The 56770-nt window shown below is 71.4% G+C and carries 50 protein-coding genes and 2 pseudogenes (1 of these 52 cut by a window edge); 23 read left to right on the top strand and 29 right to left on the bottom strand.

Translation table 11 applies throughout. The features are described from left to right. The 3 genes from nhaA to DWB68_RS09905 form a co-directional block, all read right to left on the bottom strand. Positions 1 to 67: the 5' end (the start) of a Na+/H+ antiporter NhaA gene (gene nhaA, locus DWB68_RS09915; protein ID WP_119424982.1), read on the bottom strand. It extends 1298 nt beyond the left edge of the window; only the first 67 of its 1365 coding nucleotides appear in the window; its start codon is at positions 65 to 67; its stop codon lies beyond the left edge, outside the window. A 72-nt stretch (positions 68 to 139) separates the two neighbouring features. Then, on the bottom strand, positions 140 to 658 hold the full coding sequence (locus tag DWB68_RS09910; protein ID WP_158588276.1) for a VanZ family protein: 519 nt from the start codon (positions 656 to 658) through the stop codon (positions 140 to 142). 20 nt (positions 659 to 678) lie between these two features. Next, entirely contained in the window at positions 679 to 1161 is a 483-nt protein-coding gene (locus DWB68_RS09905) for a DUF2505 domain-containing protein (protein WP_119424981.1), read from the bottom strand. Positions 1162 to 1368: 207 nt separating this feature from the next. Here DWB68_RS09905 and mfd point away from each other — a divergent pair, with 207 nt between their 5' ends. Together mfd and DWB68_RS09895 are read left to right on the top strand one after the other, a co-directional pair. Then, positions 1369 to 4965 (top strand): transcription-repair coupling factor, encoded by a 3597-nt coding sequence (mfd, locus tag DWB68_RS09900; protein WP_119424980.1) that lies wholly within the window; start codon positions 1369 to 1371, stop codon positions 4963 to 4965. A gap of 533 nt (positions 4966 to 5498) precedes the next feature. After that, complete coding sequence (locus DWB68_RS09895) at positions 5499 to 6254, top strand: hypothetical protein (protein WP_147391640.1); 756 nt, start codon at positions 5499 to 5501, stop codon at positions 6252 to 6254. A gap of 214 nt (positions 6255 to 6468) precedes the next feature. Here the strand turns inward: DWB68_RS09895 and DWB68_RS09890 are convergent, their stop codons facing one another. The 4 genes from DWB68_RS09890 to DWB68_RS09875 form a co-directional block, all read right to left on the bottom strand. Then, positions 6469 to 6789 carry a hypothetical protein gene (locus DWB68_RS09890; protein ID WP_119424978.1) on the bottom strand — a complete coding sequence of 107 codons (321 nt, stop codon included), beginning with the start codon at positions 6787 to 6789 and terminating at the stop codon, positions 6469 to 6471. Between the two features lie 42 nt (positions 6790 to 6831). After that, positions 6832 to 7521: a deoxyribose-phosphate aldolase gene (gene deoC, locus DWB68_RS09885; RefSeq protein WP_119424977.1), complete on the bottom strand. Its 690-nt coding sequence runs from the start codon at positions 7519 to 7521 to the stop codon at positions 6832 to 6834. Positions 7522 to 7597: 76 nt separating this feature from the next. Beyond that, a complete protein-coding gene (locus DWB68_RS09880; protein WP_119424976.1) occupies positions 7598 to 9328 on the bottom strand; it encodes a phospho-sugar mutase in 1731 nt (576 codons plus the stop codon). A 90-nt stretch (positions 9329 to 9418) separates the two neighbouring features. Beyond that, entirely contained in the window at positions 9419 to 10216 is a 798-nt protein-coding gene (locus DWB68_RS09875) for a purine-nucleoside phosphorylase (RefSeq protein ID WP_119424998.1), read from the bottom strand. A 110-nt stretch (positions 10217 to 10326) separates the two neighbouring features. Between DWB68_RS09875 and DWB68_RS09870 the strand changes: the two genes are divergently transcribed. Next, positions 10327 to 11733 carry an NAD(P)H-quinone dehydrogenase gene (locus tag DWB68_RS09870; protein ID WP_119424975.1) on the top strand — a complete coding sequence of 469 codons (1407 nt, stop codon included), beginning with the start codon at positions 10327 to 10329 and terminating at the stop codon, positions 11731 to 11733. Positions 11734 to 11822: 89 nt separating this feature from the next. Here DWB68_RS09870 and DWB68_RS09865 read toward each other — a convergent pair whose 3' ends face one another. Together DWB68_RS09865 and DWB68_RS09860 are read right to left on the bottom strand one after the other, a co-directional pair. Then, complete coding sequence (locus DWB68_RS09865; protein WP_147391639.1) at positions 11823 to 12749, bottom strand: DUF3105 domain-containing protein; 927 nt, start codon at positions 12747 to 12749, stop codon at positions 11823 to 11825. Positions 12750 to 12896: 147 nt separating this feature from the next. Further along, complete coding sequence (locus DWB68_RS09860; RefSeq protein WP_119424973.1) at positions 12897 to 13331, bottom strand: DUF4259 domain-containing protein; 435 nt, start codon at positions 13329 to 13331, stop codon at positions 12897 to 12899. 112 nt (positions 13332 to 13443) lie between these two features. Here DWB68_RS09860 and DWB68_RS09855 point away from each other — a divergent pair, with 112 nt between their 5' ends. Beyond that, entirely contained in the window at positions 13444 to 13947 is a 504-nt protein-coding gene (locus DWB68_RS09855) for a phosphoribosyltransferase (protein WP_119424972.1), read from the top strand. 69 nt (positions 13948 to 14016) lie between these two features. On the opposite strand, the gene DWB68_RS09850 is transcribed toward DWB68_RS09855, so the two are convergent. The 6 genes and pseudogenes from DWB68_RS09850 to DWB68_RS09830 form a co-directional block, all read right to left on the bottom strand. Next, positions 14017 to 15393, bottom strand: coding sequence for an MFS transporter (locus DWB68_RS09850; RefSeq protein ID WP_119424971.1), 1377 nt, complete (start codon positions 15391 to 15393; stop codon positions 14017 to 14019). Between the two features lie 223 nt (positions 15394 to 15616). Next, positions 15617 to 15928, bottom strand: coding sequence for a hypothetical protein (locus DWB68_RS16745; protein WP_233548729.1), 312 nt, complete (start codon positions 15926 to 15928; stop codon positions 15617 to 15619). After that, positions 15925 to 16878 (bottom strand): annotated as a pseudogene (locus tag DWB68_RS09845) (FAD-dependent monooxygenase). The gene DWB68_RS16745 and the pseudogene DWB68_RS09845 overlap by 4 nt, the downstream one beginning before the upstream one ends. Before the next feature lie 155 nt (positions 16879 to 17033). After that, a complete protein-coding gene (locus tag DWB68_RS09840) occupies positions 17034 to 18815 on the bottom strand; it encodes an acetyl/propionyl/methylcrotonyl-CoA carboxylase subunit alpha (RefSeq protein WP_119424970.1) in 1782 nt (593 codons plus the stop codon). A 163-nt stretch (positions 18816 to 18978) separates the two neighbouring features. Further along, positions 18979 to 19617, bottom strand: coding sequence for a Maf family protein (locus DWB68_RS09835; RefSeq protein ID WP_119424969.1), 639 nt, complete (start codon positions 19615 to 19617; stop codon positions 18979 to 18981). Between the two features lie 95 nt (positions 19618 to 19712). Continuing rightward, complete coding sequence (locus DWB68_RS09830; RefSeq protein ID WP_119424968.1) at positions 19713 to 21113, bottom strand: dicarboxylate/amino acid:cation symporter; 1401 nt, start codon at positions 21111 to 21113, stop codon at positions 19713 to 19715. A gap of 294 nt (positions 21114 to 21407) precedes the next feature. Between DWB68_RS09830 and DWB68_RS09825 the strand changes: the two genes are divergently transcribed. Beyond that, positions 21408 to 22679, top strand: a complete 1272-nt coding sequence (locus DWB68_RS09825) for an NAD(P)/FAD-dependent oxidoreductase (protein WP_119424967.1) — start codon at positions 21408 to 21410, stop codon at positions 22677 to 22679. A gap of 73 nt (positions 22680 to 22752) precedes the next feature. Here the strand turns inward: DWB68_RS09825 and DWB68_RS09820 are convergent, their stop codons facing one another. The 4 genes from DWB68_RS09820 to DWB68_RS09805 all read right to left on the bottom strand — a co-directional run bounded on the left by DWB68_RS09820 (position 22753) and on the right by DWB68_RS09805 (position 28054). Then, entirely contained in the window at positions 22753 to 24423 is a 1671-nt protein-coding gene (locus DWB68_RS09820; protein WP_119424966.1) for a DUF885 domain-containing protein, read from the bottom strand. A 41-nt stretch (positions 24424 to 24464) separates the two neighbouring features. Then, positions 24465 to 26084, bottom strand: coding sequence for a hypothetical protein (locus DWB68_RS09815; protein ID WP_147391638.1), 1620 nt, complete (start codon positions 26082 to 26084; stop codon positions 24465 to 24467). A gap of 108 nt (positions 26085 to 26192) precedes the next feature. Beyond that, positions 26193 to 26456 (bottom strand): acyl-CoA carboxylase epsilon subunit, encoded by a 264-nt coding sequence (locus DWB68_RS09810; RefSeq protein ID WP_119424964.1) that lies wholly within the window; start codon positions 26454 to 26456, stop codon positions 26193 to 26195. After that, a complete protein-coding gene (locus DWB68_RS09805; protein WP_119424963.1) occupies positions 26453 to 28054 on the bottom strand; it encodes an acyl-CoA carboxylase subunit beta in 1602 nt (533 codons plus the stop codon). Before DWB68_RS09805 ends, DWB68_RS09810 begins: the two co-directional genes overlap by 4 nt. Before the next feature lie 279 nt (positions 28055 to 28333). Here DWB68_RS09805 and DWB68_RS09800 point away from each other — a divergent pair, with 279 nt between their 5' ends. The 11 genes from DWB68_RS09800 (at position 28334) to DWB68_RS09750 (ending at position 42440) form a co-directional block, all read left to right on the top strand. Next, on the top strand, positions 28334 to 29212 hold the full coding sequence (locus DWB68_RS09800; protein ID WP_119424962.1) for an SDR family oxidoreductase: 879 nt from the start codon (positions 28334 to 28336) through the stop codon (positions 29210 to 29212). Further along, a complete protein-coding gene (locus tag DWB68_RS09795; protein WP_119424961.1) occupies positions 29209 to 30078 on the top strand; it encodes a biotin--[acetyl-CoA-carboxylase] ligase in 870 nt (289 codons plus the stop codon). The genes DWB68_RS09800 and DWB68_RS09795 overlap by 4 nt, the downstream gene beginning before the upstream one ends. A gap of 78 nt (positions 30079 to 30156) precedes the next feature. After that, positions 30157 to 30687 carry a hypothetical protein gene (locus DWB68_RS09790; protein ID WP_119424960.1) on the top strand — a complete coding sequence of 177 codons (531 nt, stop codon included), beginning with the start codon at positions 30157 to 30159 and terminating at the stop codon, positions 30685 to 30687. Between the two features lie 73 nt (positions 30688 to 30760). Continuing rightward, the gene (locus tag DWB68_RS09785; protein ID WP_407645693.1) at positions 30761 to 32170 is read left to right on the top strand and encodes an adenylate/guanylate cyclase domain-containing protein; all 1410 of its coding nucleotides are present in this window, start codon (positions 30761 to 30763) and stop codon (positions 32168 to 32170) included. Positions 32171 to 32591: 421 nt separating this feature from the next. Beyond that, positions 32592 to 34217 (top strand): ABC transporter substrate-binding protein, encoded by a 1626-nt coding sequence (locus tag DWB68_RS09780; RefSeq protein WP_119424959.1) that lies wholly within the window; start codon positions 32592 to 32594, stop codon positions 34215 to 34217. Continuing rightward, the gene (locus tag DWB68_RS16740) at positions 34195 to 35346 is read left to right on the top strand and encodes an ABC transporter permease subunit (protein ID WP_119424958.1); all 1152 of its coding nucleotides are present in this window, start codon (positions 34195 to 34197) and stop codon (positions 35344 to 35346) included. Before DWB68_RS09780 ends, DWB68_RS16740 begins: the two co-directional genes overlap by 23 nt. Beyond that, positions 35343 to 37163: a dipeptide ABC transporter ATP-binding protein gene (locus tag DWB68_RS09770; protein ID WP_119424957.1), complete on the top strand. Its 1821-nt coding sequence runs from the start codon at positions 35343 to 35345 to the stop codon at positions 37161 to 37163. The genes DWB68_RS16740 and DWB68_RS09770 overlap by 4 nt, the downstream gene beginning before the upstream one ends. A 3-nt stretch (positions 37164 to 37166) precedes the next feature. Further along, a complete protein-coding gene (locus DWB68_RS09765) occupies positions 37167 to 38534 on the top strand; it encodes an NtaA/DmoA family FMN-dependent monooxygenase (RefSeq protein ID WP_119424956.1) in 1368 nt (455 codons plus the stop codon). Positions 38535 to 38632: 98 nt separating this feature from the next. Then, a complete protein-coding gene (gene ligA / locus DWB68_RS09760; protein WP_119424996.1) occupies positions 38633 to 40987 on the top strand; it encodes an NAD-dependent DNA ligase LigA in 2355 nt (784 codons plus the stop codon). Then, positions 40984 to 41814 carry an inositol monophosphatase family protein gene (locus DWB68_RS09755; protein ID WP_199700427.1) on the top strand — a complete coding sequence of 277 codons (831 nt, stop codon included), beginning with the start codon at positions 40984 to 40986 and terminating at the stop codon, positions 41812 to 41814. The genes ligA and DWB68_RS09755 overlap by 4 nt, the downstream gene beginning before the upstream one ends. 41 nt (positions 41815 to 41855) lie before the next feature. Further along, the gene (locus DWB68_RS09750) at positions 41856 to 42440 is read left to right on the top strand and encodes a hypothetical protein (protein WP_119424955.1); all 585 of its coding nucleotides are present in this window, start codon (positions 41856 to 41858) and stop codon (positions 42438 to 42440) included. Positions 42441 to 42568: 128 nt separating this feature from the next. Here the strand turns inward: DWB68_RS09750 and DWB68_RS09745 are convergent, their stop codons facing one another. From DWB68_RS09745 to DWB68_RS09720, 9 genes are all read right to left on the bottom strand, one after another. Continuing rightward, on the bottom strand, positions 42569 to 43456 hold the full coding sequence (locus DWB68_RS09745; protein WP_119424954.1) for an ROK family protein: 888 nt from the start codon (positions 43454 to 43456) through the stop codon (positions 42569 to 42571). Further along, on the bottom strand, positions 43453 to 44859 hold the full coding sequence (locus DWB68_RS09740; protein WP_119424953.1) for a glycoside hydrolase family 3 protein: 1407 nt from the start codon (positions 44857 to 44859) through the stop codon (positions 43453 to 43455). Before DWB68_RS09740 ends, DWB68_RS09745 begins: the two co-directional genes overlap by 4 nt. Positions 44860 to 44916: 57 nt before the next feature. Further along, entirely contained in the window at positions 44917 to 45819 is a 903-nt protein-coding gene (locus tag DWB68_RS09735; protein WP_119424952.1) for a carbohydrate ABC transporter permease, read from the bottom strand. A 1-nt stretch (position 45820) separates the two neighbouring features. Further along, on the bottom strand, positions 45821 to 46786 hold the full coding sequence (locus tag DWB68_RS09730) for a carbohydrate ABC transporter permease (RefSeq protein ID WP_233548728.1): 966 nt from the start codon (positions 46784 to 46786) through the stop codon (positions 45821 to 45823). Positions 46787 to 46876: 90 nt separating this feature from the next. After that, a complete protein-coding gene (locus DWB68_RS16735) occupies positions 46877 to 47359 on the bottom strand; it encodes a type 2 periplasmic-binding domain-containing protein (RefSeq protein ID WP_233548727.1) in 483 nt (160 codons plus the stop codon). A gap of 138 nt (positions 47360 to 47497) precedes the next feature. Then, positions 47498 to 47689 carry a hypothetical protein gene (locus DWB68_RS16730; RefSeq protein ID WP_233548726.1) on the bottom strand — a complete coding sequence of 64 codons (192 nt, stop codon included), beginning with the start codon at positions 47687 to 47689 and terminating at the stop codon, positions 47498 to 47500. Further along, positions 47686 to 47967: an extracellular solute-binding protein gene (locus tag DWB68_RS16725; protein WP_233548725.1), complete on the bottom strand. Its 282-nt coding sequence runs from the start codon at positions 47965 to 47967 to the stop codon at positions 47686 to 47688. The genes DWB68_RS16730 and DWB68_RS16725 overlap by 4 nt, the downstream gene beginning before the upstream one ends. A gap of 36 nt (positions 47968 to 48003) precedes the next feature. Then, on the bottom strand, positions 48004 to 48252 hold the full coding sequence (locus DWB68_RS16720) for a hypothetical protein (protein ID WP_233548724.1): 249 nt from the start codon (positions 48250 to 48252) through the stop codon (positions 48004 to 48006). Between the two features lie 120 nt (positions 48253 to 48372). Continuing rightward, positions 48373 to 49395 carry an ROK family transcriptional regulator gene (locus tag DWB68_RS09720; protein WP_119424951.1) on the bottom strand — a complete coding sequence of 341 codons (1023 nt, stop codon included), beginning with the start codon at positions 49393 to 49395 and terminating at the stop codon, positions 48373 to 48375. A gap of 457 nt (positions 49396 to 49852) precedes the next feature. Here DWB68_RS09720 and DWB68_RS17155 point away from each other — a divergent pair, with 457 nt between their 5' ends. The 7 genes from DWB68_RS17155 (at position 49853) to DWB68_RS09685 (ending at position 56420) form a co-directional block, all read left to right on the top strand. Next, on the top strand, positions 49853 to 50632 hold the full coding sequence (locus DWB68_RS17155) for a GNAT family N-acetyltransferase (RefSeq protein ID WP_325048561.1): 780 nt from the start codon (positions 49853 to 49855) through the stop codon (positions 50630 to 50632). A gap of 83 nt (positions 50633 to 50715) precedes the next feature. Beyond that, positions 50716 to 51291, top strand: a complete 576-nt coding sequence (locus DWB68_RS09710) for a maltokinase N-terminal cap-like domain-containing protein (RefSeq protein ID WP_119424950.1) — start codon at positions 50716 to 50718, stop codon at positions 51289 to 51291. A gap of 265 nt (positions 51292 to 51556) precedes the next feature. After that, positions 51557 to 51853: an Asp-tRNA(Asn)/Glu-tRNA(Gln) amidotransferase subunit GatC gene (gene gatC, locus DWB68_RS09705; RefSeq protein ID WP_119424949.1), complete on the top strand. Its 297-nt coding sequence runs from the start codon at positions 51557 to 51559 to the stop codon at positions 51851 to 51853. Between the two features lie 8 nt (positions 51854 to 51861). Further along, positions 51862 to 53418, top strand: a complete 1557-nt coding sequence (gene gatA, locus DWB68_RS09700; RefSeq protein WP_119424948.1) for an Asp-tRNA(Asn)/Glu-tRNA(Gln) amidotransferase subunit GatA — start codon at positions 51862 to 51864, stop codon at positions 53416 to 53418. Continuing rightward, complete coding sequence (gene gatB, locus DWB68_RS09695) at positions 53418 to 54926, top strand: Asp-tRNA(Asn)/Glu-tRNA(Gln) amidotransferase subunit GatB (RefSeq protein ID WP_119424947.1); 1509 nt, start codon at positions 53418 to 53420, stop codon at positions 54924 to 54926. The genes gatA and gatB overlap by 1 nt, the downstream gene beginning before the upstream one ends. A gap of 104 nt (positions 54927 to 55030) precedes the next feature. Beyond that, positions 55031 to 55459 carry a hypothetical protein gene (locus DWB68_RS09690; protein WP_147391637.1) on the top strand — a complete coding sequence of 143 codons (429 nt, stop codon included), beginning with the start codon at positions 55031 to 55033 and terminating at the stop codon, positions 55457 to 55459. 58 nt (positions 55460 to 55517) lie between these two features. After that, positions 55518 to 56420: a ribokinase gene (locus tag DWB68_RS09685; RefSeq protein WP_233548722.1), complete on the top strand. Its 903-nt coding sequence runs from the start codon at positions 55518 to 55520 to the stop codon at positions 56418 to 56420. Positions 56421 to 56581: 161 nt separating this feature from the next. Here the strand turns inward: DWB68_RS09685 and DWB68_RS16710 are convergent. Beyond that, positions 56582 to 56770 (bottom strand): annotated as a pseudogene (locus DWB68_RS16710) (hypothetical protein); the annotation flags it as partial.

Genomic DNA, 56770 nt, shown 5'->3' with positions numbered 1-56770 from the left:
GAGCATCGGGGCGCGGGTCCAGGCGGGCGACGTCGTCATAGGGGTGGTGCGGCGTGGGCTGGGTCATGCGGCGGCCTCCTCAAAGGCACAGCGGGGCTGGGACTCGCAGACCAGACTTCCCTGCACACCTGCCTCGAGTCTAACCCCGAGGGTGCCGATGGGGTGAGGCTCCGGCGTGCCCGCGCGCGGCGCGTCGGCGCAGGGCCAGGAGGGCCGCGGCTCCGAGGGCGGCACCGAGCGTGTTGGAGAGGAGGTCCCGGGGGTCCGCCACACGATCGGGCAGGAAGACGCCTTGGAAGCACTCGATGAAGCTCGTGACCGCCGCGCCGGCGAACACCGAGGCGCCCCAGGATCCAAGCCACGAGGCCGCCACGGCGCCCACGGGAACGAACAGAGCGATGTTCGCGCAGAACTCGAGGAGCGGCAGATCGATCCACGCCGGCAAACCGGCCCCGTGCCAGCGCGTGAAGAGCTCCTGCAGCCCACCCGGCTGGTTCGGGTCCCCGGGCTGCGGCCCCAGCGTGATGAGCCCGATCACCACGGCCGTGATGAAGGTGGCGAGGACGCGCACCGTGGCGACCGCCGCGTCGTCGTGCTGGTTCTCAGACGCCGAGGGGCGTGCCCCGGGAGCCCGCGTCAGCGCGGGATCCCGGGACACGCCCCCGGAGCTGGGCCGGCTCAGGCGGCCTCGATGGCCTGGCAGCGCACCGCCAGCAGGCGGTCGAGGAAGGGCTCGGCGGCCTTGGAGATCTTGCCGCCCAGGAACGGGATGGACGAGGAGACCTCGCCCTCCAGCGCCAGGACGGAGCCCGTGCCGTCCGCGCTCAGGGTCTCGGAGCCCGAGACCTTGACCGGGGCGCCCTTGACGGAGGCGGAGATGGTGGAGGTGCGCGCGCCGTCGGCGGCGGCCGGACCCCAGGTCTCCTCGAGGGTCACGGCCACGCCGTTGCTCATGAGCTTGGCCACGATCTCGGGCAGGCGATCCGAGGGGAGCGTGAAGACCGTGACCGTGGTGGTGCTCTCGCCCTGGGTGGTCACCTCGTGGGACTCGAGGCCGCCGCCGACGCGGTCGGCCACGGCCTGCGCGTTCTCCTGGGAGATGAGGGCGGCGAAGGCCGCCTCGGGGGAGGCGTCGAGGGAGCGGGACGAGGACAGAGCCATGAGGCACCTTTTCGTTGGGTACGGGTTTCTAGCGCACGACGCCGGGTGGCGGCGTGCCGCCCTTAAGCCTACAGAGAGTGGGCTGAGGCTTGCCTGGACGCGTCGGGGGCGCGCACTAGACTTTGGGTACCGACCCGGCCGGATGCCTTCCGACCGGGTGTTGGTGTTGCCCTGCGACCGCCCCGACGCCCCAAAGAAGGTTCTGTTGTGCCGCTGAACGGACTGCGCTCCGCGCTGCTCGCCGATCCCACCTATGCGCGCGTTCGCACCGCCGCGACGCGCGGTCCGGGCCCCGAGGACGAGCGCGAGATCGCCGCGCCGGAGGGCCTGCGCCCGCCGCTCGTGGCCGACATCGCCGACGGCCTGCTCGAGGGCTTTGATGCGCGCGGCGGCGCGGGGTCGGCCCCCATCGCCCTCGTCGTGACGCCCACGGGGCGCGCGGCGAGCGACCTCGTCGCCAATCTCTCCTCCTACCTCCCCGCCGGTGCCGTGGAGGAGTTCCCCGCGTGGGAGACGCTCCCGCACGAGCGGCTTTCGCCGCGCTCGGACACCGTGGGCCGGCGCCTGAGCGTGCTGCGCCGCCTGCACATCGCCGACCCGGCGTTACGCGTCGTCGTGGCGCCCGTGCGCTCCGTGCTGCAACCCGTCGTCGAGGGGCTCGGGGCGCTGGAACCCGTGCGCTTTGCCGTGGGGGAGGAGCTGGACTTCGAGGCCTCCGTGCGCGCGCTGGCCGACGCCGCCTACGCCCGCGTGGACCTCGTGGCGCACCGGGGTGAGTTTGCCGTGCGCGGCGGCATCATCGACGTCTTCCCGCCCACGCAGGACCACCCCGTGCGCATCGACTTCTTCGGCGACGAGGTGGACTCGCTGACCTACTTCTCGGTGGCGGATCAGCGCTCGCTGCTCGGCGAGGACGCGGCGTTGCGCGAGCTCACGTGCCCGCCGTGCCGCGAGATGCTGCTCACCGAGCACGTGCGCTCCACGGCGCGCCGCCTGGCCGACTCCATGCCGGCCAGCCGCGACATGCTGGAGAAGATCTCCCAGGGCATCGCGGTGGAGGGCATGGAGTCCCTCGCGCCGCTGCTCGTGGAGCGCCTGGTCCCCGTGGCCTCGCTCTTCCCCGCCGGCTCCGTGACGCTCGTGACCGATCCCGAGCGGGTCTCCTCGCGCGCCCAGGACCTGCTCGAAACGAACCGCGAGTTCCTCGAGGCGGCCTGGTCCACGGCCTCCGACGGCGGCGAGGCGCCGGTGGATCTGAGCCAGGCCGGGGCGGCCGACACCGGCTTCGCGACGCTCGGGCAGACCCGCGCCGACGTCTTCGCGGCGGGCATGGCCTGGTGGACGCTCACGTCGCTCGGCGGCGACGAGGAGCTGGAGCAGGAGGGCGTGACCCAGCGGATCGCCGCGCGCGAGCCGCAGGCGTGGAAGGGTGACGTGGGGCAGATGCTCTCCTTCGTCGCTTCCCGCATGGCGGATGACTGGTCCGTGGTGCTCGTGACCGACGGCCCGGGCCCGGCCCAGCGCCTCGCCGAGCTCTTCCACGAGGCGGACATCCCGTGCCAGCGCGTGGAGTCCGTCTCCGGCGCGCCGACGCCCGGGCTCATCGAGATCACGCAGGCGCCCGCCGGGCACGGCTTCGTCTTCGACGAGCTGAAGCTTGGCTTCCTGACCGAGGCCGACGTGCTCGGACGGGCCTCCTCAGCCCTCGCCCGCGGAGGCAAGAAGCTCGCCGCACGGCGACGCAACGCCGTCGACCCCCTGTCCCTCACCGAGGGCGACTTTGTGGTGCACGATGCCCACGGCATCGGGCGCTTCGTGGAGCTGGCCTCCCGCAAGGCCGGCGGCGGCTCGCGCGAGTACCTCGTGATCGAGTACGCGTCCTCCAAGCGGGGCCAGCCGGGCGACCGGCTGTTCGTGCCGACCGACCAGCTGGATCAGATCACGCGCTACGTGGGCGCCGAGACGCCGTCGCTGTCCAAGATGGGCGGCTCCGATTGGGCCAACACCAAGTCCAAGGCCAAGAAGGCCGTCAAGGAGATCGCGGGCGAGCTCATCCGCCTGTACTCGGCGCGCATGGCCAGCCGCGGGCACGCCTACGCGCCGGACACCCCATGGCAGGCCGAGCTCGAGGCGGCGTTCCCCTTCGTGGAGACGCCGGATCAGCTCACGACGATCGACGAGATCAAGGCCGACATGGAGCGCGAGGTCCCCATGGACCGGCTCGTCTCCGGCGACGTGGGCTTCGGCAAGACCGAGGTGGCCGTGCGCGCCGCGTTCAAGGCCGTGCAGGAAGGCAAGCAGGTGGCCGTCCTGGTGCCGACCACGCTGTTGGCGCGCCAGCACTTCGAGACCTTCTCCGAGCGCTACGCGGGCTTCCCCGTGCGCGTGCGGGCGCTCTCCCGCTTCCAGAGCGCCGCCGAGTCCAAGGACACGGTCGAGGGGCTCAAGAACGGCTCCGTTGACGTCGTGATCGGCACGCACCGCCTGCTCTCCAACGAGGTGCAGTTCAAGGACCTGGGGCTCGTCATCATCGACGAGGAGCAGCGCTTCGGTGTGGAGCACAAGGAGGCGCTCAAGAAGATGCGCACCGACGTGGACGTGCTTGCCATGTCCGCGACGCCCATCCCGCGCACCCTGGAGATGTCGCTGACCGGCATCCGCGAGACCTCCACGCTCGCGACCCCGCCCGAGGAGCGCCACCCCGTCCTCACGTACGTTGGCCCGTACACCGACAAGCAGGTCGGGGCGGCCATCCGGCGCGAGCTCATGCGAGAGGGCCAGGTCTTCTACGTGCACAACCGCGTGTCCTCGATCGAGTCCGTGGCCGGGCAGCTGCGCGAGCTGGTGCCCGAGGCGCGCGTTGCGGTGGCGCACGGCAAGATGTCGGAGTCTCGGCTCGAGCAGATCATGGTTGACTTCTGGGAGCGCAAGTTCGATGTGCTGGTCTCCACCACGATCATCGAGACGGGCCTGGACATCGCCAACGCCAACACGCTCATCGTGGACCGCGCGGACATGTACGGCCTCTCGCAGCTGCACCAGCTGCGCGGGCGCGTGGGCCGCGGACGCGAGCGTGCGTACGCCTACTTCCTCTGGAACGCCGAGAAGCCGCTGGGCGAGGTGGCGCTCGAGCGCCTGAAGGCCGTGGCGGCGCACAACGAGCTCGGCTCCGGCTACCAGCTGGCGATGAAGGACCTTGAGATCCGCGGCGCGGGCAATCTGCTCGGCGGCGAGCAGTCCGGCCACATCGCCGGCGTGGGCTTCGACCTTTACCTGCGCCTCGTGGGGGAGGCGGTCTCCGACTACAAGGGCGAGGCCTCCACGGCGCCGGCCGAGATGAAGATCGAGCTGCCGCTGAATGCGCACCTGCCCGAGGAGTACGTGCCGGGCGAGCGCCTGCGCCTCGAGGCCTACCGCAAGCTGGCCTCCGCGGCCTCGGAGGAGGCGGTGCTCTCGGTGATCGACGAGCTCGAGGACCGCTACGGGGCGCTGCCGACACCGGCGCTGCTGCTCGTGGACATCGCGCGGCTGCGGATCTCCGCGCGCGCGGCGGGGCTCGGCGACATCGCCGCCCAGGGCAACTTCATCCGCTTCGCGCCCGCGGACCTGCCGGAGTCCCGGCAGCTGCGCCTCAAGCGCATGTTCCCGGGGTCCTTGGTGAAGCCGGCGCTGAACTCCGTGCTGGTGCCCTTCCCCAAGAAGTCGGGCGTGGGCGGGGCCAAGCTGGAGGACTCGGAGCTGCTGGCGTGGGTGCAGCACGTCATCGACGTGATCTTCTCCTCGGAGCCGGCCCCGGAGCGCTGAGCCAGCGCGGCGCGGCAAGGTCGCTTTCTCACGGTCGAACTCGCCCCGCCCCGCCCAACGGATTCGCGCCCAACGAAACCGGCCCGCATGACCCGGCCTCCCGCCGTCGTGCTGTCCCGCCCCCACGCCGACCCGCGACTGTGTACCGTTCCCTCCCGCACTTTTCGTTGAATCCCGCACATTCTGTCCGGGATTCAACGAAAAGTGCGGGATCGGCGGGGGCATCGGAGCGCCTGCAGGGGCTCGCTTGGGTGTCGGCCTGTGGATAACGCCATGCACGCCGGCGCGGTGTGAGGCATGCTCTCGGCATGATCCAGCCGACCGCGCTTAGAGTTCCCGCCGCACTGCTCGACGCCGCCTTGTCACCGGGTCTGTCGAGGCGCTGGGAACGGGGAGAGTTTGTTCGTCTCACCTCGGGGTACTACGTCTCCATCGATGAGTGACTCGGTGCCAGCCCGTGGGATCGTTTCGCTCTCGCGGTGTCGGCCAAGGCGCTACGGGCGCCACGCAGCGTGTTCTGTTGCGAGACGGCCATGTTCATCATGGGCCTGCCCGCCTGGCGCGTCCCACCACAGGTGCAGACGCTGGCCACGGTGCCGCATGCTTCCGGTGTTCGGGCGCGGACCTTTCGATGTGTTGACCCGGACGTGCCGCCGGCCGCGAGGACGGTGGGGCACCTTCATCTGCCGACGCCCGAGACCGTGCGAGCCGGTGACTTTCGTGTCGTCGCCGCGGCCCACGCCGCTGCGCGAGTGCTCGGCCGCACCACGCTGGAGATTGCGCTGCCCCTCGCGGATGCCCTGCTTCGGAGCGGCACGTTCGGTATCTCTGACGGCACCCTCCTCGCGGCCATCGAGGCGATGCCTGAGGGGACCTCGCGCCGGCAGGGCAAAGGCGTTCTGAAGCTCGCCGACGGTCGCAGCGAATCTCCCGGCGAGTCCGCGTCCCGGGCCGTCATGCTCCGGCTGGGCGTGGAGCCGCCGGAACTTCAGGTGGAGTTGGTGGTTCCCTCCGGACGCCTGGTTCGCCCCGACTACTGGTGGCGCAAGGCCGGGGTCGCAGGAGAGTTCGACGGACGAGGGAAGTACCTTGACCCAGACCTGGTAGGGCAGGGGAACACCTGGGACGTGCTTCGAAAGGAGAAGCAGCGTCAAGTGGAGCTCTTGCAGGTAGCGAATGCCGTCGTGCGCTGGACCAGCGAGGACTTGCAGCGGCCGGAGGTGCTCCGCGAGCGCCTCGTGCGGGCCGGCGTTGACGTGGATCCCCTTCGCCGCTCGCGCCTTCGTTGAGTGCCCATCCCGCCTTTTTCGTTGAGTCCCGCACAGACTGTGCGGGACTCAACGAAAAAGGCGGGATGAGAGAGCACCGTGCCGGGCTGAGCGGGCGGAGGGCGCGCTCGGGAGGGCAGGCGCGCAGGCAGGGCGGAAACGCAAACGAGGGCGCCGCGCGCTCGGAAACCCGAGCGTGCGGCGCCCTCGCGGACGCGCTACAAAAAAGCGAGCGTCAGTGCTTGCGGGCGGAGGCGTTGAGCGCCTGCGCGTACTCCGCGTCCACCTCGGCGACGGCGGCGGCCTCGTTGGCCGTGCGGTCCGGGTGGGCGTCGGAGCGACCGAAGACGTGCATGCCCACGCCGTAGGCGATGATGCCAGAGCCGATGACGGCGATCATGGGCCACCACGCGGCGGCGTGGGAGAACAGGTCGGCAAAGCTCGTCAGGTAGAAGCCGGCGCACAGCACGGCGAACAGCACCACGAAGATGATGACGTTCGAGACGCCGTGGCCTTCACCAGAGTGAGCGCGGTTCTTTCCATTGGCCGAGTACACGGATGTTCTCCTTCGTTTGTCTCCGACGCGAGGGCGAGTGAATCAGTAGTTCGCGCCGGACTCTCCACCGTTAACAATAGCAACGCCGGAGCTCGCCCCGAGACGCGTGGCGCCGGCCTCGATGAGGGCCCCGGCGTCGGCGTAGGAACGCACGCCGCCGGAGGCCTTCACGCCGAGGTCCGGGCCCACGGTCGCGCGCATGAGCGCGACGTCGGCGACGTTCGCCCCGCCGCCGTTGAAACCGGTGGAGGTCTTCACAAAATCGGCGCCGGCCTCGACGGAGGCCTCGCAAGCGAGGGCCTTGGCGGCGTCGTCGAGCAGCGAGGTCTCGATGATCACCTTGAGGATCGCGCCCTTGGCGTGGGCGACCTCGGCGACGGCGCGGATGTCCGTGACGAGGCGCTCGCGCTCGCCCGCGCGGGCTGCAGCGATGTCGATGACCATGTCGACCTCGTCGGCGCCGTTGTCGATCGCGTTGGAGGCCTCGAAGGCCTTCGTGGCGGTCGTGGAGGCGCCGAGGGCGAAGCCCACCACGGTGCAGGTCTTGACGTCGGAGCCGGCCAAGGCCTCGGCCACGGTGGAGACCCACACGGGGTTCACGCAAACGGAGGCGAAGCCGTACTCGCGGGCCTCGGCGGCGACCTGGAGGATCTGCTCGCGGGAGGCCTCGGGCTTGAGGAGGGTGTGGTCGATGTAGGCGGCGATCTCGCGCGGGCCCAGGGTGGTGGTCATCGCGGTGCTCCTTTGAAGCGTTGGGGTTGAAACGTGAAGGGGTGCCCGACGGCGGGTGGCCGGCCGGGCGCGGGGGCTAGAGCCCCAGCGCGGCGCCGAGGTCGGTGCGCACCGCCGAGAGGCGGGCGTCGGCCGCCGCGTCGGCGGCCTCGAGGCCGGACTCCGAGGCGACGGCAACGACGACCTCGAGATAGCACTTGAGCTTGGGCTCGGTGCCGGAGGGGCGCACGATCACGCGGGTGTTGTCCTCGGTGAGCAGGCGCAGGCCCGTGGTGGGCGGCAGGCCGTCCACGCCATCGGCGAGGTCATCAACGAAGACCACGGCGGAGCCACCGAGCGTGGCTGGAGCGGCGGAGCGCAGGCGGCCCAGCAGCACATCGCGCTCGGAGAGTTCAGCCACGCGGATCGAGATCTGGTCGGTCGCGTAGATGCCGGTGCCCACGTTGATCCGGTCAAGCTCGGACTGGATGGAGCGCCCCTCGTCCTTCAAGGCCTGCGCCAGCTCGGCCAGCAGCAGGGAGGCGGAGATGCCGTCCTTGTCGTTGGTCAGGGCGGGGGCCACGTCGTAGCCGAGCGCCTCCTCGTAGCCGAAGGTCAGCCCCTCGACGCGGGCGAGCCACTTGAAGCCCGTGAGCGTCTGGTGGTGCTCCACGCCCGCGGCGGCGCACACGGCACCGAGCTGGCGGGAGGAGACGATGGAGTTGGCCATGATCGAGGTGCGCCCGGCGGCGGCATCGCGCCGGATCAGGTAGGAGCCAAGCAACACGCCGACCTCGTCGCCGCGCAGCTGGCGCCAGCCGCCGCCCGGGGTCGGGATGGCGGCGGAGCAGCGGTCGGCGTCGGGGTCGTTGGCGACCACGAGGTCGGCGCCCACGCGCTCGGCCAGCGCCAGGGACAGGTCCATGGCGCCCTTCTCCTCGGGGTTCGGGAACGCCACCGTGGGGAAGTCGGGATCGGGCGTCTCCTGCTCCAGCACGGGGTGCAGGGCCGAGTAGCCGGCCCCGGAGAGCACGGCGGCGAGGGTGTGCCCACCCACGCCGTGCAGCGCCGTGGAGACGATGGACAGGTCGCGCGCGCCGTCGGCCGGGGCGGGGGACAAGGCGACGATGTCGGCCACGTAGCGGGCCTCGACGTCGCCCTCCTCGCCGGCGGCGGGCAGCACGGTCCAGCCGGAGTCGGCCACCGCGATCCCCGCAAGGTCCTCGTCCCAGTGGATGGCCTCTGAGATCAGCCCGTCGATGGGCGGCACGATCTGCGCCCCGCGCCCCACGCCGGGCTCCACGCGCCCGCCCACGTAGACCTTGTAGCCGTTGTCCTCCTTGGGATTGTGGGAGGCGGTGACCATGACGCCGGCGTCGGCGTCGAAGGCGCGCACGGCCCAGGAGAGCACGGGGGTCGGCAGGTGCGTGGGCATGAGCAGCACCTCGAAGCCCGCGGCGGCGAACACCCCGGCGGACTCCACGGCGAAGTCGTGGCTGCGGTAGCGGGCGTCGTAGCCGATCACGACGCGTGGCACGTAGGCACCCTCGGCCGCACCGGTGAGGAAGCGTGCGATCCCGGCCGCGGTGCGGCGCACCACGGCGATGTTCATGCGGGACTCGCCGGCGCCGATCGCGGCGCGCAGGCCGGCCGTGCCGAACTCGAGCGGGCCGGAGAAGCGCGAGCGCAGGTCAGCCTCGGCGCCGTCTTGCCCGCGCTCCACGGCGGCGAGCACCTCGCGCAGCTCGGCGGCGGTCGCCGGGTCCGGATCCGCGGCGGCCCACTCCGCGGCGCGGACGGTCAGTTCCTCGATGCTGTGGTGCTTCATGCTTCCCCTTTGCAAACGTAAGTAGAGACGGTGGTGCCCGACGGCGGGTGGTGACCACCCGCCGTCGGGCACCAAAAAGACCGGTGAGCCTTAGAGCTTGGCGACGATGTCGGCGAGCAGGCGCGAGATGCGCGGGCCGGCCGCCTGGCCGGCCTCGATGACCTCAGCGTGGCTCAGCGGCACGGGCGAGATGCCGGCCGCGAGGTTGGTCACGAGCGAGATGCCGAGGATCTCCAGGCCGGCGTGGCGCGCGGCGATGGCCTCGAGCGCCGTGGACATGCCCACGAGGTGGGCGCCCATGACCTTGGCCATCTGGACCTCGGCCGGGGTCTCGTAGTGCGGGCCGGTGAACTGGGCGTAGACGCCCTCGGGCAGCGTGGGGTCGACCTCGCGGGCGATGTCGCGCAGGCGCGAGGAGTACAGGTCCGTGAGGTCCACGAAGGTGGCACCCTCGAGCGGCGAATCCGCGGTGAGGTTGATGTGGTCGGAGATGAGGACGGGCGAGCCCGGCCCGTACTCCTCGCGCAGGCCGCCGCAGCCGTTGGTCAGGACGACCTGGGCGCAGCCGGCGGCGGCGGCGGTGCGGACGCCGTGGGCCACGGCGCGCACGCCGCGCTTCTCGTAGAAGTGGGTGCGGGCGCCGATGATGAGCGCCCGCTTGCCCGTGTGAGTGAGCACGGAGCGGATGGTGCCGGGGTGGCCGACCACGGCGGGGGCATGGAAGCCCGGGATGTCGGCGGCCGAGAGCGTGTGAGTCGTCTCACCAATCAGCTCGGCGGCCTCGCCCCATCCGGAGCCCAGGACCAGGGCGATGTCGTGGCGCTCCACGCCGGTCGCGGCGGCGATGGCGGCGGCGGATTCGGCGGCGGCGGCAAAGGGCTCTGGCATCTGGGCAGAGGCATTCTCGAAGGCAGTCACGCCCTGGATCCTACCGTCGAGGCGTCCGCGGGGAAGCGGTGTGGTTGGGTTCCCTTGCTCACGTGCGTGAGAATGGGGGAGTGACGACTCAAGTGGACCTCAGCTCGCCCCGCCTGGTGATCCTCGGAGGTGGCCCCGGTGGCTACGAGGCAGCCATGGTGGGGGCCCATCTCGGCGCCCAGGTGACGATCGTGGAGGACGCCGGCATGGGCGGCTCCGCCGTCCTCACCGATGTGGTGCCCTCCAAATCGCTCATCGCCACCGCCGACTCGGTGCGCCGCGTCATCGGCTCGGCCAAGCTCGGCGTGCGCATGGCCGACTCGGACCCGGAGGAGGGGCGCGTCGACCTCGGCTTCGTGAACGAGCGCCTCATGAAGCTCGCGCACAGCCAATCGGACGACATCCGCTCCGGCCTCGAGCGCGCCGGCGTCCGCGTCATCATCGGCCGCGGAACGCTCCTGTCTCCCACGCGCGTCAAGGTCACCGCGACCGAGGGTGTGACCGAGCTGGAGGCCGACTACGTCCTCCTGGCCGTCGGTGCCCACCCGCGCGAGCTGCCCACGGCCGTGCCGGACGGGGAGCGCATCTTCACGTGGAAGCAGCTCTACAAGATGCAGGAGCTCCCCGAGCACCTCATCGTGGTGGGCTCCGGCGTGACCGGCGCGGAGTTCGCCTCCGCCTACAACCTGCTCGGCACCAAGGTCACCCTGGTGTCCTCGCGCGACCGCGTGCTGCCCGGCGAGGACAAGGACGCCGCCGAGCTGCTCGAGTCGGTCTTTGCCGCGAACGGCGTCAACGTGGTCTCCCGCGCCCGCGCCGAGGCAGTGACGCGCACCGAGGACGGCGTGTCCGTCACGCTCGGCGACGGCCGCACCATCGAGGGCAGCCACTGCCTCGTGGCCGTCGGCGCCATCCCGAACACCGCCGAGCTGGGCCTCGAGGCCGCCGGCGTGAAGGTCAAGGATTCCGGGCACATCGTCACCGACGGCGTCTCGCGCACCACGGCCCCGAACATCTACGCAGCCGGCGATTGCACCGGCGTCTTTGCGCTGGCCTCCGTGGCCGCCATGCAGGGCCGCATCGCCGTGGCGCACCTCATGGGCGACGCCGTGTCCCCGCTCAAGCTGCACGAGGTCTCCTCGAACATCTTCACCTCGCCCGAGATCGCCACGGTCGGCGTGACCGAGGCGCAGGTGCTGGATGGCAAGTACCAGGCGGACATCCTCAAGCTGGATCTGACAACGAACCCGCGCGCCAAGATGATGAACGTCGAGGCCGGCTTCGTGAAGATCCTCTCCCGCAAGGGATCCGGCACCGTGATCGGCGGCGTGGTGGTCGCGCCGCGCGCCTCCGAGCTCATCTACACGATCGCGTTGGCCGTGCACAAGCGCCTGCACGTCGACGATCTCTCCGAGACCTTCACCGTGTACCCCTCGCTCTCCGGCTCGGTGTCCGAGGCGGCGCGCCGCCTCCACGTGCACGTCTGACGTTTTCGTGAGCGGGTGCCCGACGGCGCCCGGGAACCACGGCGGGCCCGTCACCTTGCGGTGACGGGCCCGCCGTTCTTGTGCTGCGTCTACATCCCGGCGTCTGGGGACAGCATGCCGGGGGGATTGACGGCCTCGGAGCCGTACATGGCCGGGTTGCCCCCCGTGCCCGTGGGCACCTGGTCCACCGCCGCGGACTCGGGCGAGTACTTCGGGTTGGCCCTGAACTCGTCGACGAACTTCTGCAGCCGCGGATCCGCCGGGTCGTCGACGCGCAGCTGGCGGCCCCAGGCGGAGATCACGATGGGGCTCGGGAGCGAGTCGTCTGCCCACGGGCTCATGACCATCCAGCGGTTGCCGCCGCCCGGGGTGTCGGGCACGCCTGCCGGGTAGTCCTGCTGCTTGAAGAACGCGCGCAGGGCCTCAACCTGTTGCGCCGGAAGCGAGGCGTTGTAGGTGATCCAGATGGCGCCGTGCTCCATGAGGTGCACGGCCCGCTCCGTGGGAACCGGCTTGGAGTACACGCCCGCGTTCATCCAGACGGGCGCGTGGGGGCCGCCCACGGCCGGCTTCACGGCGTACTCCACGGGGGTCGTGACGTGTTCGTGCGTGAGGGTGCCGGCGTTGGCCTGGCCCGGCGCCGGGTAGCCGGCGGTGTCCCACGCGAGCACGCCCTCGATGCCGCTCGTGTCCTTGACCTGCGCCGGCTTGCCCTGCTTCACGGGAGTGCCCTCGGGGAAGGCCGGCGTGACCTCGGCCGCCGCGTCCACACCGTTCATGCCGGTCTTGGGCGCCGGGGACGAGGCCGGTGCGGCCGGAGCCGATGACGCAGTCGAGGGGGTGGCCGGCGGCGACGCGCTCGCCGCGGGTGTGCCCGTCGTTGCGGCGGAGGTGCCGGGTGCCGCCGAGGAAGCGGCAGGTTCGCCCGCGCCGGTGCACGCGCTCAGCCCGAGGGCTGCAGCGAGGGCGAGGGGGAGCAGGCGGGCAGCGCCGGAGGGCGTCCGTGAATCAACCATGGGCCCATCCTGCTCCGGCTCTCTGCGAGTTTGCTCCAACGGGGCGGCGGCCGGCGATCGCCACCGACGCCGCGCGTCTCGAGGCTGCGGTGGGTGGGGTGGCGCCACACGTGAGGCGCCCAGGCGCCGGGCTGCCCAAGGGCGGCGCTACTGGGCGTCCGCGAGCGCGGCGGCGTTGCGCAGCCAGTCGCGGAGAGCGGCGGTGTGCTCACGCCAGGCTGGTTCCTCGGCCTCGTCCCACAGCTCGGCGAGTTCGGAGTCCTCGGCGTTGAGCACCGCCTCGAGGGCCTTCACGGCGAGCTCGGCCGCCTCCGGCCGCAGCGGCGACTTCACGCGGCCCACCCACTCGAGCACCTCGTCGGGCAGCTTACCGGTGACGCTTGTCCCGGCGTGGCCGAGGCGGGCCAGGGCGGCCGCGGCGGCGACGGCCTCGGTACCGCCGCGGGCATCCTCCACCCCACCCGGATCCAGCGCGGCCGCGAGCGTCAGAAGCAAGGGCTCCGGGCTGTCCGCCGCCTCGAGCTCGAAGACCCAATCCAGCGCCGTGTCGTTCTCGAACGGCTCGTGACCCCAAGCTCCCATGCGTGTGTCCCCTCACGTGTTGCTGTGTGCTCCGGCACGCCGGACGGCGCCCGGGCCGAGCGTAGCGCGGACCCCGTCGGAGGTCACGAGCTCGTGCCATTACCCTTTCCCCATGGCTTACCACGCTGACTCAGCAGATCTTGTTCAGAAGGAGGTCCTGACCTGGGACCTCTTTGGCACCGCCGGGCGCGAACTCGCCCAGAGCATCGCAGACTCCGGCTACGAGCCGGAGATCATCATCGCCGTGGCCCGCGGCGGTCTGCTGCCGGCCGGCCACCTCTCCTACGCGCTCGGCGTCAAGCTCTCGGATGCGATCAACGTGGAGTTCTACACGGACGTCAACGAGACGCTCCCGGACCCGGTGCTGCTCGAGCCCATGCTGGACACGGCCTCCCTGCAGGGCAAGCGCCTCCTCGTGGTGGACGACGTCGCCGACTCGGGCCGCACGCTCGCGCTGGTCCTCGAGCTGCTGCGCAAGCAGGGCGCCGAGTGCCGCTCCGCCGTGATCTACGCCAAGTCCGCCTCCGTCGTGGACCCCGACTACGTGTGGCGCCGCACCGACGAGTGGATCGTCTTCCCCTGGTCGGATCAGCCCCCGGTCACGGCCCAGGCCTGATCCACCGCCCAACGCAACGCCGCCCCGGTCAGGTGACCGGGGCGGCGTCGTGCATTCAAGCGGTGAGGATCAGAGCTTGGCCAGGTCCACGTTCTTCGTCTCGGGGGAGAAGAACAGGGCGATCAGCGTCAGGACGGCGCCGAGCGTGAGGTAGAGACCCACGGCGCCCACGCCGAAGTCGGCGTTGAGCCACACGGCCATGTACGGGGTGATGGCGGCACCGAGGATCGAGGAGACGTTGTACGCGATGCCGGAGCCCGTGTAGCGAACGTTGGTCGGGAAAAGCTCGGGCAGGATGGCGGACATGGAGCCGAAGGTCAGGCCCATGAGCGTCATACCGATGCAGAGGAAGACCAGGACGCGCCACACCGAGACGTCGGCGCCCGTGCCCGTCAGGGCGGGGTCGATGAGGAACTTGAAGGTCAGGCCGAACAGCGCGATGCACGCCGTGATGACGAGCTGCGAGGAGCGGCGGCCGTACTTGTCCGCGAGCCAGCCGGAGACCGGCACGAAGGCGGCGAAGAGCAGCACGGCGATGAGCTGCAGGATCAGGAACTCCTGGTACGGGATGCCCAGCATGCCGGCGGAGGGCTTGCCGATGCCGTAGGAGAGGATCCACGCGGTCATCAGGTAGAAGAGCACGTAGGTGGCCAGCATGATGAAGGTGCCCTGGATGAGCTGCAGCCAGTTCTTCTTGAAGACCTCGGCGACGGGGGCCTTGACGACCTTCTTGGCCTCCTGTACCTCGGCGAAGACCGGGGTCTCCTCCAGCTTGAAGCGGACCCACAGGCCGATCGCGACCATGACGATGGAGGCCAGGAACGGGATGCGCCAGCCCCAGATGAGGAAGCTGTGGGAGACGCCGTCCGGGTTGGCGGCGGAGTTGAAGCCGAAGGCGATCGTCAGGATCAGGAAGAAGCCGTTGGCGATGATGAAGCCGAACGGCGCGCCGAGCTGGGGCCACATGGCGGCGCGAGCGCGCTTGCCCTCTTCCGCGTACTCGGTGGCCAACAGGGAGGCGCCGGACCACTCGCCGCCCAGGCCGAGGCCCTGGCAGAAGCGCAGGATCGTCAGCATGGCGGGGGCCCACAGGCCGATCTGCTGGTAGGTCGGCAGGAGGCCGATGAGGAAGGTGGCGATGCCCATGGTCAGTAGGGCGCCGATCAGCGTGGCCTTGCGACCGATGCGGTCGCCGTAGTGGCCAAAGATGATCGAGCCGATGGGGCGGGCGATGAACGCCGCGGCGAAGGTGGCCATCGAGGCCAGGAGCTTGGCGGTGTCGTCGTTGCCCGTGAAGAAGAGCGCGGGGAAGACGGCGACGGCGGCCGTGGCGTAGACGTAGAAGTCGTAGAACTCGATGGTGGTGCCGATGAGCGAGGCAAGGATGACGCGCGAGCGGGGCGTCTGGTTCTTGGTCGCTGCGGCGGAGCCTGGGGTGGCGGACATGTTCCGTCCTTCGGGTGCGAGGGAGCGCTTGATTGGTCATACGTTACTGCGTGGTTCATTCCTTGGTCACGCGGTCTCATTATTTGAGACCGCATGACGCTGGGACTGGTCACGTTGCGGGCCGGGAGGCGGTGCACGACGGCGCGGCGGGGCCGCCTCGGGCGGCCGGGAACGGTGGGCGCCGGCGAGGTGTGAGCATCGCGTTGGTTCGGCCTGGCACCGCTCAATGGCGCGCGAACTCGGGCGCGTGCTCCGGCCGCGGCCCCACGCCCAGCAACCACGCGGGCAGTGCGGTGAGGCCGGGTGCGGCTCGCAGGAGTGTGGCGGCGGGCCGCGGGAGGGTCAACGCGGTCTCGGAGCGCAGGAGGCGCGCCACGCCGCGGTGCATGAGTCGCTGGGCGGCCTGGGTGGCAACGGCGACGGGAGCGTGCCGGCGCTGCAGCGCGAGCGCGTGCCGGTCGCTCAGCGTCCCGTCCAGCAGGGCGGGAGCCAGCATCCGGCCGGCGGCCGCGCCGTCCTGGATCGCGAGGTTCACGCCCACCCCGCCCACGGGGGGGGAGGGGGGGACATGGTGTGGGCGGCGTCGCCGAGGCAGATCAGCCCGCGCCGGTACCAGGTGCGTAGCCGCGAGAGCTCGACCCGCAAGAACTTGAGGTCCTCCTCGGCCAGTCCGGCGAGGCCGGCCGCGAGCTCGGGGAGGTCCTCGGAGAAGCGCCGGCGCAGGGCCTCGATGCCGCCGGCCAGCAAGCCGGGGCCGCCCCCTCGCGGGAAGATGATCCCGGCCTGCACGTAGTCGCCGCGGGGGATGAGCACGTACAGGAGCCCGCGCCCGCCGCGGGGCGCGAGCGTCTCGCTGAGCGCCGAGTGTCCGGGCACCCGCACCCACCACACGTCGAAGGGCACGGGCCACGAGCGGGGAACCATCCCGGCCTCGCGCCGCAGGGCCGAGCCGCGCCAGTCGCAGACGAGGGTCACGGTGGCGTGCAGCTCGCGCTCGGGTTCCGGCCGATCGCCGGTGCCAGCCGGCGAACCGGGAGGCACCGGGCGCCAGCGCACGCCGCGCACGGCACCGCCCTCCACGACGGGCCCGAGGGCCTCCGCGTTGGTGCGCAGCTCGAAGCCGGGCTCGCGGGCGGCGGCCTCCGCCAGGAGCGTCAGCACGTCCCACTGCGGGGCCATGGCGATGTAGGGGTGCTGCACGCGCAGGCGCGAGAGGTCCACGACGGTCACGGGCTCCCCGCCACCCGCCACGGGGATGCTCGCGCCCTGGACGTGGTGGGCCCCGAGGCGCGCGAAGTCCTCGCCGAGCCCCAGCTCGTCGAGGAGGGTGAGCATTCAGGGGTGCACGGTGTCCCCGCGGAAGTCGCGCAGGAAGTCGGTGTGCTTTCCGATCACCGTGACCCGCAGCCCGGCCCGCGCGAGGATCAGCCCGGAGACGAGGCCGGCGGGTCCCGCGCCGGCGATGGCAACGTCGCACGTGTCCATGCGCGGCACGCTACGCCGCGAGCGGGCCTCGCGACAGGGGCACGCGACCGGACCGCTTAGTGGGCCTCGCGACGGGGCCATCCTCCGCCAACGCGCGAGCGCCAGGCCTTCCCGCAAGGGAACGCCGGGCGCTCGGCACCACGCTGGCGGGGGCCTTACTCGGCGTCCTCGATCACGGCGATCGTCTCGCCGGCCGTGACGGTGCCGCCGGGGGCGGCGTGCAGCTTCTTGATGACGCCCGACTTGTGCGCGGTGAGGGGCTGCTCCATCTTCATGGCCTCGAGGACCACCACGAGGTCGCCCTCGGAGACCTTCTGGCCCTCCTTGACGCCCACCTTGACGATGGTGCCCTGCATGGGCGAGGTCAGCTCGTCGCCGCCCGCGGCGCCGCCGGCGGTCTTGGCGCCGAAGCGCTTGCGCTTGGGCTTCGCGGAGGCGGCGGCGGGCTTGCCCGCTGCCACGGCGAGGGAGCCCGGGAGGGTGACCTCGAGGCGCTTGCCGCCCACCTCGACGGTGATGCGCTGCAGCTCGTCCTCGTCCTCCTCCTCGGCCGCGACAGCCTTGAAGGGAACGATCGTGTTCTTGAACTCGGTCTCGATCCAGCGGGTGTGGACGGAGAACGGCTTCTCGTCGTCGGCCGGGACAAACGCCGGGTCGTTCATGACGGCGCGGTGGAAGGGGGCCACGGTGGGCATGCCCTCGATGACGAGCTCGCCCAGCGCGCGGCGGGCGCGCTCGGCGGCCTGGCGGCGCGTGGAACCCGTGACGATGAGCTTGGCGATCATCGAGTCGAAGTTGCCCGAGACCTTCTCGCCCTCCTCGACACCCGTGTCGACGCGCACGCCGGGGCCGGCGGGGAAGCGCAGCTTGGTCAGCGTGCCGGGGGCCGGCATGAAGTTGCGGCCGGCGTCCTCGCCGTTCAGGCGGAACTCGAAGGAGTGGCCGCGCAGGACCGGGTCCTCGTAGCCGAGCTCCTCGCCGCGGGCGATGCGGAACTGCTCGCGCACGAGGTCGATGCCGGAGACCTCCTCGGAGACGGGGTGCTCCACCTGCAGGCGGGTGTTGACCTCGAGGAAGGAGATGACGCCGTCCTGGCCCACGAGGAACTCGCACGTGCCAGCGCCGTCGTAGTTGGCCTCCTTGAGGATGGCCTTGGAGGCCGAGTAGAGGCGGTCCAGCTGCTCCTCGCTCAGGTAGGGGGCCGGGGCCTCCTCGACGAGCTTCTGGTTGCGGCGCTGCAGGGAGCAGTCGCGCGTGGAGACGACCACGACGTTGCCGTGCTGATCCGCGAGGCACTGGGTCTCGACGTGGCGCGGCGCGTCGAGGAAGCGCTCGACGAAGCACTCGCCGCGGCCGAAGGCGGCGGTCGCCTCGCGCACGGCGGACTCATAGAGCTCCGGGATGTCGCTGCGGTCGCGGACGACCTTGATGCCGCGGCCGCCGCCACCGTAGGCGGCCTTGATGGCCAAGGGCAGGCCGTGGGCGTCGGCGAAGTCCAGAACCTCCTGCGTGGAGGTCACGGGGTCCTTGGTGCCGGGCACGAGGGGCGCGCCGACCTTCTCGGCCAGGTGGCGGGCCTTGACCTTGTCGCCGAGTTGGTCGATGGCGGCCGGGGAGGGGCCGATCCAGGTGAGCCCGGCGTCGATAACGGCCTGGGCGAAGTCGGCGTTCTCGGAGAGGAAGCCGTAGCCCGGGTGGATCGCGTCGGCGCCGGACTTCTTGGCGGCGGCGAGGACCTTCTCGATGTCGAGGTACGACTCGGCCGCGGTGTTGCCGCCGAGCGCGAACGCCTCGTCGGCTAGGCGCACGTGCAACGCGTCCCGGTCGGGATCGGCGTACACGGCGACGGAGGCGATGCCCTCGTCTCGCGCTGCGCGGATGACGCGAACGGCGATTTCGCCACGGTTGGCGATGAGGACCTTGGTCAGTGACGGCATGGGTCTGCCTACTCCTTCACTCGGGACGCCTGGGAGCCTATCGGATTTGTGTGGTTCCCACGTCTCGCGCCGCCGCTCTCACGGCGCATAGGGGAGAATTTTGTGGGATTCCCACAAAGGTGAGGCTGCGCTGGAGCCGGCCTCCCGACGTCGGGCGCTGGGCTCAGGCGGCCGGGGCCGCCCAGAGGGCGGCCAGGGGAATGCCGAGCTCGCTCGCCATGGAGCGCAGGGCGGCGGGGGAGAGCCCGACGACGGCGTGGACGTCGCCTTCCAACCGGGTCACGAAGGCCGCGGCGAGGCCGTCCACGGTGAAGGCGCCGGCGCACTCGAGCGGCTCGCCGCTCGCCACGTAGGCGCGGATTTCGTCCTCGCTCACCTCGGCGAACGTCACGGCCGTCGAGACGAGACGCGAGGCCTCGCGGCCAGTGGAGACGTCGACGAGGTGGTGGCCCGTGTGCAACACGCCCGTGCGCCCGCTCATGCCGCGCCAGCGTTCGAGCGCGACCTCGGGCAGGTGGGGCTTGCCGTAGGCGACGCCGTCCAGCTCGAAGACCGAGTCGCAGCCGAGCACCACGCGGCCCGCGGCCTCCGGGGTGGCGGCGACGGCGCGCGACTTGGCGGTGCCGAGCAGCTGGGCCTCCTGGCCGGGGCTCACGAGCTCGCCGGCGGCCCGCAGGGCCTCGACCTCGGCGCGTTCGTCCACCTCGGGCGCCTGCGTCCCGAAGGCGAAGCCCGTGGACGTGAGGATGCTGCGGCGCGAGGGCGAGGTGGAGGCGAGCAGGAGCGGGGGAGTGCTGGTCATGGCCTCAGGCTACGCGGAAGGGCCGGTCCCGGGAGCGTGTCCCGGGGCCGGCCCTGCGTGCCTCGCGTCGGCGGGCGGCGCCGCCGAGGGTGGTGTCAGCGGGTGGCAGCGGCGTCCTGCGCCTGCTCCGCCTCGGTCTCGTCCTCGTCGTCGGAGGAGAAGACGTCGTTGGTGCGCTTGGCGTTGTAGAGGTCCAGGTCGAGGATGCCCTCGCGCTTGGCCACCAGGGTGGGGACGAGCGCCTGGCCGGCCACGTTCAGGGCGGTGCGGCCCATGTCGATGATCGGGTCGATGGCCAGCAGCAGGCCCACGCCGTCCAGGGGCAGGCCCAGGGTGGAGAGGGTCAGGGTCAGCATGACCGTGGCGCCCGTGGTGCCGGCGGTGGCGGCGGAGCCGAGCACCGAGACCACCACGATGAGGATGTACTGCATGAGGCTCAGGTCGATGTTGTAGAACTGCGCAACAAAGATCGCGGCGATGGCCGGGTAGATCGCGGCGCAGCCATCCATCTTGGTCGTGGAGCCCAGCGGCACGGCGAAGGAGGCGTAGGCAGAGGGGACGCCCAGGTTGCGCTCGGTCACGCGCTGCGTGAGGGGCATGGTGCCCATCGAGGAGCGCGAGACGAAGCCCATCTGGACCGCGGGCCACACGCCGGAGAAGTACTGCTTCACGGAGAGGCCGTGCAACTTCACGAGCACCGGGTACACCACGAAGAGGATGATCGCAAGGCCGACGTAGATGGCCACGACAAACTTCACGAGCGTGCCCATGGTGGTCCAGCCGTAGGTGGCCACGGCGTTGCCGATGAGGCCGGCGGTGCCGATCGGCGCCAGGCGGATGATCCACCACAGCACCTTCTGGACGACCTTGAGGGCCGAGCGGGAGAAGCTCACGAAGCCCTCGGCCTTCTTGCCGAGCTTGAGGGCGGCGATGCCGATGGCGATGGAGATCACGAGGATCTGCAGCACGTTGAAGGACACGGAGGCGCTCAGGGCGCCCGTCGCGGAGTCGGTCTTCACGGCGGCCTGCAGGCCGAGGAAGTTGGAGGGGATGAGGCCCTGGATGAAGGCGAGCCAGTCGCCGGTCTTGCCCTCGTAGGCCTTGGGGGTCTCGAGGCCCGTGTGGGAACCGGGCTGGAAGACCAGGCCGATGACGATGCCCACCAGCACCGCGATGAGCGCGGTGATGGCGAACCACAGGATGGTCTTCCAGGCGAGGCGGGCCGCGTTGGTCACCTTGGCGAGGTTGGCGATGGAGGCCACCACGGCAAAGAAGATCAGCGGCGGCACGGCGGCCATGAGCAGCTTCACGTAGCTGGAGCCGACGATCTGGAGCAGCTGGCCCCAGCCGTTAGGGGCCTTGGCCGTGGAGCCCGTGGCCACCGCGAGGAGGCCGAGCAGGAAGCCGACCACGAGGCCGGCGATGATCTGGTAGCCGAAGTTCCCGGTCCAGGCGGGAAGGCGGCGCTTCTTGGTGGGGGTGCTAGTCGAGGTCACCGCAGAACGCTAAGCCGCGCCTTTAGCACAGATCAACTCCATGTGTCCAAATGTGACGCTCAGGTGAAGTGGGTCTCCCCGGCAATTCCTAGGGAATAAATCGTCACATGGCGGCGTGGTGAGGGGTAGACCGCCGGGGCCCGTCCGGGGAGACTGGCTGGGAGCGGCCGGGGCGACGCGGGGAAAGGGGAAACACGTGAGTATCGAGGCCCAGGACTATGACGCTGCGGCACCGGGCGGCGGGGAACGCCCGCTCGCGCACGGCAACGAACCGGGCGAGGGGCTGATCCACCGATGAGCGCGCTTCCCCAGAACGGTCGGCTCGTGATCGTGGGTGGCGGACTCGCGGCGGCCAAGGCCGTCGAGGCCGCCCGCGGCTGCACCTTCGAGGGCAACACTGTCCTCGTCACGGCCGAGGCCCACCTTCCCTACGAGCGGCCCCCGCTGAGCAAGGAGTACCTGCGCGGAGAGGCAGAGTTTTCGGCGCAGGTGGTGCACGACGACGCCTGGTACGAGGGGCGCTTCGTCGACGTGCGGCGGGGCGTGCGGGCGGCGCGCATCGACCGTGACACCCGCCAGTTAGTCCTCGAGAGCGGGGAGGAGCTCGCCTACGACGCGCTCGTCCTCGCGACCGGCTCCGTGCCGCGGCTGCCGGCCACGCCGAGTGCCGACGCCGCCGGCGTGCACGTGTTGCGCAGCAAGGAGGACGCCGACGCCCTGCGCGGCGCACTCAAGGAGGGCGCGCGGCTCGTGGTGGTGGGCGGGGGCTGGATCGGCCTGGAGGCCGCGGCCTCGGCGCGCGCGCTGGGGGCCGAGGTCACCGTGGTGCTGCGCGGGCAGGAACCCCTCGCCCGCGTGCTTGGCCCCGAGCTGGGGCGCTTCTACGCCGATCTCCAAGCGGAGCACGGCGTGCGCCTGCTGCGCGGGGAGCGGGTCGAGGAGGTGCTGAGCGAGAACGGCGCCGCGACCGGGGTGCTCCTGGGTTCGGGGGAGCGGCTGCCGGCCGACCTCGTGCTCTTCGGCATCGGCGCGGACCCGGCCACGGAGCTCGCCCGCGAGGCGGGCCTCGAGCTCGGCGACGGCGTGCTCGTGAACGAGCTCTTCCAGACCTCGGACCCGGCGATCTACGCCGTGGGCGACATCGCCAACTACCCGCACCCGCGGCACGGCCGGATCCGGGTGGAGCACTGGGACGCGGCGCTGCATCAGCCTGCCACGGCCGTCGCAGCGATCCTCGGTGCTCCGGAACCCTACGATCACGAGCCGTACTTCTACTCCGACCAGTACGACGTGGGCATGGAGTACGTGGGCCACGTCCCCGACCCGGCCGGCACGCGGCTCGTGATCCGCGGGGACCTGGCCGCGCGCGCGTTCGTGGCGCTGTGGCTCTCGGAGCAGGACGCGCTCCTGGCCTCCATGAACGTCAACGTGTGGGACGTCGTGGACGAGGTGCTCCCGCTTATCCGCTCCGGCGTGAAGCTGTGCCCGAAGCGCCTCGCGGACCCGAGCATCCCGTGGGCGGAGACCACGGCGGATCAGGAGATCCCCCCGGCCCCGCCGGACTAGGACTCCACAGCACTTTCGACGCGGCGGCGCCTTTCGCTCGAAAGGCGCCGCCGCGTCGTCGTACTGGAGGACGCTAGGCGCCCAGGAGGGCGCGGTGCAGGGAATCCAGGCCCATGGAGCCCAGGCGCAGCGCGCGGGTGTGGAAGGCCTTCAGGTCGAAGTCCTCGCCCTCGCGGCGCGCCACCTCGTCGCGGATCTGCTCCCAGAGGCGCTGGCCGATCTTGTAGGACGGGGCCTGGCCCGGCCAGCCGAGGTAGCGCAGGAACTCGAAGCGGATGCGTCCCTCGGACTCGAACATGTTGGCCTTGAGGAACTCCCAGCCCTTGTCGGCGTCCCACGTGCCCGAACCCCAACGCTCGGGGACCTCGAGCTCGAGGTGCACGCCGATGTCGAAGACCACGCGCGCCGCGCGCAGGCGCTGGCCGTCCAGCATGCCGAGGCGATCGCCCGGATCGGCGAGGTAGCCCAGCTGCTCCATGAGGCGCTCGGCGTAGAGCGCCCAGCCCTCGCCGTGGCCCGAGACCCACACGGCCTGCGAGCGGTACTCGTTGAGCTCGTCGTCGGCCAGCAGGGCCGTGGCGCACTGCAGGTGATGGCCGGGCACGCCCTCGTGGTAGACCGTGCTCGTCTCCGCCCACGTGAGGAACTCGGTCTCGCCCTCGGGAACGGACCACCACATGCGGCCCGGGCGCGAGAAGTCGGCGCTCGGCGGCGTGTAGTAGATGCCGCCCTCCTGCGTGGGCGCGATCATGCACTCGAGGCGGTCCATGGGGGGAACGATGTCGAAGTGGGTGGCGGCGAGGTCCTTGAGGGCCGCGTCCGACTTGGCCTGCATCCACTCGCGCAGCGCGTCCGTGCCGTGAAGGACGCGCTCCGGGTCGGTGTTGAGGATCTCGCGGGCGCGCTCGAGGCTGGCGCCCGGCTCGATCTCCTGGGCCACGGCCTCCTGCTCGGCGATGATCCGCTCGAGCTCCGCGACGCCCCAGGCGTAGGTCTCCTCCAGGTCCACCTCGGCGCCCAGGAACTCCCGGGACATGAGCGAGTAGTACTCGCGGCCCACGGCGTCCTTGGTGGGGGCGTGCTTGCGCAGGTCCTCGCTCAGGTAGCCCGCCAGCTCCAGGTAGGCGACCTTGGCGGCGGCGACGATCGAGGCGAAGTTCACGGCGAACTGGGCGTCGGCCGTGGGGGCCTGCGAGAGCAGCTGGTCGAAGTAGCCGCCATCCTCGGCGTAGGCGCGGCACTGCGAGGCGACCTCGTCCACTTGGCGCACGGCGGCGACCTTGCCGGCCGCGCGCGAGGCCTCGAGGGACTCCGTGAATTCGGCGAGGGCCTGGGGCAGGTGCGAGAGGCGCGCGGAAACGTGCGCCCAGTCCTCGGCGCTCTCCTGCGGCATGAGGTCGAGCAGATTGCGCAGCAGCTGCGGGACGGACTCGAGGTTGTTCAGCGGCGTGACGCCCGTGTCGATGATCTCGACCTCCAGGCCCAGGCGCTCGCGCATGACGTCGATCGTCACCTCGTCGACCGTGTCCACGGGCGTGGCGGTGGACAGGGCCTCGAGCGTGCGCACCACGAGGGCGCGGCGGGCGGCCGTGCCCGCGGGGGAGTGATCGTCGTAGCTGTCGGGGGCGTCCGGGCGGCCGAGGGCGGTGGCCAGCTCGGGGCTCAGGGCGAGGGAAGCGGTCAGGAAGTCGTTCGCGATGGCGTCGACGGCGGTGGGGGCGCGATGCGCGGTGGTGTGGCTCACGTCCGCCAGCCTATCGGGTGGGGCGGGCGCAGGGGCCGAGCCTAGACCTCCGGACGGATCGCGCGCACCACGGAGCCGCCCTCCATGAAGGGGTCGGCGACGAGGGCCGTGATGACGTTCCCTGTGCAGCTCAGCTTGGAGTAGGGGGAGGCGTCGCCGAGCCACCCGAGCTGGCGCCCGCTCGCCGGAAGCCAGAACAGCACCGGGTCGAGCGCCCTGTCGCTCTCCAGGAGCACGGCGGTGCCGCCCTTGCACGCGGTCGCGGCGATGCTCAGCCCGTACTCGGGGCTGGGGCGCAGGAGGGGGAAGAGGCGCGTCCCGATGCGCTCGCCCGGGTGCAGGACCAGGACCTGGCCGCGCTGGCGGATCACCACGGTGTCGGCGTCTGCGGAGAGCAGGCTCACGGCCGAAATCGGCAGGCCGTCAACATCCGTGGCGACGGATTCGTCGGCCGACTCCGACTGTTTGAGGCCGCGCATCACCTCCGCCCGCGATAAGGCCACGAGGGTCTGCGGCGTGCCGCCCGGCACGAGCTTCTGTACCGACGCCAGGAGTGCGTTCGGGCTGAAGGCGATCTCCTCCGCGGTGCGGCCCTCGAAGTAGCGCTCGAACACCACGGCCCGGCCGGCCGCCTGCGGCTTGCCGGCGTTGCGGGCCACCGTGGTCAGCTTCCCTCCCCTCACGGGGACGGAATAGAGCGAGCTCGGGGCACTGTAGTCCTCGATGTTGTCCGCCGCGAAGTAGAGGGAGTCGCCGATTACGACGCCGGTGGTCGGCACCGCGAGGGAACCGTGGTCCTTGCCGTCGACCACGACGGTGGGGCGCTTCTCGCCGGGCTCCCAGCTGCTGATGCTCCAGTCCCCGGACTCTGCCTCCGGGTCGGAGGCCGAGCCGTCGCCGATCCAGAAGAGGCGCCCCCCGCCCGTCCAGGTCGGGAAGCCGCCGTAGTACGGGCTCACGGCGGCCTCGGGGCCCGCATGCCACCCGGCGTCGTCGACGTAGCCGACGCGGGGGACGGGGATCTTTTGTTCCTCCTCCGAGTAGGTGGCGTCGGAGAAGGCGACGGCATAGCCGCGCCCGAGGGCGCCGTCGGCGCCCGCCGTCGAGACCGGCATGAGAGAGAAGCCCTCAGGGGTGCCCGGGATGTCGGAGGACCAGCGCTCGTTCGCCTCCTGATGGAGCTCCTCCGCAGAGTGCGGCCGCGCCTGGGAGAGGCGCAGGACGTCGAGCCGGACGGGCGTGCCGTCTGCCCAGGTGAGCCCCGCGCTCTGCGTGCCGGTGGACAGGGGTGTGCCGGAGCCGCGGCCGAGCTCGGGGTGGTCGAAGGAATCGGGCAGCGGGGTGGCGGTGGAGGCCTCCTCGGTGGCGATCCCGACGACCGTGGAGTCGCCGCCGGAGGCCGAGACGTCGTCCCCGGAGTCGGCGGCGCCCGGCTGCGTTGCTGGGGAAGCGGACGATGAGGGGAGTGCGGAGGTGGGCGGGGAGGAAGCGGCGTCCTGGCCGCCGGTGGTGCAGGCCGCCAGCAGGCCGGCGACGGACACAGCGGCGGCAAGCCGGAGAGCGCGGCCGGCACTGCCGGTCGTGCGCGCGCCGTGTCCCGCTGGATGGCCCGAGCCATCGCCCGCGGCCGAGCCCGCGTCGATCACCCGCTCTGTGCCCACGCTGCCCCCTGAACCGGCCGTATCGACGAGAAAACGCCCCGGCTCCGCACCCCCCGAGGGGCGGCGGTGCCGGGGCGCTTCAGCCTAATGCACTGGATGTGGCTTGGCTCACCTTCCGCGGGCGCGCCACGCGCCCGGGACGGCCATGAGGCGCGAGCGCAGGCGGGCGCTGCGGCGCAGCACGTCCGAGCGGGTCGCCTCCTTGGGCTCCTCGTCCTCGTGGGACGCGGAGGCCGCCGCAGCGACGAGCACGGCCGTGACGGCGGCGAGCTCCTCGGGGGTCGGCTCGCCGCGCACGACGCGCAGGAAGGGGACGTCCTCGCTCGAGGACGCCTCGTCCGGTTCGGCCCAGGGCCGGCGGGCGGCGCTCACAGCGGGATGTTCCCGTGCTTCTTGGCGGGCAGCGAGGAGTGCTTATCGCGCAGGGCGCGCAGGCCCTTGACGATCTGCAGGCGGGTCTCGCTCGGCGCGATGACGGCGTCCAGGTAGCCCAGCTCGGCCGCCTGATAGGGGTTGAGCAGCTCGGCCTCGTAGTCGGCCACGATCTGCGCGCGGTGCGCCTCGACGTCGCCGCCCTCGGCCTCCACCGCGGCGAGGTCGCGGCGGAAGAGGATGTTGACGGCTCCCTGGGCGCCCATGACGCCGATCTGGGCGGTGGGCCAGGCGAAGTTCAGGTCGGCGCCGAGCTTCTTGGAGCCCATGACGATGTAGGCGCCGCCGAAGGCCTTGCGCGTGATGACCGTGAGCTTGGGGACGGTGGCCTCGGCGTAGGCGTAGAGCAGCTTGGCGCCGCGGCGGATGATGCCGAGGTCCTCCTGGTCCTTGCCGGGCAGGAAGCCGGGGACGTCCACGAGCGTCAGGATCGGGATGTTGAAGGCGTCGCAATGCCGCACGAAGCGCGCCGCCTTCTCGGAGGCGTTGATGTCCAGCGTGCCGGCGAACTGCATGGGCTGGTTGGCCACGACACCCACCGTGGCGCCCTCCACGCGGCCGTAGCCGATGATGACGTTGGGGGCGTAGAGCGCCTGCACCTCGAAGAAGGCGGCGTCGTCCATGATGTGCTCGATCACGGTGCGCATGTCGTACGGCTGCGCGGCGGAGTCGGGGATGAGCGTGTCCAGCTCCTCGTCCTCGTCCGTGATGAAGAGCTCCTGGTCGGCCGGCTCCAGGGCGGGCTCGGCCAGGTTGTTGGAGGGCAGGTACGAGAGGAGCTCGCGCACGAAGTCGAGCGCGTCCTCCTCGTCCGGCGCCAGGTAGGTGGCGGTGCCGGTGTCCTGGTTGTGGTGGCGCGCGCCGCCGAGGGTCTCCATGTCCACGTCCTCGCCCGTGACGGTCTTGATGACGTCGGGGCCCGTGATGAACATGTGGGAGGTCTTGTCCACCATGACGATGTAGTCGGTCAGGGCGGGGGAGTAGGCCGCGCCGCCGGCGCAGGGGCCCATGATGACGGAGATCTGCGGGACCACACCCGAGGCGTGGACGTTGCCGCGGAAGATGTCGGCGAACATGGCCAGGGAGGCCACGCCCTCCTGGATGCGCGCGCCGCCGCCGTCGTTGATGCCCACCACGGGGCAGCCGTTGCGCAGCGCGAACTCCTGCACCTTGACGATCTTCTGGCCGTTGATCTCGGAGAGCGAGCCGCCGTAGACCGTGAAGTCCTGCGAGTAGACGGCCACGAGGCGGCCGTCGATGGTGCCGTAACCGGAGACCAGGCCGTCGCCGAGGGGCTTCTTCTTCTCCATGCCGAACGCGTGGGTGCGGTGCACGCGCAGCGCGTCGAACTCCACGAAGGACTCGGGATCCAGGAGCATCTCGATGCGCTCGCGGGCGGTGTGCTTGCCGCGCGCGTGCTGCTTCTCGATGGCCGCCTGACCGTTGGGGGCCAGCCCGACCTCGCGGCGGGCGCGGAAGTCGGCGAGCTTGCCGGCCGTGGTGGTCAGGTCGAACGGGGCGTCCTGGCTCTCGATCATGACGAGGTGAGGCTCCTGTGTTGAGGTGCTGGCGGCCGAGGGTTCTCGGCGCGGACGTCTTGGTGGAAAGGAACAACCGCAACGCCGCCGCTGGACAGTCTAGGCCCACCCCGGCGGGGCGCCTTTGGGGGAATCGCACAAAAAGCCGGCGCGCCCTCGTGGGGAGGCGCGCATACCGGCGGCCGGGCGCCGTGGCGCGCCGCCGCGTCGTCGTGCGGGTCAAACGCGAAACATTACTCATGGGTAACAAATGGGGCCTTCTCCCGCTACGCTGGCCTCATGAGCAACGAGACCCAGCCCACACGCTCGCTGGCCGGGCGCACCATCATCATGAGCGGCGGCAGCCGCGGCATCGGCCTGGCCATCGCCCTGAAGGCCGCCCGCGACGGCGCCAACGTGGTGCTGCTGGCCAAGACCGACCAGCCCCACCCCAAGCTCGAGGGCACCGTGCACACGGCCGCCGCCGAGATCGAGGCCAGCGGCGGGCGCGCGCTCGCCGTGGTGGGCGACGTCCGCATCGACGCCGATGTGGAGCGTGCCGTCGCGGCCGCCGTCGAGACCTTCGGGGGCCTCGACATCGTCATCAACAACGCCTCCGCGATCGACCTGAGCCCCACGGACGCCGTGGACATGAAGCGCTACGACCTCATGCAGAACATCAACGCGCGCGGCACCTTCCTGCTCTCCAAGACGGCGCTGCCGCACCTGCGCCGCTCCGAGTCCGCTCACATCCTGACGCTCTCGCCGCCGCTGAACCTCGATCCGCGCTGGGCCGGCGACCACCTCGCCTACACCATGGCCAAGTACGGGATGAGCCTGACGACCCTCGGTCTGGCCCGCGAGCTGGCCCGCGACGGGACCGGCGTGAACTCGCTCTGGCCCGCCACGATCATCGAGACGGCGGCCATCCGGAACCTGCCCGGCGGGGCGCCGTTGCTCTCCGGGGCGCGCACGCCGCAGATCGTCGCCGACGCAGCGCACGCCATCCTGACGCGCGACCCCCGCGAGTACACGGGCCACTTCGCGATCGACGAGGAGGTGCTGGCGCAGGAGGGCATCCACGACCTGAGCGGCTACGCCGTGGGCAACCCGGACGCCCCTCGCACGCCGGACATCTTCCTCGACGGCGCCCCGAGCGCGAGCGAGGGCATGGCGTGAGCCGCACCTTGGTGCTCGACGCCGCCGCGGTCGCCAAGGCGCGCCGGGCCACGCCCGGCACGGATCGCCTCGCGTGGCCGGCGCCGCTTCTGCCCGCGCAGACCGGATCGACGAACGAGGACCTCGTGGCCCTCGGGGCCGGTGCCGCGAACCTGAGCCTCGTCGCGACGCTCGACCAGGTGGCCGGGCGCGGTCGGCTTGACCGCTCGTGGGTGGCGCCCCCCGGGGCCTGCCTGGCGATGAGCACGCTGCTGCGGGCGCCGGCCTCCATGGCCCCCGACGCCCTCGGCTGGGCCACCGTGTTGGTGGCCCTCGTGGCCGCCCGCACGGTGGATCACCTGGCCGGGGAGCGCGTGGCCGGGGTGAAGTGGCCAAACGATCTTCTGGTCGGCGGCTCCAAGTGCGCCGGCATCCTGGCCCGTCTGGTTCCCGGCGCGCCGGGCGAGGGGCACACCGTGGTGGTCGGGATCGGGGTCAACCTGGACCAGAGCCGCGAGGAGTTGCCCGTCGGCACCGCGACCTCGCTGGCCCTGGCCGGCGTCAGCATCGGCGGCGACGAGCTGCTTGGCACCCTGTGGGGCCAGCTCGGCGTGGTGAGCGCCGAGTGGTTTGCCGCTGGCGGGTCGGTGACGACGCCGCTGGCTAGCCTCGGCGGCGCGAGCGTGCTCGAGGCGGCCCGCGAGGCAAGCTCCACCCTGGGCAACGACGTCCGCGTTCATCTGCCGGGCGGCCACGAGCTCGTGGGCGTCGCCACCGACCTGGACGCGGATGGCTGTCTCATGGTCACGGACGCCTCCGGCGAGGTGCACCACGTGCACGCCGGTGACGTGGTGCACCTGCGTCGCTCGGACGGTGGCTACGCCTGAGCCGATAGGCTGAAGGCCCCGCTGGCCGGGCGCTGCGGCGCCCCGGCCGCGACGCAACGGACGGGCAAGGAGCGCCACGTGAGGGTCGAGCTGAGCGAGCGCGAGTGCGTCGTGGTGCGCACGCGCCCGCATCCGCGCGCCCTCCTCGGTCCCGCCTGGGCCTTCGTCGCGCTGACGGGCCTGGCGGGGGTGGGGCAGGGCATCGCGAGCCGGCTGCCCGAGCTCGGCGGCGGTTGGGAACAGGCCGCCCCGTTCTTGTCCTGGGGGCTCTGGGGCGTGCTGGGTATCGCGGCGATCGCGTGGGTGCTGCGCCCGCTGTGGCGCTGGACGCGCCGCCGCTACGTCTTCACCAATCAGCGCGTCATCTCCTTCGAGGGCCGTCGCCGCCGCGATCTGCCGCTCGGCATGCTGACCGGCGTGGACCCCCGGCCCGGCGTGGGGGCCGGCCGGGACGGCGCCGGAACGCTTGTCCTGTTCACGGAGCGCGGCCAGGCGAGCCTCAAGCACGTCCCCTCGGTCCGGCGGGCAGCCGATGTGGTGCGCCGCAGCCACGCCGCGCTCCCGTGGGTTCCGCCGCCCGGCACGCCGGGCCGGTACGGTCCGGCCTGAGCGCACAAGTGCAAGAATGGAGGAGCCGGCGCGGAACGCGCCGCATCCAGCCACCGCGAGAGGGAAGAGCAGCATGAGCGAGGACATCACGCCGGGCGCGCACGCCCCGGCTGAGTCCTTCGACGCCCCGCTGCCGCCCGTGCCGCCGCCGTCCCGCCCCGACGTGGAGAGAGCGGGAGACGGCCTGGCCTCCGGGGTCTCGGCCGGGCCGGCCGCCGGCCGCGACATCGGGCCGGGCACGCTGAGCCGCACCGCGCAGCTGCCCATGGTGCCGCGCCTCGCCCCTGACGAGAGCGCCCGCCCGCTTTCGGCCTCCGAGGCCGCCACGCGGGCGCAGCCGACCGTTTCGGAGCCCGCGCCCGAACCCGTCCCCGAGAACGCCCCCATCACCACGTCGATGCCCGTCGTCCCGATCAAGCACCAGGACGAGGCGGATGTGCGCAATGCGGCGCGCGAGCTCGAGCGGCGCCTGCTCGGCGGGGAGCGCACCCTGCGCCGCCGCGAGGTGGCCGCGGACGTGGGTGTCTCCCTGCTCAGTGCTCGCAAGATCTGGCGTTCCCTCGGCCTGCCTCGCGTGGGCGACGACGAGGTGGCCTACACGCGCAACGACGAGGCGGCCCTCGAGACGATCATCGATCAGGTGCGCGAGCACCGGCTGACCGAGGAGGCAGCGCTGTCCATCACGCGCTCGCTCGGGCAGCTCACGGACCGCATGGTCATCTGGCAGATCGAGGCGATCGTCGAGGACCTCGTCCAAAACCAGGGCATGAGCGACGCCGAGGCGCGGCGCCAGGTGATCCTGCTGCTCGATGACCTCATCGATCCCATCGAAGAGGTCATGATCTACGCCTACCGGCGCAACCTGGCAGCCGCCGTGCAGCGCCAGGTGGTGCGCGCCGAGTCGGGGCTCAAGGCCTCCAACGAGCACCGCGACGGTTCAGAGGACGACGCCGCGTTGCCGCTGGCCCGCGCCGTGGGCTTCGCCGACATGGTCTCCTTCACCAAGCTCTCCCGCCGCATGGACGAACGCACGCTCGCCAAGCTGGTGCAGGGCTTCGAGGCGCGCTGCTCCGAGATCATCACGGTCGGCGGAGGACGCCTCGTCAAGACGATCGGCGACGAGGTGCTCTACGTCGCCGAGACGCCGCAGGCCGGCGCGCGCATCGCGCTGACCTTGGCCGGCGAGTTTGGCGTGGAGGACGTCTCCGGTCCCGAGACCCCGCGGGTGCGCGTTGGCCTCGTGTGGGGGCGCGTGCTCTCCCGCCTCGGCGACATCTACGGCGCCACCGTCAACATGGCGGCGCGCCTGACCGCGATCGCCGAGCCCCAGCAGGTGCTCACCGACCACCTCACGGCGCAGGTCCTGGCCGGGGACGCCCGCTTTGTCGTCACCGAACAGGAACCCGTGCACCTGCACGGCTTCGGCGACATCACGCCCTACGCGCTCACCGAGGGCATGGGCGCCACGCTGCCGCTGGACTGACGCCGACTGCGCCGCAAAGGCCTTGCGGCCCCGCGCGAGATCCGGGAATCGACGGGGGATCGTCTGAGCGACGATCCCCCGTCGATTTTTTGATTCCGGAAGAGGTGGGGCGAGACCCAGCGGCTGGCCCCTTGAAGGGGCACGACGACGCGTCGCGGGCGGGAGCGCGGGCGGCGGCGGGTGGGGTGGGACTGTGACGACATCGCGCGTCATGTGGGCTCCGGCGCAACGATCCGCGCGTCAACGCCGCCTGAATGCTGGCCAAAGCGACGCCGCGTGACGCCCCGAGACGCCGCTGGGAGGGGCTCCATCGCGTCGCATGACGGGGGACAAAAACGCCACGCCGCTTCCTGGAAGAGTCGCCACACCAACCCCTTATGCAGGCCGCGCTCTCCGCGGCCCCCGGCACGAAAGCAGGCTCATGTCCCGCCGTCACTTGTCCACCCTCGCCCTCTTTTCGGCAGCCGCCCTGGGCCTGACTGCGTGCGCCGGTGGCGCCACCGCAGCGGATGGCGGCGCCGGGACCGATCGAACCCTCGTCTACGCCCACCAGCAGGAACCCGCCTGCGTGTTTGGCGGCTGGATCGAACAGGCCTACCTCTCCTACCAGGTGCTCGACAGCCTCACCTCGCTCGACGAGAACGGGAAGGCCGTCCCGTGGCTCGCCACGGACTGGAAGTCCTCCGCCGACGGCCTGACCTGGACGCTGAACCTCAAGGACGGCGTGAAGTTCACCGATGGAACGGCCGTCGACGCCGCCGCCGTCGCCGCGAACTTCGACTACTGGGTGGACGGTGGCAACTCCACCGCCGCCGTGTGGCTGGGCGGCTACTACGACTCCGCCAAGGCCGTGGACGCCACGACGCTGGCCATCAAGCTCAAGCGGCCCTACCCGCAGCTGCCCGAGACCATCAGCCAGGGCTACTTCGGCATCCAGTCGGCCAAGGCGCTCAAGGAACGCACGGCGGAGCAGAACTGCGAGGCGCCCATCGGCTCTGGCGCGTTCACGGTGTCCGAGTGGAACCGCGGGCAGAACATCCTGCTCAAGCGCAACGACGAGTACGCGTCCTGGCCGGCCAACGCGAAGGTGCAGGGCCCGGCCAAGCTGGCGGCGGTCGACTGGCGCTTCGTCCCGGACGGCACCACCCGCGCCACGGCCCTGAAGGCCGACGAGGTCGACGCGATCTACGACGTGCCGGCCATCGATTGGCAGCAGCTCGAGCAGGGAGGCTTCCAGCTGCAAAAGTACGTCACGGGCGGCCGCCCGCAGGCGCTGACCTTCAACACCCGCGAGGGCATCTTCAAGGACGAGTCGGTGCGCAAGGCCTTCGCCTACAGCCTCGACCGCCCGGCCCTCGTGAAGACCGTGGGCCTCGACGTCATCCCCTTCGAGGGCAACGGCTCCGTCAGCCAGGCCACCACCGACTACAGCCAGAAGGCGGCCGACGCCTACGGCTACGACGCGGCCAAGGCCAACCAGCTGCTCGACGCCGCCGGTTGGACCGAGCGCGACGCCGAGGGCTACCGCACCAAGGACGGCAAGGTCCTCGAGGCCAAGCTGCCCTACGGCGCGGGCTCCATCGTCACCGCCGACGGCGCCTCGATCCTGCAGGGCGTGGCCGAGCAGGCCAAGGCCGTGGTCTTCAAGGTCACGCTGATCTCTGTGCCGCAGTCCGAGCTCTTCTCCGGGGCCTACTCCAAGCCGAACGAGCGCGACATCTACGCGGGCTACTGGACCTCGGTGACCTCCGGCATCCTCTACATCAACTGGCGCCCCGACACCGAGAAGAGCCCCAACGGCAACAACTCGGCCTTCACCCAGGACGCGACGCTCGAGAAGTTCATCCTCAAGGGCAACTCGGCAAGCGACCCGGCCGAGCGCGCCAAGGCCTACCAGGACGCCCAGGAGTACATCGCCGATCACGCCTACGCGATCGGCCTCTACGACCGGCTGAGCACGCTCGCCGTGGCCCCGGACGTCGTCGACGTGTGGCAGGAGCACTCGCAGGGGGGACCGGTCTTCCATGACGCTCACTTCAGCTCCTGAGCAGCGCGCAGCGCAGGGACTCGAACCCCCCGCCGCGCCCGCCGCGCGCCGGGGCGGGGCGTTCGCCCTGCGCTGGGGCGGCCGCCTCCTCGGCGCCCTCGTCACCCTGTGGGGCGCCGCCACCGTCGCCTTCCTCGCGCAGCTCGCGCTGCCGGGAGACCGGGCCACGGTCATCTTCAATATCCGGGCCGGCCAGGCCATCGAGCGCACGCCGGAGGAGCTCGCCTCCATCAACGAGCAGTTCGGCCTGCAGCGCCCCGCCTGGCAGCAGTACGTCGAGTTCCTCGGCGGCCTGCTGCGCGGAGACCTCGGGGATTCATACCAGCAGTTCCGCCCCGTCGCGGCGCTCATCGCCGAGCAGCTGCCCTCCACCCTGGCGCTCACGGCGCTCGCGCTCCTGTTCGCCTGGATCATCATGGTCCTCTGGGTCACGCTGACCGCCGGCCGCGCGCCGTGGCTGAGCTCCGTGGGCGCCGTCATCGACACCGTCGCCGCGGGCCTGCCGCACTACTGGCTCGGCATCCTGCTCCTCGTGGTGTTTGCCGCCGGCCTCGGCTGGTTCCCCGTCATCAGCGGGGACAAGCCGGCGGGCATCGTCCTGCCGGCACTGACCCTCGCCATCCCGCTCGCTGGCTTCATGGGGCAGTCGACGCGCACGGAGTACGAGAACACGCTCAAGCAGCCCTTCGTGGCTGTGACCGGCCCCTCGGCCCTGGCCCAGGTGCTCGCGGTGGCCGTCGGCTCGGCTCCCGGCTACGCCCGCATGGTCAGGGCGCAGATCCTGCAGGCCTCCGGCTCCGGCTACGTCGAGGCCGCGCTCACGCTCGGCCACCCGCGCTCGGCGATCCTGTGCCGGCACGTGTTCCCGAACGCGATCCGCCCTCTCGTGGCGATCCTTGCCATGTCGGTTGGCCAGTCCATCGTGTGGGCCTCGAGCCTCGCGTTCCTGGGGCTCGGCGTGTCCCCGCCGTCCCCCGAGTGGGGAGCCCTGCTGGATGCCGGGCGCCGCTACATCGTGCACGCGCCCTGGCTCACGGTCATCCCCGGCCTCGTGATCGTGGTGGTCGCGGTCGCCTCCACCACCATCGGACAGCACCTGCGCCTCGCGCTGGAAAAGGGCGAGAAATGAGCGCCGTCACCGAATCAACGCAGGCCGCCGCGGCGGCCGCCCCTCCGGCCGACGAGCTCTTGAGCGTCGAGCGGCTCAACGTGGGCTTCCGCCGCCGCGGCGGGATCAATCCAGTGGTCCGCGACGTCTCCTTCAGCCTGCGACGGGGCCGCTGCCTCGCCCTCGTGGGCGAGTCGGGCTCCGGCAAGTCGGTCACTGCACGCACCTTGGTCGGCCTGGCCGGCGAGGGGGCGGTCATCGAGGCCGAGCGCCTTGAGCTCGAGGGGAGCGATCTGCTCGCGGCGGGCGAGGCGCAGTTCCGCTCTCTGCGCGGCTCCACGATCGGCTTCGTGCTCCAGGACGCGCTCGTCTCGCTGGATCCGCTGCGCCCCGTGGGCGCCGAGGTCCGCGAGTCGCTGAGCGCCCACGGCTGGGGCACCCGCGCCACGCGCCGGGAGAAGGCGGTGAGCCTCCTGGAGTCGGTGGGCATCCCGCTGCCGCAGGAGCGCGCCAAGCAGCGCCCGGGCGAACTCTCGGGCGGCCTGCGCCAGCGCGCGCTCATCGCCTCCGCCGTGGCCCTGGCCCCCGACATCCTCATCGCCGACGAACCGACGACGGCGCTCGACGTGTCGGTCCAGGCGCAGATCCTTCGCCTCTTCGGCGAGCTCAAGGAGCAGGGGACGGCCGTGCTGCTCATCAGCCACGACCTCGCCGTGGTCTCCGAGCTCGCCGACGACGTGGCAGTGATGCAGGGCGGGCGGATCGTGGAGAGCGGGCCGGCCGCCGACGTGCTCGGCGCGCCGCGCCACCCCTACACCAAGGCCCTGCTCGCCGCCGTACCCGGCGTCGACACCCGCGGCAGGCGGCTCTCCGGCCGCGACGCGGGTGAGCCGCTCGCAGTGCACGACGGCGCGGTGCCCGGCTCCGCGCCGGGCGTCGCCACACGAGGAGCGGAGGGGGAGGACCCGGTGCCGGGCGCGCCCGAGGCGCCCCAGGCGTCGTCGGGCACCGTCACCGACGGGCCGCAGGCCCGGCCGGTGGTCCTGGAGGCGAGCGGCCTGCGTAAGGTCTTCGCTTCGCCGAGCGGCGCCAAGCACGTGGCGGTGAACGACGTGTCGTTCGCGCTGCGGCGGGGGAGCACCCTCGGGATCGTGGGCGAGTCGGGCTCGGGCAAGAGTACGACGGCCCGCCTGGGCCTGGCGCTCGAGGCGCCGGACGCCGGCGACGTGAGCTGGCACGGGACCCCCATCACGGGGCTGCCCGAGCGCAAGCGCCGCGGGCTGCGCGCGCGGCTCGGCGTGGTGCCGCAGGACCCGCTCAGCTCCTTCGACCCGCGCTGGAACACGCGGCGGATCCTCCTCGACGCCCTGCCCGCCGGCTTGCCGGCGGCGCGGCGAGAGGCAAGGCTCCTCGAGCTGCTGGACGACGTGGGGCTGGATCGCCTGGTGCTCGATCGCTTCCCGCTCACGCTCTCCGGCGGCCAGCGCCAGCGCATCTCCATCGCGCGGGCGCTCGCCGGCGAGCCGGACGTGGTGGTGCTGGACGAGGCCGTCTCGGCGCTCGACGTCTCGGTGCAGGCCCAGATCCTCGACCTGCTGGTCCGCCTGCGCGAGGAGCACGGCCCCGCCTACCTCTTCATCACCCATGACCTGGGGGTCGTGGCGCACCTGGCCGACGACGTGCTCGTCATGAAGGACGGCGCGGTCGTGGAGCGGGGCGCCGCCGTGGAGGTCCTCACCCGGCCCCGGCACCCCTATACCCAGCGCCTCGTCGCCGCCGTGCCCAGCCTCGCGGCCGCCCCCGCGCCCTCCCCGAACCCCTCGCAGAACGGAGCCTGAACCATGGCCACCCCTTTGCTCTTCAACGCCTTTGTCATGAACACGACCTCGCACATCCACCACGGCCAGTGGCGCCGCCCGGACGCGCACCAGCGCGAGTTCAACGACGTCAACACCTGGATCAACCTCGCCAAGCTGCTGGAGGAGGCCCGCTTCGACGGCATGTTCTTCGCCGACGTCACGGGGCTTTACGGCGACGCCGACGCCCCCTACGACGTCTACGTCAAGGAGGGGCTGCAGATCCCCAGCAACGACCCGACCGTGCTCCTGAGTGCGCTCGCCGTCAACACGAAGCACCTGGGCCTGGCCCTGACCTCCAACGTGATGCAGTCCCACCCCTTCCACTTCGCGCGCCAGGTCTCCACGCTCGATCACATCAGCAACGGCCGCGTGGCCTGGAACATCGTCACCGGCATGCAGGACAACGGCGCCCGCAACTTCGGCCTGCCGCGCCTCGTGGATCACGACGAGCGCTACGCGTGGGCCGACGAGTACGTGGACGTCACCTACAAGCTGTGGGAGGGCTCCTGGGAGGAGGACGCCCTCAAGCAGGACACGAGCGGGGACCACGCCGACCCGGCGAAGATCCACAAGATCCATCACGTGGGCCAGCGCTACTCGGTGGAGGGACCGCACCTTCCTTCGCCCTCGCCGCAGCGCACGCCCGTGCTGTACCAGGCCGGCTCCTCCGAGGCCGGGCTGCGCTTCGCCGCAAAGCACGCGGAGGCGACGTTCATCATCGCCCCGAGCCCGGAGATCGCGCGCCAGCAGATCGAGAAGACCCGCGCGCTCGCCGTCGAGTTCGGGCGCGAGCCCGGGGATATCAAGTTCTTCCAGGGCCTGAGCTTCGTGGTCGCCGAGACCGAGGAGGAGGCGCGCGCCAAGGCCGAGGAGTACTTCGAGTACGTGTCCTCCGACGGCTACGCGGCGCACGCTGCGCTCGTGGATCCGGACGGGCGCGTCTACCCGCCGGAGACCAAGCTCAAGGACGTGCAGACGAACTCGGCCCGCGGCTTCGCCGAGTGGCTCTCCAAGCACATCACCGACCGCGAGTCACTCGTGGCGGACCTCGCGCGGCAGCGCGCGCAGCAGGGGACCATCGTTGGCACGCCGGAGCAGATCGCCGACGCGCTCGAGGTGTGGCAGGCGGCCGGCGTGGACGGCATCAACGTCATCAACTGGGTGATCCCCGGCTCCTTCGAGGAGTTCGCCGACCAGATCCTGCCCACGCTGCGCGAGCGCGGCCTGGCCAAGCGCGAGTACGAGGAGGGGCCGCTGCGCCAGAAGCTCTTCGGCGCGCCGCGCCTGAACGAGCGCCACCCGGCGGCCGCCTACCGCGGGGCGTTCAGCGAGGCTGGCGCCACGGCCTGAGCGCCGGGGAGGCCGGGAAGGGCGCCGTGCGCCCAACCCGGCCGCCCGCCGTCGGGCATTCCGACCCACCCCTGCGGCATGATGGAACCGTGAGCGAGATGCACAGCGAAGAGACCGCCCTTCCGAGCGCCGAGGTGCGCGAGGAGTACGCCCAGCTCGTCGAGGACGTGCGCCGCTTCCGCGCGGCGTACTACGACAACGACACCTCGCTGATCTCTGACGCCGAGTTCGACGAGCTCTTCGTGCGCCTGGAGCGGCTCGAGGCCGAGCACCCCGAGCTGGTCACGAGCGACTCGCCCACGCAGGAGGTCGGCGGCGACGTTTCCACGGCGTTTGCACCGGTGAAGCACCCCACGCGCATGTACTCGCTGGAGGACGTCTTCAGCCTCGAGGAACTGCGGGCCTGGATCGAGCGTGCAACGGAGCAGGCGGCCCAAGCGGCCCCCGGCGTTCCGCTGCGCTGGCTCAGCGAGGCCAAGATCGACGGCCTCGCCATCAACCTCATCTACCGCGACGGCGTGCTCGTCACGGCGGCCACGCGCGGCGACGGCACCACGGGCGAGGACGTCACCGCCAATGTGCGCACCATCAAGGAGATCCCGCAGAAGCTGGCAGGCTCCGGTTGGCCGGCCGAGCTGGAGGTCCGCGGCGAGGTCTTCATCGCGTCCAAGGACTTCGAGGCCTTCAACGCCAAGCTGCGCGAGGAGGGCAAGGCCGAGCTCGCGAACCCCCGCAACGCCGCGGCCGGCTCGCTGCGCCAGAAGGACCCGGCCAAGACCGCCCAGCGCCCCTTGAGCATGTTTGCCCACGGCATCGGCACCCGCGACGGGCTTGCGATCGAGTCGCAGTACGCCACCTACGAGCAGCTCGCCGCGTGGGGCCTGCCGGTCTCTCCGTACAGCCAGCTGCTGAACAACATCGACGAGATCCTCGCGTTCATTGCCGAGAAGGGCGAGCACCGCCACGACCTGATCCACGAGATCGACGGCATCGTGATCAAGGCCGACGATTTCGCGATCCAGCGCGCCCTGGGCTACACCTCGCGTGTGCCGCGCTGGGCCGTGGCGTACAAGTACCCGCCGGAGGAGGTCCACACCGAGCTGCTGGACATCCGCGTCAACGTGGGCCGCACGGGCCGCGTGACCCCGTACGGCGTCATGGAGCCCGTCAAGGTCGCCGGCTCCACGGTGGCCATGGCCACGCTGCACAACCAGGACGTGGTGAAGGCCAAGAACGTCCTCATCGGCGACATCGTGATCCTGCGCAAGGCGGGCGACGTCATCCCGGAGATCGTGGGCCCCGTGCTCCCGCTGCGCGAGGGCCGCGAGGACCAGCTGCGCGCGTTCGTCATGCCGGAGAACTGCCCCTCCTGCGGCACGCCCCTGCGTGCCATGAAGGAGGGCGACATCGACCTGCGCTGCCCCAACGCCGAGCACTGCCCGGCGCAGCTGAGCCAGCGCGTGGAGCACCTCGCCTCGCGCGGCGCCTTCGACATCGAGGCGCTCGGCGCGGAGGCGGCGATCGCCCTCACGGTGGGCGCGGGCCCCGATCCCGCCACGCTGCCCGGCGGCGTGCCGGAGCCGGCCGGCCCGGGCCCGCTGACCACCGAGGCCGACCTCTTCGAGCTCGTGAACCCGGACTCCGAGGTCTCGCTCGCCCTGGAACACGTGCGCGTGTGGCGCGAGAAGAAGTCGAAGGGCGTGGGTACCGGCAAGTGGGAGGCGGTCCCGTACTTCTGGCGCAAGGCCACGGCCAAGGACGTCAAGAAGAACCCGGAGCTCGCGCTGGGCCAGCTCGTGCCCAACGCCAATACGGGCAAGCTGCACACCCAGGTGGGGCTGGCCATGACGCGCGATCTCTGGCGCGTGCTCGTGGCCCTGTCCATCCGCCACGTGGGCCCCACGGCCTCCCGCGCCCTGGCCACGCGCTTCGGCTCGATGGACGCGCTGGAGGAGGCCGTCAAGGACCCGGAGGCGATCGCCAAGCTCTCGGAGATCGACGGCGTGGGCACCATCATCGCGGAGTCGCTCGTGGAGTGGTTCACGGGCGAGGAGAACGCCTGGCACCGCGAGATCGTGGCCAAGTGGAAGGCGGCCTGGGAGGCCAACGGCCACCAGATGGCCGACGAGCGCGACGAGTCCCTCGCCGCGACGCTCGAGGGGCTCACCATCGTGGTGACCGGCACCCTGCCGAACTTCTCGCGCGACGAGGCCAAGGAGGCCATCATCGTGCGCGGCGGCAAGGCCTCCGGCTCGGTCTCCAAGAAGACGAGCTTCGTGGTGGCCGGCGAGGCGGCCGGCTCCAAGCTGGAGAAGGCCGAGCAGCTCGGCGTGCCCGTCCTGGACGAGGACGGCTTCCGCCGCCTCCTCGAGGGAGGCGCCGCCGCCGTCGCGGGGGACGTGGATTCCGTGCCCGACGACGCGGCGTCGCCCGAGGCGGGCGAGGGCGAGTGAAGCTCGTCCCCGGCACCGAAAACCTTCCAGCCACGCTGGGCCTCGTGGCGCGCGTGGCGTCGTCGGCCGGCGCGCGCGTGCTCGCGGGGCGCCCGGCGGGGGCGCTGGACGCCGTGAGCGAGACGAAGAGCGCGGGCGGCGACTGGGTCACCGAGTTCGACCGCGGCGCCGAGCGGGCCGTGCGTGAGCTGCTCGGCAGCATGCGCCCGGCCGACGTCCTGACGGGGGAGGAGTACGCCGCGTCCACGCCCGAGGACGCGAGCGGCTACCGCTGGAGCATCGACCCGCTGGATGGCACCGCCAACTTCGTGCGGGGCATCGTCTACTACGCCACCTCTGTGGGCGTGTGCGGTCCGGGCCCGGACGGCACCGAGGTGTGGCTCGCCGGGGCCGTCACGGCGCCCGCCCTGCGCTGCCAGTACTTCGCCGCGCGCGGCGAGGGTGCCTACAAGGTGGGCTGGAACCCGGAGACGGGCGAGGCCGAGGGCGAGCCGGTGCGACTGCACGGCCCCCAGGGCGGGCGCGCCGACGCAATCCTCGCCACGGGCTTCGGCTACGACCCGGCGGTGCGCCAGGAGCAGGCGGCGGCGCTGGCCCGCATGCTCCCCGGCTTTGCGAACGTGCGCCGGCTCGGCTCGGCCGCGCTGGATCTGTGCCTCGTGGCTGAGGGGGTCCTGGACGCGTACGCCGAGCGCGGGATCCGCGAGTGGGACTACGCCGCTGGCGCACTCATCGCCGCAGAGGCCGGGGTGCCCGTAGTGCGCCCGGCGTTCGACGGCGACTGGCAGCTCGCGGGGCGCTTGCCCGTCGACCCGAGCCAGGGCTAGCCACGCCACTTCCTGTCGGGGCGGGGTGCGAGCCTCGAGGCATGATGGACGACCCCCGAAACGCCTCGGTGGAGGCGGCGTTTTGTGCTGCATGCGAGGCGGACGCAAGGCTTGGCCACGCGGTCGAGCGGGGGCATCCGGTGCTCTACGCTGCACGCCGCAGCTTTCACGCCATCGAGGATCCGGCCGAGTCCTGGTCCCTGCGCGAAGTGGGCGGCGGGGCGGTCGTGAGCTTTGGTCTTGGCAACACCGCGAGCCTGATCGCGGCCGTCGAGCGCCTGGTCCGCGACGGCGTCGTCGGGCGCCTGCCGGTGCCCGTGGACCTGGACTCCCTGAGGTGGCAGGTGATGCTGATCGAGCTGCGGGCGGGGGACGGCGAGGCGCACTTCCTGGCAGACACGGACGCCCTGTTGCTTTCCGTCGTGGATCTGGAGACCTTTGAGCGGCGAGAGCTCCCGGTGACACCAGGGATGAAGCTGAGCGACGAGGCGCTGCTCGCCCTCTTTTCCACGCAGGAGCGCCTCGACCGATGGGTCGGGCGGTGCCTGGACGCGCTGCGGCGAGAGTGGAACGAACTGGGGCTGCGCAGGGCGAGGTCGCTGGAGGACCGCCGCCGCGGGCATTGACCCGGCAGGCGGGCACCAAAAAGCCGCGGCCCCTCGCGTTCGTCTTGGGGCCGAACGCGGGGGACCGCGGAGAAGGTGCCGGGGCCGGCCAGATGTGTGTGTGGAAGGCCGGCCCCGACGTCCCCACGTCAGCGCGTGGGGAGGAGTGAGGCCCCGAGGGACGCGACCGGCAGTTCGGCCGGCAGCACCTCGAAGCGGGTATCGAGCCGCAGGGACGCGACGAAATCGCTGCTGGCGGCGCGGCGTGCGATGGCCGCGCGCACGGCCTCGGCCAGGCCCTGGGCCTTGGCCACACCGCCGCCCAGGACCACCCGGTCCGGGCCCACGCTGATGGCCAGCAGCTGCAGGGCCTGCGCCACGCCGTCGGCCAGCATATCCGCCGCGCGAGAGGCGTCGGCATCCCCGGCCGCCGCGGCGGCGAGGGGGTCGGCCCGCTGGCCGGGCGCCGGGCGCCACACGCGCGCCACGGCCGAACCGGAGGCCAGGGTCTCGAGGCAGCCGAGCTGCCCGCACTGGCAGCGGATGCCGCTGCCGACGGGCAAGTGCCCGATCTCGCCGACGGCGCCATCCGGACCGCGCAGCACGCGGGCGTCCCGCACCACGGCGGCCGCGAGGCCAGTGCCGAGGTTGAGGTAGGCCAGGGTGCCGCCCGTCCCGCCGTTGCCCACGTGCAGGGCAGCGCCGAGAGCGGCGGCCTTGACGTCGTTGTCCACGGAGACCGGAAGGTGCAGCTCCCACGCGAGCCCGGCCGCGAGGTCGAGCTCGTCCACGTCCAGGTTGACCGCGTGGCGCACCACGCCGGAGTGCGGGTCCACCATGCCGGGCATGCACGCGCCGACCGCGTCGGCCGGGACGCCGGCGGCGGCCACGGTCTCGCGCGCGAGCCGGGCGGCCTCCTGGGTCACCTCGGCCGGGCCGCGGCCCGACGGGGCCGAACGCTGCGCGAGCACCGCGCCATTGGGCGCGACGGCGGCGACGGCGGTCTTGGTGCCGCCGATGTCGATGTCACGCCTCATCCCGCGCTCCCACCGCCCCCCACGGCGCCGGCGGGCGCCGCCACGGGGAGCTGCAGGGCGAGGGCGAGGGCCTCGCCGACGGCGCGGGAGGCTCCGAAGGTCACGAGGTCGGCGCGTTCGTCGTGCGGCCAGCCGCACTCGATCACGAGCACCGGGTGCCCGGCGCCCTCGAACTCGGCGGCCAGCGCCCACGCCGGGTGGGCGGCGTCGAGCCCGCGGGCCACGAGCGCCACCTTGGCGCCGGCGGGCACCTCGGCGGGGGTGCTCAGCGGCACGCCGGCCGCGCCGGCGCCCCACGGCACAAAACCGGCGGCCATATTGGCCTCGTTCTCGAGCTGCACGACGGCGACCGGGGCCGGGTTCGCGAGCCAGGCCGGGACCGCCGCGCCGCGGCGGAACGCCTCGGCGATGCGCTCGGGCCCGGGCACGGAACCGGCGGAGCCGGGGACGGCGGCCGGGTAGGCGGCGGCCAGGCGAGACGTGCGCTCGGCCGCGTCCCGGAGGCGCTCCAGGCTCAGGCGACCCTCGGCCACGGCGGCTGCCACGGCGTCCAGCACCTCGCGGTAGAGCTCGGGGCTCGTCTCCGAGCCGAGGCAGAGCAGATCGGCGCCGGCGATGAGCGCGCGGACGGCTGCCTCGGGGATGCCGACCTCGCCGCTCGCGCCCTTCATGTCGAGGGCGTCGGTGACGATGACGCCCTCGAAGCCCAGTTCGCCGCGCAGCAGCTCCGTGAGGATGGCGCGGGAGAAGGTGGCGGGGCCGCTCGGGTCCAGCGCGGGCACGAGGATGTGGCTCGTCATGACGGTGGCCACGCCGGCCTGAATGGCGGCGCGGAACGGCACGAGCTCGCGGGCGTCCAGGGTGGCGCGGTCGGTGTCGATGCGCGGCATCGCGAGGTGCGAGTCGGCGGTCGTGTCGCCGTGGCCGGGGAAGTGCTTCACGCACCCCGCCACGCCGGCGGCCTGCAGGCCCTCGACCCAGGCCACGGTGTGCCTGGCGACGAGCTCGGGCTCGGCGCCGAAGCTGCGCGTGCCGATCACCGGATTCTGCGGCGAGGAATTCACGTCGGCCGACGGCGCGAGGTCGTAATTGAGGCCGAGGGCCTGCAGCTCGGCGGCGATCAGCTGCGCGGACGCCGCGGTTGCCGCTACGTCGTCGATCCGGCCAAGCACGGCGTTGCCCGGCTGCGGGGAACCCGTCAGGTAGTGCAGGCGCGTGACGTCGCCGCCCTCCTCGTCCAGCGTGAGCAGGGCGGAGGGGGAGAGCTCGCGCAGGCGCGCGGCGAGGTCACCGAGCTGCGCCGGGGTGTCGAGGTTGGCGCCGTAGAGGCACACGCTCGCGAGGCCGCCGTCGAGCCCCTCCCCGATCCAGGCCGGGACCGTGAGGCCCTGGAAGCCCGGCATGAGGGTGCCGGCGATGAGGCGCTCGAGCGCCGAGGGGGAAAGGGGGGGAGGTCATGATCAGCCCTTCACCGCCCCGCCCACGAGGCCGGAGGACATCTTGGACCGGACGATCATGAAGAAGATGATCACGGGCACGGCGACCATCGTGGAGCCGGCCATGACCAGGCACCAGTGGGTCTCGCGGGTCGCGGAGGCCTGGACCAGGCCGCGCAGCCACAGCGGCAGGGTGCGCACATCGTTGTCCTGCATGACCACGAGCGCGATCGTGAACTCGTTCCAGGCCTGCAGGAACGCGTAGACGGCGGAGGCCACGAGGCCGGGGGCCAGCAGCGGGAAGGTGATGCGCAGGAAGGCCTGCGTGCCAGAGAGTCCGTCCACCAAGGCGGCCTCCTCCAGCTCGGCGGGCACGCCGGCCACGAAGCCGCGCAGCATCCACAGCGTGAAGGGGATGACCGCCGCGGCGTAGAGCAGCGTCAGGCCCAGGATGTTGTTGACGAGGCCCCAGGAGGCCATCATCTTGAACTGCGCGATGAACATGCCCTCGGCGGGCAGCATCTGGATGAGCAGCATGGCCAGGATGAAGGACTTGCGGCCCTTGAAGCGGAAGCGCGAGATGGCCAGGGCGCCGAGGAAGGCCACGACGATGGCCACCAGCACGGTCAGCAGCGTGACGCCGAGCGAGATGCTCAAGGCCTTCACGAAGGTGCCGTCGGCGAAGATGTTCTTGAAGTTGTCCCAGCTACCGCCGAAGGGAAGCCACGTGGGCGTGGACTTCTGCAGCGTCACGGTGGAGAGGAACGAGGAGTTCACCATCCAGTAGACGGTGAAGATCCAGCACAGGGCGACGGCAACGGCGAGGAGGGTCCAGAGCCAGCCGGAGACGCGGCGGCCCGTGGAGACCTTGGGCTTGCGCACCGTGGTGGTGCCGGCTGAACGCCGGGCGGAGGTCGTGGCGCTCATGTCAGTCCTCTTCCTTCATGATCGAACGGACGTAGTACCAGGACAGGGCGATCGTCAGCAGCAGCATGATGACCGAGACCGCAGCGGCGGAGCCGAAGTCGGCCGAGCCCACGCCCATCTTGTAGATGTACGTGCCGAGCAGGTCCGTAGCGTTGGCGACGCCGCCGGCGTCCTGCAGGAACTTGATCTGCGTGAAGACGCGCAGGTCCCAGACGATCTGCAGGAGCAGGACGATGGAGAGCACGGGGGCGATGAGCGGCAGGACGATGTGGCGCGTGCGCTGCCAGCCGGTGGCGCCGTCCATCTGCGCGGCCTCGAGAACCTCTTCCGAGATCTGCGAGAGGCCGGCGTAGATGCTCAGGGCCACGAAGGGCACGGCCGCCCAGATGACGATGATGAGCGCGATGACAAAGAAGGTCGTGGGATCGGCGAGCCAGTTGTGGCCCTCGACGTCGAGGCCGAGCTTGCCGAGCAGGTAGTTCAGGACGCCGTTGCGCCAGTCGACGAGCCAGACCCAGACGGTCATGGACGCCGCGACGGGCATGGCCCAGGCGAGCAGGAGGGCGATCTGCAGGATGAGGCGGGCGACCTTGCCGACGCGCTTCATGAGCAGCGCCAGGAGGAAGCCGAGGATGACCGTGATGAACGCGGCAAGGAAGCAGAAGAGGATCGAGCGACCCAGGACGGCCAGGAAGTCAGGGTTGGTGAGGACCTTGACGTAGTTGTCGAAGCCCACGAAGTCCGGCGGGAGATCGGGGTTGAACTGCTGCTTGAGTCCGTACTTCTGGAAGCTGGTCTTGAGCTGCCAGAAGATCGGGTAGCCCATGGCGGCGATGACGATCACCAGCGTGGGGACGATCAGCAGCCAGGGGGTGAGGGAGCGGCGACGGCGGCGGGTGGGCGTGGCTCCCGTGGCGGGGGGAGCGGCCTCCGGGGCCGGGGACGCCGGGGCGTCGACGGACATCATGACCTCGTCCTTCATGGGGCTTGCGAGGGAAAAGAAGAGAAAAGGGTGAGGGTGGTCGGGACGCGAGCGCCCCAACCACCCTCGGCAAGATCACTGAGCGTTGAGGATCGGGGTGAGCTTGTCGTCGTACTCCTTGGCCAGGGTGGCCAGATCGGAGGCGCCCTCGATCTTGGAGAAGAACTCCTCCATCACGGAGTTGGCCTCAATCGTGGCCCAGCCCGGCGCGGCCGGGGTCAGCTTGGAGTTGGAGGCGGACTCGATGAGGGCCTTGGCGAACTGGTCGTCGCCCAGCGAGGAGACGTAGTCCGAGTTGGCCGGGCCGAGGCCGGCGCCGCCGAGCTGCTTCTGGAAGTCGGCGGAGAAGATGATCTTCATGAGCTCGCGGGACAGTCCCGGCTCCTTGGACTTGGCCGAGATGCCGATGTTGGAACCGCCGGCGAAGACCGGGGCGGGCTTGCCGTCGTTGCCCGGGAGCACGAAGGTGCCGAAGGTCTCGTCGTTCCAGACGCGGGTGTCCGTGCCGTCGACCTTCTTCAGGTCGCCGATGGACCAGTGGGCCCAGCCCGGCGCCATGATCGTGGCGCCGTTGAGGTTGGTCTTGGAGGTGACGTTGCCCTCGGCGTCGAGGACGGCGTCGGCGTCGTTCAGGAAGATGTACTGGTTCGAATCCTTGGCGTCATTCGGCGCGTTGGAGGCGGACTTGTACAGCTCCTACAGCTGCTGCAGGCCCTTCAGGCAGTTCGGGTCGGAGAGGGTGGAGACCCACTTGTCGCCGTCCTTTTTGGCCAGATCGCCGCCGTTGGCGAAGATCCAGGAGATGCCGTCGCGCCAGTCCTGGCCGCCCAGGAAGAAGCCCGAGAAGTCCTTGATGTTGCGCGGGTTCTTCTCGGCGATGGTCTTCACCGTCGTGTTGAACTCGTCGAGGTCCTGGGGACCTCGGTGATGCCGGCTTCCTTCCACACGTCCTTGCGGTAGAAGGCGTAGCGGGAACCGAAGTAGTAGGGCAGCGTGAACTTCTTGCCGTCCACGGAGCCGACCTCGACGAAGGACTTGAGCAGCTTGTCGCCGCCGAGCTCGTCGTACATGTCGGAGACGTCGGCGAAGGCACCGGCGTAGGTGAAGGTCGGGGACTGGGTGTTGCCCACCTCCACGACGTCCGGGGTGGTGTCGGCGTTGGACATCGCCGTGGTCGCCTTGGCCACGAGATCGCCCCAGGCCTACTCCTCGATCTTGAGGGTGGCGCCGGTCTTCTCGTTGAAGGTGGTCTTCAGGTACTCGCGCAGCTCATCCGAGGTGTCGCCGCCGGCGAGCCACAGGGTGATGGACTTGCCGGCGTTGGCCGACTTGTCGGTCGCGGGTGGGGCGGCCGAGCTCGAGGAGGCGGGGGTGCTTCCACCTGCGCAGGCCGACAGGGCAAGCGCCGTCGTCGCGGCGAGGGCCGCGATGGATACAAACTTCTTCTTCATCGAAAGAGTTCCTTCTTGTGGGTGACGGTCACGGTCCTCTCGCGCTGCGCGAGCACGGGCGGGGGGTCTGAGGGGGGATCGGGCGGCGGCGGGAGCCACCGCCCGGGTGGTGGGTGCCGTTCAGGCCACCCCGAGTTGGGCCCACAGGACGAGCACCGCGGTTCCGCGCAGCACGATGTCATGGGGGTCCTCACTGAGCCGCACCAGCAGCTGCGGTTCGCGCTGCTGCAGGGTGCGGTCTCTCAAGGTGGTGGCCACCGCCGAGGCGAGCTCACCGTTCAGGAGGTCCGAGGGGCCCGCGAGGACCACCTCGGCAAGATCAAGGGCGGCCACGACGGGCGCCAGCGCGATGCCGAGGCGCTCCCCGGCCGTGGCCAGGAGCGCGGCCCGCGCTGCGTCGTCGGGCGCCGCGGCCAGGGCTCGCCCGAGGTGAGGGGCGGCGACCCAGGTCTCGAGGCAGCCGACCTTGCCGCACACGCAGGGCTCGCCGCCGTCGGTGCCGACCGTGACGTGGCCGATCTCGCCGGCGGCGGAGTGTATGCCGCGGGCGCGGCGGCCGCCGACCATGAGGCCGGAGCCCACGCCGCGGCCGATCTTCACGAGGATCATGTCGTCCCCGCCGCCGCCGAAGGTGAACTCGCCCATCGTGGCGGCGTCCGCGTCGTTGGCGACGAGGGTGGGAAGGCTCGTGTGCTCCTCAAGCAGCGTGCCGAGCGGCAGGTCCAGCCAGTCGAGGTTGGGAGCGGTGAGCACCACGCCGTCGGCGTCGACGATGCCGGGCGTGCCCACGCCGATGCCGAGCAGCGGTGCGGTGGCGGCGGCGACGGCGCGGTCGGCGAGCTCGAGGACGAGGGCCGTGACGGCCTCGCCACGCTCGTCGGTGAGCTCGGTCTGCAGGCGAGTGAGGACGTTGCCGTCCAGGTCCATGACGGCGGCGCGCAGGACGTTGGCCTCGGCGAGGTCGAGCCCGACGATCTGCAGGCCCGTGCGGTTGACATCGACGAGGATGGCCGGCTTGCCCGGGCGGTTCTTCTCCGCCATGCCGAGCTCCACGACGTGGTTGCGCTGCTGCAGCTCGGCCACCAGATCGGAGACGGTGACGCGGGTCAGGCCGAGCTCACGGGAAAGGTCGGCGCGGGACATGGCGCCCTGCGAATGCAGGGTGCGCAGGACCAGCGAGAGGTTGTGCGCACGGCCGTGCGAGGGCAGCGCGGCCTGGGACCTGGTGCTGCGGCGCTCGGGGACCGTCGTCGGTGTCGTGCCAGTTAGTAGACTGAACTAACAAACAAATTGCAAGCCAGATCACAGTCGCCGTAATCAAACCGTGATCAGCAATGGGCTTATCAAAAAGCGCACGACGGCGTGGGTCGGGTGGGTGCCCAGCCTCGCCTCGGGCTGGGGCCCGGGTCGCGGAGTCGCGGGGTGGCGCGCCGCTGGCCGGACGGGGGGCTCCGGCTGGGCGCCGCGCCGTCGCAGCGCCCCGGGCGTGGCGGGCGACAGCCCGCCGGGAGGGTGCTCCGCCCTAGACTCGTGGTGGTCCACCGCGTTTCACTTGCGTGCCGCCGGTCCCGTTCGTTCGTTGTCGAAAGTTGCCTCTCTCTTGTCGCACCCCCGTACCACCTCGCGTTCGCTCGCCGCCCGCTTCCTGTCCCGTGGTCCGCTCGAGCGCCTGCCCAAGCGCGAGGACGACCGGCTCGCGCTCCTTGAACTCGTGGCGCGCCAGGTACTCCCCTTGGGCGAGTCGAGCGACGAGCCCGGCCTCAACCTGCGCCTGCGCGGCTTCAGCGCCGACACCGCTATGCTGCGACGCGCCTTGGTGGACCACGGGCTTGTCGAGCGCGCCCAAGACGGCTCGCGCTACGACGGCGTCCTAGAGCTGCCCCCGCTCGTGATCCGGCCGGCCACGGAGGAGGACGACGCCGAGGTCAACCGGATCACGGTGGCCGCGTACCTCGCGGCCGGCTACTTCCCCGATGCCCGCAGCGGCTACATGCTGAGGATCCAGGACGCCGCAGCCCGCCGCGCGGTGACGGACGTGTGGGTCGCCGAGCGCGGGGGAGAGGTCATCGCCGCCGTCACCCTGGCCGAGGCGGGGAACGAGTGGGCGGACGTCGCGGCCCCCGGAGAACTGGAGTTCCGCCTGCTCGTGGTTGACCCGCACATCCAGCGCTCCGGCGCCGGCAAGGCCATCGTGGCCGAGATCCTCGACGAGGCCCGCCGCCGCGCGGGCATCGAGCGCGTGGTCCTCACGACCAACGCCGTGTGGCCGGCCCCCAACGCCCTGTACCCGCGGCTCGGCTTCGCGCGGGTCCCGGAGCGCGATCGCTTCCCGGAGGACGTGCCGGGCCTGCACCTCGTGGTGTACGCGCAGGACATCTGAGACGCCCCTGCCCCCGCGCGCCGAACTCTGGTAGACAGAAACCGTGCCGCACGGGCACACCGCGCCCACCGTTGGGAGACCCCATGGCCGAGATCACGCACACGACCCTGGTTCCGTCCAAGTTGGAGCTGCTCGCGCGCTGGATGCGCGCCACCCCGTGGTTCCGCGGCGCCATCACGCCCGAGCTGGAGATCATCGGCGGCTTCCGCCTGGACGATCCCGAGGGCGAGGTGGGCCTCGAGTTCTTCCTGCTGCGCGACGCGGCCGACGGCGAGATCTACCACGTGCCGGTCACCTACCGCGGCTCCCCGCTGCCCGGTTCAAACGGCCACGAGGACGAGTCCTTCCTCGGCACCATGGAGCACGGCATCCTCGGTACGCGCTACGTCTACGACGGCCCGGCCGACCCGGTCTGGCGCACCACCGTGGCCGCGCTGCTGGATGGCGAGGCCGAGCCGCAGCACCGCACCGAGTCCAACACCCCCGACCGGACCATCCTGCTCGTGGGTGGCACGGAGGCCGGTGACATCTCCGAGGCCACCGTGGTCCGGCATCCGGTGCCTGGCGATCCCGAGGGCCCCGGCGTCGTGGCGCCGTGGGACGGCGACGACGATGCCCGCGTGCACTCGGGCCTGGTCCTGCGCGGCGAGGGCTCCTGACCCCACGCCTCAGAGGCGCCACTCCGGTCCCGAGCCGACCCGCGCCGACCCGGCACCAGAGGAGCCCCGGCCGCCGGGCGGCCGGCGGGTGGTCTCCCGACGCCCGCGCCGACCGGCGCCCGACGTCGCCTCGGCGGGCCGGGCGCGCGAGGCGCCCCGCCGCGTCGTCGTGCCTTGGCTCACGCCGTAGCGTGGCCGCCAGCGCGGCGGCGCTCCCGGGCGCACTAGACTGAGGGCAACACCGAAGTCTTCCCTTGGGAGTGATATGTCTGCCATCAGTCGTGACGACGTGGCTCACCTGGCCGAGCTGGCCCACATCGCGATGAGCGATGCGGAGCTGGACCGCATGGCCGGCGAGCTCGACGCCATCGTCGACGCCATTGCGTCCGTGTCCGAGGTTGCGGGCGACGACGTCCCCGCGACGAGCCACCCGATCCCGCTCACGAACGTGTTCCGCGAGGACGTGGTCGGCGTGACCCTCACGCAGGAGGAGGCGCTCTCCGGCGCCCCCGACCAGCAGGACGGCCGTTTCAAGGTGCCCGCGATTCTGGACGAGGACTGATCACTTTCATGACGAACATCATTTCGCTCTCCGCGGCCGAGCTCGCCGAGAAGCTGCGCGCCGGCGAGGTCACCTCGGTCGAGGCAGTGAACGCCTACCTGGCGCGCATCGCCGCCGTAGATGACGCCGAGCATGGCGTCCACGCCTTCCTGCACATCAACGCCGAGGAGGCCCTCGCTGTCGCCGCCGAGGTGGACGCGATCTGCGCCGCCGGTGGCGCCGAGGCCGAGGCCCTGCACCCGCTCGCCGGCGTGCCGATCGCCATCAAGGACCTCATCGTCACGAAGGGCCAGCCGACCACGGCCGGCTCCAAGATGCTGGACGGCTGGGTCTCGCCGTACGACGCGACCGTGATCGAGAAGATTCGCGCCGCCAAGCTGCCCATGCTGGGCAAGACGAACCTGGACGAGTTCGCCCAGGGTTCCTCCACGGAGCACTCCGCCTTCGGCAACACGCGCAACCCGTGGGACCTCTCGCGCATCCCGGGCGGCTCCGGCGGCGGCTCGGCCGCGGCCGTGGCTGCCTTCGAGGCACCCCTGGCCCTCGGCACCGACACGGGCGGCTCCATCCGCCAGCCCGGCGCCGTGACCGGCACCGTGGGCGCCAAGCCCACCTACGGAGCGGTCTCCCGCTACGGCGCCATCGCCATGGCGTCCTCGCTGGACCAGATCGGCCCCGTGGCCCGCACCGTCCTTGACTCCGCGCTGCTGCAGGAGCTCATCGGTGGCCACGATCCCAAGGACTCCACCTCGCTTCCCGAGGCGGTCCCGGCCCTGGCCGACGCCGCCCGCGAGGGTGCCTCCGGCGATCTGGCCGGCGTGCGCGTCGGTGTGATCTCCGAGCTGGGTGGTGAGGGCTACGAGGAGGGCGTCAAGGCGCGCTTCGAGGAGTCCCTGGAGCTGCTGAAGGCCCGCGGCGCCGAGATCGTCACGGTCTCCTGCCCCAACTTCAAGTACGCCCTGGCCGCGTACTACCTGATCATGCCCTCGGAGATGTCCTCCAACCTCGCCAAGTTCGACGGCGTGCGTTACGGCAACCGCGTGCTCCCCGAGGACGGCAACGTCACGATCGAGCGCGTCATGGGTGCGACCCGCGCCGCCGGCTTCGGCGACGAGGTCAAGCGCCGCATCATCCTGGGCACCTACGCCCTCTCCGCCGGTTACTACGACGCCTACTACGGCTCGGCCCAGAAGGTGCGCACGCTCATTCAGCGCGACTTCGCCGCCGCGTTCGAGCAGGCAGACGTGCTCATCTCGCCCACGGCCCCGACCGTGGCGTTCGAGCTGGGTTCCAAGATCGATGACCCGCTGGCCATGTACCTCAACGACATCGCCACCATCCCGGCCAACCTGGCCGGCGTCCCCGGCATCTCCATCCCCGGCGGCCTCTCCGAGGGCCTGCCGGTGGGCATCCAGTTCCTCGCCCCGGCCCACGAGGACGCGCGCATGTACCGCGTCGCCGCCGCGCTGGAGGACTCGCTCGTGAAGCAGTGGGGCCACCCGCTGCTGTCCGAGGCCCAGGATCTCGAGCAGGCCGTCGCCGCGGCCAAGGAAGGCAAGAACTGATGAGCACCGACGCTCTGGTCGACTTCGACGAGGCCCTCACGCGCTACGAGCCCGCCCTGGGCTTCGAGGTGCACGTGGAGCTGAACACCAAGACCAAGATGTTCTCCGACGCGCCGAACGAGTTCGGCGACGAGGCCAACACCAACGTCACGCCCGTGGACCTCGGCCTGCCGGGCACCCTGCCGGTCGTCAACGGCAAGGCGATCGAGTACTCGATCAAGCTGGGCCTGGCGCTGAACTGCTCCATCGCCGAGTCCTGCCGCTTCGCCCGGAAGAACTACTTCTACCCGGATAACCCGAAGAACTTCCAGACCTCGCAGTACGACGAGCCGATCGCCTTCGACGGCTGGCTGGACATCGAGCTGGATTCGGGCCGCGTGATCCGCGTGGACATCGAGCGCGCCCACATGGAGGAGGACGCCGGCAAGCTCACGCACCTCGGCGGCGCCTCGGGCCGCATCCAGGGCGCCTCGGCCTCGCTGGTTGATTACAACCGCGCCGGTGTTCCGCTCGTGGAGATCGTGACCCGCCCCATCCTGGGTGTGGGCGCCGATGCCCCGGAGCTCGGCCGCAAGTACGTTGCAGCCATCCGCGACATCGTCAAGGCCCTGGACGTCTCCGACGCCCGCATGGAGCGCGGCAACGTCCGCTGCGACGCCAACGTTTCGCTGGCCCCGATCGGTGCCGACAAGCTGGGTACCCGTTCGGAGACCAAGAACGTGAACTCGCTGCGTTCCATCGAGCGCGCCGTTCGCTACGAGATCGAGCGCCACGCGGCGATTCTGGACGCCGGCGAGTCCGTGGTTCAGGAGACCCGCCACTGGCACGAGGACACCCGCACCACGTCCTCCGGCCGCCCCAAGTCGGATGCGGATGACTACCGCTACTTCCCGGAGCCGGACCTGGTTCCCGTGGTCACTTCGCGCGAGCGCGTCGAGGAGATCCGCGCGACCCTGCCGGAGCTGCCGGCCGCGCGCCGCACGCGCCTGCAGGGCGAGTGGGGCTTCTCCGACGAGGAGTTCCGCGACGTCGTCAACGCCGGCCTGGACACGGCGATCGACGAGACCGTCACCGCCGGTGCCACGCCGGCCGCGGCCCGCAAGTGGTGGATGGGCGAGATCTCCCGCCTGGCCAAGGATTCCGATCTGGAGCCCACGGAGCAGGGCATCCTGCCCGCCGACGTCGTCGAGATCGAGGCGCTGATCGCCGAGAAGAAGATCAACGACAAGATCGGCAAGCAGGTCCTGAAGCTCGTGGCCGCGGGCGAGGGTCGCCCGGGCGCCATCGTCGAGGCCAAGGGCCTCGCCGTGGTGTCCGACGATGGCCCGCTGCTCGCCGCGATCGAGGAGGCCATGGCCGGCGCGCCGGACGTGGTCGAGAAGATCAAGGCCGGCAAGGTCCAGGCGATCGGCGCCCTCATCGGCCCGGTCATGAAGGCCACCCGCGGGCAGGCCGACGCCGGCCGCGTGCGCGAGCTGGTCCTCGAGAAGCTCGGCGTGCAGGGCTAGTTCTCCGCGTTCCCACTCCCGATCGGAGTGCCAAAAGTCGCCTCGAAGAGGCATTTCACGGCTTTCGGCACTCCGATCGTGCGTTCCCGGGTAGGGTCGCGCGCATGGGGGAGAAGACAGCACGACGGCGCGTGGGCGCCTGGGCGGCGCTCGTCGCAGCGGGCGCCGGGCTGGCCCTGGCCGGCTGCGCCACCGCGCCGGACACCCGGCCCGTGCAGGACGAGCTGGATCGATGGGTGGACAAGGTGCCGCTGAGCCAGGTGCAGCGGGCCGAGCCGAAGACGGTGACGTGCCCGTCCAGAGACGGACAGCGCCAGGCCGTGGCCGAGGCGAGCGGCAGGACCGCCGAGCCCTTCGACGAACGCGCGCTCAGGGAGCTCCTGGCGGACATGGGTTATGGCACCAACTCGCTCATCATCGAACCGCCCACGGACGGGTACATCCTCTCGGCGCGCCGCCCCGATGGCGGATCCCTGACCCTGCGCGCCCGCGGTGACGAGTTCTCCGTCTCCATCCTCGGGCCCTGTTCGTAGGGACCCGCGGCGGTAGGCTGGGATGCCCCTTCCCGCCACTGACCCCTTGGAGCACCGCGTGAGCGTCGACATCACCGTCATCGGATCCACCAACCTGGACATCACGGCCACCGTGCCGCGGCTGCCGGGGCCGGGGGAGACCCTGCTCGGGGAGACCCTGACGCATTCACCGGGCGGCAAGGGCGCCAACCAGGCCCTCGCCGCCTCGCGTGCAGGGGCGTCGGTGCGTTTCGTCAGCGCCGTGGGTTCCGATGCCGCCGCCAGTCAGGCGCTAGCCCTGCTGGAGGCCGACGGCGTGGACCTCGGGCACCTTCTGCGGGATCCCGCGCTGCCCACCGGCACGGCGCTCATCGCCGTGGATGCCCAGGGCGAGAACAACATCATCGTGATCCCCGGCGCCAACGCTTCCTTGGACGGCGCGGCGGTGACGCTGCGCCAGGACGTCGTCGAGGGCGTCGTGGTGCTGCAGGGCGAGATCCCGGCCGACGGCGTCGACGCCGCCGTGGCCGCGGCTCGCGGACGCGTGGTGCTGAACCTGGCGCCGGTGATCGAGCTTCCGCGCGCCGCCGTTCTGGCCGCCGATCCGCTGGTGGTCAACGAGCACGAGGGCGAGCTGACGCTCGCGCAGCTGGGGCAGGACCCGGCCGGGCTGGACGAGGCGGGCGTGGTGGCTGCGCTGCGCGAGCAGGGCGTCGCGTCGGTGGTCATGACCCTCGGATCGCGCGGGGCGTTGGTGTCCGACGCCGCGGGGACCGTTGAGGTCCCGTCCGTCTCGGTGAGCGCCGTGGACGCGACCGGCGCCGGCGATGCGTTTGTGGGTGCCCTGGCCGCGCGGCTCGCGGCGGGGGAAACGCTCGTGGAGGCGGCGCGCTTCGCCGCCCGCTTTGCCGCCGACACCGTGACCCGGCCCGGCGCGCAGGCCTCCTACCCGGCCAAGGGTGCGGTGTCCTTCGAGGCCTGATCGCGCGCCGCTCCGACGCGGCGCCGGAGCGCGCGCGGCGTTAGCCTGGGTGTCCGCGGCCGTTCGGCCGGTCAGGGGGAGTGTCCGGCCCGAGCCTCACGGCGAGGGGAAGGGCTGAAAGCAGACCCGGTCTCCCCGCCGCGGCGCCCCAACCAACCCGCCTACCCGGTGGGTCGGTAGTGGGCGCGGTGTGGCGGTGCCCAGGTGGGTTCGACGGTGTATTTGTGTTCGAAGCGCACGTGGGTGCCTGGGTGGTGGGTGACTTTGAGTCTGCCGCGGTCGATTTCGTGGTGGTGGAAGTTGCACAGCAGGATCGCGTTGGTGATGTTGGTTTTGCCGCCGTCTTGCCA

Source organism: Galactobacter valiniphilus (genome assembly GCF_003575975.1).
GTDB classification, from domain to species: domain Bacteria; phylum Actinomycetota; class Actinomycetes; order Actinomycetales; family Micrococcaceae; genus Galactobacter; species Galactobacter valiniphilus.
This window is presented reverse-complemented; position numbering and strand designations above follow the sequence as displayed.

Coding starts and splice junctions, on each gene's coding strand:
- DWB68_RS09905 (WP_119424981.1), bottom strand. CDS start 1,161: ATGGCTCTGTCCTCGTCCCGCTCCCTCGACGCCTCCCCCGAGGCGGCC.
- DWB68_RS09895 (WP_147391640.1), top strand. CDS start 5,499: ATGTTCATCATGGGCCTGCCCGCCTGGCGCGTCCCACCACAGGTGCAG.
- deoC (WP_119424977.1), bottom strand. CDS start 7,521: ATGACCACCACCCTGGGCCCGCGCGAGATCGCCGCCTACATCGACCAC.
- DWB68_RS09880 (WP_119424976.1), bottom strand. CDS start 9,328: ATGAAGCACCACAGCATCGAGGAACTGACCGTCCGCGCCGCGGAGTGG.
- DWB68_RS09875 (WP_119424998.1), bottom strand. CDS start 10,216: ATGCCAGAGCCCTTTGCCGCCGCCGCCGAATCCGCCGCCGCCATCGCC.
- DWB68_RS09865 (WP_147391639.1), bottom strand. CDS start 12,749: ATGGTTGATTCACGGACGCCCTCCGGCGCTGCCCGCCTGCTCCCCCTC.
- DWB68_RS09860 (WP_119424973.1), bottom strand. CDS start 13,331: ATGGGAGCTTGGGGTCACGAGCCGTTCGAGAACGACACGGCGCTGGAT.
- DWB68_RS09855 (WP_119424972.1), top strand. CDS start 13,444: ATGGCTTACCACGCTGACTCAGCAGATCTTGTTCAGAAGGAGGTCCTG.
- DWB68_RS09850 (WP_119424971.1), bottom strand. CDS start 15,393: ATGTCCGCCACCCCAGGCTCCGCCGCAGCGACCAAGAACCAGACGCCC.
- DWB68_RS09840 (WP_119424970.1), bottom strand. CDS start 18,815: ATGCCGTCACTGACCAAGGTCCTCATCGCCAACCGTGGCGAAATCGCC.
- DWB68_RS09835 (WP_119424969.1), bottom strand. CDS start 19,617: ATGACCAGCACTCCCCCGCTCCTGCTCGCCTCCACCTCGCCCTCGCGC.
- DWB68_RS09825 (WP_119424967.1), top strand. CDS start 21,408: ATGAGCGCGCTTCCCCAGAACGGTCGGCTCGTGATCGTGGGTGGCGGA.
- DWB68_RS09805 (WP_119424963.1), bottom strand. CDS start 28,054: ATGATCGAGAGCCAGGACGCCCCGTTCGACCTGACCACCACGGCCGGC.
- DWB68_RS09800 (WP_119424962.1), top strand. CDS start 28,334: ATGAGCAACGAGACCCAGCCCACACGCTCGCTGGCCGGGCGCACCATC.
- DWB68_RS09785 (WP_407645693.1), top strand. CDS start 30,761: ATGAGCGAGGACATCACGCCGGGCGCGCACGCCCCGGCTGAGTCCTTC.
- DWB68_RS09780 (WP_119424959.1), top strand. CDS start 32,592: ATGTCCCGCCGTCACTTGTCCACCCTCGCCCTCTTTTCGGCAGCCGCC.
- DWB68_RS16740 (WP_119424958.1), top strand. CDS start 34,195: ATGACGCTCACTTCAGCTCCTGAGCAGCGCGCAGCGCAGGGACTCGAA.
- DWB68_RS09770 (WP_119424957.1), top strand. CDS start 35,343: ATGAGCGCCGTCACCGAATCAACGCAGGCCGCCGCGGCGGCCGCCCCT.
- DWB68_RS09765 (WP_119424956.1), top strand. CDS start 37,167: ATGGCCACCCCTTTGCTCTTCAACGCCTTTGTCATGAACACGACCTCG.
- ligA (WP_119424996.1), top strand. CDS start 38,633: ATGCACAGCGAAGAGACCGCCCTTCCGAGCGCCGAGGTGCGCGAGGAG.
- DWB68_RS09750 (WP_119424955.1), top strand. CDS start 41,856: ATGATGGACGACCCCCGAAACGCCTCGGTGGAGGCGGCGTTTTGTGCT.
- DWB68_RS09745 (WP_119424954.1), bottom strand. CDS start 43,456: ATGAGGCGTGACATCGACATCGGCGGCACCAAGACCGCCGTCGCCGCC.
- DWB68_RS09740 (WP_119424953.1), bottom strand. CDS start 44,859: ATGCCGGGCTTCCAGGGCCTCACGGTCCCGGCCTGGATCGGGGAGGGG.
- DWB68_RS09735 (WP_119424952.1), bottom strand. CDS start 45,819: ATGAGCGCCACGACCTCCGCCCGGCGTTCAGCCGGCACCACCACGGTG.
- DWB68_RS09730 (WP_233548728.1), bottom strand. CDS start 46,786: ATGATGTCCGTCGACGCCCCGGCGTCCCCGGCCCCGGAGGCCGCTCCC.
- DWB68_RS16735 (WP_233548727.1), bottom strand. CDS start 47,359: ATGGCGCCGGGCTGGGCCCACTGGTCCATCGGCGACCTGAAGAAGGTC.
- DWB68_RS16725 (WP_233548725.1), bottom strand. CDS start 47,967: ATGTCCAACGCCGACACCACCCCGGACGTCGTGGAGGTGGGCAACACC.
- DWB68_RS16720 (WP_233548724.1), bottom strand. CDS start 48,252: ATGAAGAAGAAGTTTGTATCCATCGCGGCCCTCGCCGCGACGACGGCG.
- DWB68_RS09720 (WP_119424951.1), bottom strand. CDS start 49,395: ATGTCCCGCGCCGACCTTTCCCGTGAGCTCGGCCTGACCCGCGTCACC.
- DWB68_RS09710 (WP_119424950.1), top strand. CDS start 50,716: ATGGCCGAGATCACGCACACGACCCTGGTTCCGTCCAAGTTGGAGCTG.
- gatC (WP_119424949.1), top strand. CDS start 51,557: ATGTCTGCCATCAGTCGTGACGACGTGGCTCACCTGGCCGAGCTGGCC.
- gatA (WP_119424948.1), top strand. CDS start 51,862: ATGACGAACATCATTTCGCTCTCCGCGGCCGAGCTCGCCGAGAAGCTG.
- gatB (WP_119424947.1), top strand. CDS start 53,418: ATGAGCACCGACGCTCTGGTCGACTTCGACGAGGCCCTCACGCGCTAC.
- DWB68_RS09690 (WP_147391637.1), top strand. CDS start 55,031: ATGGGGGAGAAGACAGCACGACGGCGCGTGGGCGCCTGGGCGGCGCTC.